The sequence below is a fragment of the Labrys sp. LIt4 genome (assembly GCF_017813775.1).
Taxonomy (GTDB): Bacteria; Pseudomonadota; Alphaproteobacteria; order Rhizobiales; family Labraceae; genus Labrys; species Labrys okinawensis_A.
Genome location: NZ_JAGIPY010000014.1, coordinates 1 through 57,671, shown reverse-complemented (window position 1 = coordinate 57,671; position 57,671 = coordinate 1). Strand labels below are relative to the sequence as shown.

The following is a 57,671-nucleotide window of genomic DNA, read 5'->3' as shown; positions in this document are numbered from 1 at the left end:
GTTGTGGAAATAGCCCGACTGCCCCAGGAGATAGCCGAGCTTTGTGCCCTCGAAGCCACGGTCGGACCAGGCAATCTCCACATTCGAGCAGGCCCAGGGCTTTGGTGCGAAGCCTGGCGTGAAACGCTCGCAGAAGGGACGATCGAACCGCGCATTATGAGCAATGACCAGGTCCGCGGGCTCGATGAAAGCTTCGACCTCCGCCGTCGAGATCGTCTTGCCCGCCACCATGGCGTCGGTGATGCCGGTCAGCCTGGTGATCTCGGGCGGGATCGGTTCCCTCGGCTGGCGTAGGGCATTGAAGATGCCGACAACGTCGCCGACCTGCCCGGCGGGATCATAGGTGACCGCCACCATGCCGAGCTCGATGATCTCGTTCTTTTCGTGGTCTAGGCCGGTCGTCTCGGTATCGACGATCACCGCCAGGCACGGAAACCGGCTTTTGTCCCGCGGAACGATGGAGCGGGGCTCCAGCCTGCGCAGGATACGGTAACGGCCGGTGGCTTCGAGCATGCTCACCAGGGCGGCCTCGTCGAGCACCTCATGCCGGCGGGCCGGTGCCGGAGCGGCGCGCTTGGCCCGGGCAGCCGGCTGCCTTTCCGGAAGCGCCTCGGTCCGAAACATGTCGAATTGTTCGCCCATGTTTCCCCCTTTCTCGCCGACTCAATGATCCGGCAGTGGTGAAACGTTTAGCGTTTCGGGCAGCAGCCAGGCAAACCTTCGCCGGCGTTTTCCCCCGCAATGGCCGAAGATGCCGATCAGTCCTCCGGCGTGAAGCGCCTGCGATAATCGGCGGGCGTGACGCCGACATGCCGCATGAAGGCCCGGCGCAGCACATCGGCATTGGCGAATCCACACGCCGCCGCCACCTGTTTGGGCGGGCTTCGACCTGTCTCCAGCAGGCGCCGGGCCGCGGAGACGCGCGCCGCCTCAACCCAACTCGCCGGTGTCACGCCGACCTCCATGGCGAAGAGCCGGGCGAAGTGACGCGGGCTCAGATTGAGGCGTCTGGCCATGCTGGCGACACTGTGGCGCTCGGCAGGATTGGCGGCCACCCAGCGCTGGAGCTCCTGCAGCGCCGAGCGTCCTGCGGGAAGGGCTTCCTCGCGACGGCTGAACTGCATCTGGCCGCCGGGACGCTTGAAGAACATCACCAGTTGCGCAGCGACGCGCATGGCGATTTCCCGTCCCAGATCCTCCTCGACCAGGGCCAGGGCAAGGTCGAGCCCGGCCGTCACGCCGGCCGCGGTGCGCAGCCGCCCGTCGCGGACATGGATGGCGTCGGGCTCCACGGCAATGTCGGGATAGGCCCGGGCCAGACGATCCGCCACGGCCCAATGGGTGGCTACGCGCCGGCCCGACAGCAACCCGGCAGCGGCCAAGACGAAGGCTCCGGCGCAGACCGACCCATAGCGCCGCGTCGTGGCAGCCATCCGCTTCAGCCAGGCGAGCACGGCGGCATCGGGCACGGTCACCGCTGCGTTGGGGCTGCCGGCAACGAGAAGCGTATCGACGGGCTCGCCGCCATCCGCCCCGATCACCATGTCCGGCAGCAGGCGGGCACCCGAGGAACTGCGGATCGCCTCATCGCTTCTCGATGCGACAAGGAGGCGATAGACCTCCCGGCCGGCCTGCGTATTGGCCTCGGCAAAGACGTCCATCGGCCCGGATACGTCGAGCAGCTGGACGCCCTGCAGGGCCAATATCGCAATGGTCTTGGTCTCGTCCCCAGACATCGGCATCCTGGCATGGGCGTCCGCTTGCAACCGGTTTTGGCAGAAATCGGCGTAATACATCGATTGAAGACAGATCTAGGGCGGGCCTAGGCTCTGCGCCAGTGAAATCCACTGGAGAGATCGAAATGACCGCCATTTCAGGCATCGAAATCCCGGACAGCCGCCTGTGCCGGGACATCACCGCCTTCATCCGCGACACCGAAACCCCGCTCCTGTTCCACCATTCCAGCCGGGTCTTCTATTTCGGCGCCCTGGCCGGCAAGCGCCGCGGGCTGACCTTCGATCCCGAGCTCCTCTATGCCGGCGCCATGTTCCACGATCTCGGGCTGATGCCAGCCCATAGCAGCGCGACCGAGCGTTTCGAGGTCGACGGCGCCAATGCCGCCCGCGACTTCCTGTCGAGCCGCGGCATCAATCCTGCCGACATCGACCTCGTCTGGGCGGCGATCGCGCTGCACACCACGCCAGGCATTCCCGAGCACATGCACCCCGTCATCGCCCTGGTGACGGCGGGCGTCGAGATGGACGTCCTCGGCTTGACCTATGACCAATATGGCGAGGTCGAACGCGAGGCCGTGGTCGGTGCCCATCCACGCACGCCGCATTTCAAGGAGGACATCATCCAGGCCTTCTATGACGGCATCCGGCACAAGCCCCAGACGACCTTCGGCAACGTCAAGGCGGACGTGATCGCCGACAAGGAGCCTCATTTCCAGCGAGGCAATTTCTGCTCGGTGATCCGCTGCTCACACTGGCACGGCTGAAACGGAAGCCTCCCGTGCTCGGCCGGCATGCCCTCGCCCCTATCCCGGCGAGCGGATCGTGCTATAGGGTGGGCCATCAACTCCAAAAGCAAAGGCGCGTTTCGGCGCAAGCGCTTCTTTGCTGTGGCTCTCTCTTGCAACGCGTCCTTGCGATTGTTGGTGATCCATCCATCGCAAGCCGCCCAGGTACCCGCCCGTCCCATGCTCGTTCTCGGCATCGAAACCACCTGCGACGAAACCTCCGCCGCCATCGTCGCACGCAACCAGGACGGCGAGGGCGAGATTCTGTCCAATGTCGTGCTGTCGCAGATCGCCGAGCACGCCGCCTATGGCGGGGTGGTGCCGGAAATCGCCGCGCGCGCGCATGTCGAGGTGCTCGACCACATCATCGAGCAGGCCCTGGAAGAGGCCAATGTCCGCTTCGACAGGCTCGACGGCATCGCCGCCGCCGCCGGGCCTGGCCTGATCGGCGGGGTGATCGTCGGCCTCACCACCGCCAAGGCCCTGGCGCTTTCACTCGGCAAGCCGCTGGTCGCGGTCAACCATCTGGAGGCGCATGCGCTGACCCCGCGCCTCACCGACCAGGTCACCTTCCCCTATCTGCTGCTGCTCGCTTCCGGCGGACACACCCAGCTTCTGGCCGTGCGTGGCCTCGGCGACTATGTCCGACTCGGCACCACCATCGACGACGCCATCGGCGAGGCCTTCGACAAGACCGCCAAGATGCTGGGGCTGGGCTATCCCGGCGGCCCCGCCGTCGAGGCGCAGGCGATGAGCGGCGATGCCGCCCGCTTCGCCTTTCCCCGGCCGCTGCAGGGACGGCCGGATCCGAATTTCTCGCTGTCGGGCCTGAAGACGGCGGTCCGGCTCGAAGCCGAAAGGCTGGCGCCGCTCGCCGCCAAGGATATCCGCGACCTCTGCGCCTCCTTCCAGGCGGCGGTGGTGGACATGGTGGTCGACCGCACGCGCGTGGGTCTGCGACGATTCCGCGAAACCGCCGGACAGTCCCCCAGCGCCCTGGTGATCGCGGGCGGCGTTGCCGCCAATCTCGCCATCCGGCGCGGGCTGCAGCGCCTCGGCGCGGAAACGGGCCTGCGCATCGTGATGCCACCGGCCGCTTTGTGCACCGACAATGGCGCCATGATCGCCTGGGCGGGCGCCGAGCGCCTCTCGGCCGGCATCACCGACGGCCTCGACGTAAGTCCCAGGGCGCGCTGGCCGCTCGATCCCAACGCACCGGGCGCGGGCAAGCAGGGCCTCGGCAAGGCCGGCATCGGCAAGGGAGCCAAGGCTTGAGCGGCTCCGGTTTCAAGAGCATCGGGGTGATCGGCGCCGGCGCTTTCGGTGCCGCGCTCGCCTGTGCGGCCGCACGGGCCGGCCGTCATGTCGGCCTGTGGGGCCGTGATGCAGCGGCCATGGCCGAGTTGGCACAGACGCGCCGGCTGCCGAGGCTCGATGGCGTCGGCCTGCCCGAAGCCATCCATCCCACCGCCGATCTTGCCGAGGCCGCGCGCGCCGATGCCCTGATCCTGGCGGTGCCGACCCAGGCCCTGCGCCACGTCTGCGGGCGGCTGGCCGGCACGGTCGCGGCCAATACGCCGCTCATCCTGGCTGCCAAGGGCATCGAGCGCTCCAGCGGTGAATTCGTCTCGCAGATCGCCGCCGAGATCCTGCCGGGCTGCGTTCCTGCCGTGCTCTCCGGACCGGGCTTTGCCGCCGACATCGCCAAGGCCTATCCGACGGCCCTGACGCTGGCCTGCGCCGACGGCTCCCTCGGCGAGCGTCTTGCCAGGGCCATCGGGTCGCCGACCTTCCGGCTCTACCACACGGACGATATGCGGGGCGTGGAGATCGGCGGGGCTGCCAAGAACGTGCTGGCCATCGCGGCCGGCATCGCCGCCGGGCGCGGTTTCGGCGAGAGCACGGTGGCCGCCCTCCTCGCCCGCAGCTTCGCCGAACTCACGCGCTTCGGCCTTGCCTTCGGCGCCCGCCCGGAGACGCTGGCAGGCCTGTCCGGCCTCGGCGATCTCATCCTCACCGGCACCTCCTCGCGCTCGCGCAACCGGCGCTTCGGCGAAGAGCTCGGCAAGGGCATCGGCCTGGAAACGGCCATCGCCGATGTCGGCCTGGCCGAGGGCGTCTGGACCGCCCCGATCCTGGCGCGCATGGCGGCGGACAGGCACGTCGACATGCCGATCGCCACCGCGGTCGCCGCTCTGGTGGCCGGCAAGGCCAGCGTCGACCAGGCCATCAAGCAATTGCTGTCGCGCCCGCCGCGCGCGGAGTGATCCTCTCAACAAACTGGAGACTGACATGACCCTGAAGCGTATCGGCGCCGGCAACCGCATGAGCGACGCCGTCATCCATGGCGACAAGATCCACCTGTCCGGCTATGTCGCCGAGACCGCGGTCGGCAAGTCGGTCAAGGAGCAGACCGCCGACATCCTCGCCCAGATCGACGAGACGCTGCGTGAGGCCGGTACCGACAAGACCAAGGTGATCAAGGCCAATATCTGGCTCACCGACATCGGCACCTGGGCCGAGATGAACGAGGCCTGGGACGCTTGGGTGGTTGCCGGCCAGGCCCCGGCCCGCGCCACGGTGGAAGCCAAGCTCGCCGGCCCCGGCCTCGACGTCGAGATCATGGTCGAAGCGGCGCTGTAAGAAATCTAAGCTGCCTTCCCCGCCCCGCGGGGAAGGCCTCTCCATACCACTCTCAACTTCGCGCTCTCGGATGGGCCGACTGGTAGACCCGCATCAATTCGGTCGCATCGACCTTGGTGTAGATCTGCGTGGTCGACAGGCTCGCATGGCCGAGCAGTTCCTGGATGGAACGCAGGTCCCCCCCGCGCCCGAGCAGATGGGTGGCGAAGGAATGGCGCAGCGCATGGGGCGTGGCGCTGTCCGGCAGGCCGAGCGCACCGCGCAGATGCTGCATGGCATATTGGATGATGCGGGGCGATAGGGGCCCCCCGCGTGTGCCCACAAAGAGCGGATCGTCCGGCCCACCCGGGAAGGGTAGGATTTTCAGATAATCCTCCACCGCCCGCGCCACCGGCGCGATCACGGGCACCGAGCGCATCTTGTTGCCCTTGCCGATGACGGTGAGACTGTCGCGCCCGCTGACCGGCGCATCCTTGCGCGTCAAGCCGAGCGCTTCGGAAATGCGCAAGCCCGCCCCGTAGCACAGCGCCAGCACGGCAGCATCGCGCGCCAGAATCCAGGGTTCGCGCGCCTCCCCCATGCGCGTATCGGCCGAGGCCACCTTGCGGGCGGCCTCGGGGGCGAGCGGCTTGGGCAGGCTCTGCGGCAGCTTGGGCCCGCGCACGGCCGACAGCGCCGCACTGGCGCCATGGCCCTGGCGCTCGAGGAAACGGGCGAAAGCCCGCGTCGCCGCCAACGCTCGCATCAGCGAGCGAGGTTTCAGGCCATCGGCCCGGCGCGCGGCCAGGAAGGCCCTGACGTCGCGAGGCGCAAGGGAGGCGATGTCATCCAATCCCGGCGGCTCACCGAAATGGCCGGTCAGGAAACGCAGGAAGGTGGTGACGTCGCGGTCATAGGCTTCCACCGTCTTGGGGCTCATGCGCCGCTCGACGGCGAGATAGGCAAGCCATTGCACCTTGGCGGCGGCAAGGTCGGAGGCAGCGACGAGGATTGGCAGCGAAGCGTTCATGCCGCCAGTGTGGCGCAAAATAATGAGCAGAAGGTTTGCACTGGTTTGCCTGCTGCCACGACGCTCCGCAATGTGCCATTGCTCAAAATTCGCATGGAGTCGGGGGTCGAGCTTCGATCCGGTTTCAGTTGAAACCGCTACGGAAAGGCGTAGAATCAACAATGTACAAGTATCGCGGCCTAGGCATTTCGCATGTCATTCCAATCTCTGCCGCCTGAAATCTCCCGCCTCTTGACCAATCGCGAGCGCATTCTCTGGAGTGGAAGGCCCAAGCAGGGCCTGATGCTGCGCAGTTCGGATGCAGCCTTCATCCCATTCAGTTTGATGTGGGGTGGATTCGCCATCTTTTGGGAAACCACTGCGGTGATGTCCGGCGCCCCGTTCTTCTTCAGGCTCTGGGGCATTCCCTTCGTGCTGGTCGGTCTCTACCTGATCGCCGGACGCTTCTTCGCGGATGCGTGGGAACGAGGGAAAACGGCCTACGTCGTCACCAATGAGCGCGTGCTCATCGTCGGCGGACTTCTCAAGCGCACCGTTACGTCGCTCGAACTGCGGACCTTGCCGGAAATGTCGCTTTCCCTTGCTGGTGATGACAAGGGCACCTTGACCTTCGGCACGGGCTCGAATGCCACCTGGGGCCGCCTTCGATTTGGCAACCAGACCTCGCCCCCGCCCCCACCGCAATTCGAGGGCATTCCCAATGCCGCAAAGGTGATGGCATGCATTCGTGACGCGCAGGCGGCCTTGCTGAACCCGATCGCTCGGGCGAGCTGACGACCCAAACCTGCGTGCGGGGAATCCTGATTTCCTCTCCACTTCCTCCTCTGCGACACCCCAGCCAGTGCGGATCGACTGGCATCGGAGAAGACTGCATGTCGGATCTGTTGTCGCCTTCCATGCCTCCGGAAATGGCGCCGCTACTGGGCAATGAAGAGTTTCTGTGGGCCGGCAAGCCGAAAGAAGGTCTGATGTTCAGGAAGTCGGACTGGCTCGCCATTCCCGTCAGCCTTGTCTTCCTCGGAATGGCCCTGAGGCCTTACTGGGATGCCCGCGGCAGGACGATGAATCCGGTGGAGATGGCCGCCTTGGCGATCTTTGCCACGCTTGGCGTCTATTTGCTGGTCGGGCGCTTTTTCATCGATGCCTATGTGCGTCGGGACATGGTCTATGCCCTGACCACGCACCGCGCCCTGATCATCGGTGGCTTCTTCAGTCGAAAAGTGCTGTCGATCGACCTCAGGACCTTGCAGCAGACCGCCCTCACGCAAAGACGCGACGGCCTGGGCACCATCACCTTCGGCCCGGATGGCGGCCTCAACTCCTTGCTGGCCGGCGGTTTTTGGATCGGCGGCGTCTGGATCGACCTCATGGGCTGGCTTCGCCAAAAGCCGCAGGACGGCAGGCCCGGTCATTTCGATCGGGATGAGGACCCGCCCCCTCCCGAGCCGGCGCGGTTCGAGGCGATTCCCGATGCCGCAATGGTGATGGCGAAGATCCAGCAGGCCCAGGCGGCACTCGCCGCGCCGCCTGAAGCCCCGAATGCCGGCTCACCGGGGATCACGCCGGCATGGCAGCTCCCTCGATAGGCCTGTTCCTCACTCTCCCGCCACCAGCGCCGGGGTCGCGGCCGGAGCCGCAGCCGCCGCCTCGCGTTCGCTCGACCATACCAGCACCAGCATGCACAGGCTGGAGAGGCCGAGATAGCCGCAGGCAAGCGGGAAGATGGTGCCGTCATAGGCTTCGCCGATCACCGCCCCGATCACCGCGCCCATCAGCGTGGTGACGCAGCCGATGAAGGAGGAGGCGGTGCCGGCGATGTCGCCCACCGGTTCCATCGCCAGCGCGTTGAAATTCGGCATTGTGAGGCTGAGCAGGAAATGCGCCACGCCCATGACGATGCCGAAATAGATCAGCGGCGGCCGGCCCTGGAACAGCACGGCGAGACCGAGCAGCACCATCGCCATCAGCCAGAAGCCGACCATGCCGAAGCGTGACAGCCGGTGCATGCCGAGCCGCTTCACCAGCCGGGAATTGGCGAAGGAGGCCAGGCCCATGCAGATGGCGATCAGCGCGAAGGCCAGCGGGAAGAGCGGGCCGAGCTTGTAGATGTCGGTCTCGAAGATCTGCTGGGACGAGCCGAGATAGGTCATCAGGCAGCCCATGGCGAGCCCCATCGCCAGCATGTTGGCGAAGGAGGCGCGCGTGGTCACCACCCGGCGCATGCCGCTGGCGACGGCGGGCAGCAACAGCGGCCGGCGATATTCGGGATGCAGCGTCTCGGGCATGCGCAGGCCGAACCAGAACACCACCACCAGCACCAGGCCCAGCATGCTCATGAAAATGGTGCGCCAGTCGCCCAGCATCAGGAAGGCGCTCCCCGTGGCCGGTGCGATCACCGGCACGATGATGAAGATCATCAAGGTGAGCGACATCACCCGTGCCATCTCGCGGCCCTCGTAGCGGTCACGCACGATGGCGATGGAGAGCACGCGGGCCGAACCGGCGCCGAGGCCCTGGATGGCGCGGGCGGCCAGCAACACCTCGTAGCTGGGGGCGAAGATCGCCAGGAGCGTGCCGGCGGTATAGATGCCCAGGCCGATCATCAGCACCTTGCGGCGTCCGATCGAATCGGAGATCGGCCCCCAGGCCAGCTGCATGATGGCAAAACCCGCCATATAGGCGGTGATGATCAGCTGCATGCGGTTGGCGTCGGCAATGCCGAATTCCGACCGCACGGCGGAGAAGGCTGGCAGGAGATTGTCGATGGAGAGGGAACTGAGCCCCATCATCAGGGCAATCACGAGAACAAACTCGGCAAAGGACGGCTGGGGTTCCCGCCGCACGGCAGGCTCCAGCGCCGTGCCGGCAACAGGACGGGGCATGGAAAACTCGGAAATGTGAAAATCTATAACCGGCGGGGCAATAAAGCGGCGCTCAGATGATCGTTCTTTAACATATCAATCGTGACGAAAAGGTGATTTTTTCGCCACAGAGGGCAAATATTTCAAGTGAATTGACGAATTTTGGGGTTGGCGAGCGCGCATCGGCTCCTTGGTCCTCCGGTGCGCGATGCAGCATGAGCCGTTGGCTCCCAGGCGGACCAAACCAGGTGCTTGATCCGGGAACCTCACGACAGAAAAAGCGCCTTACCGGAACCCGGTCCCGGATCTCAGCTGCACCATTGCGTGCCGCGGCGCGTCCGGGATGACGCGATGGATTCGCCCTGCCCGCTGCGGCGGAAATCGGAGGGCGACATGCCGGCGATCCTGCGGAAGCTCTTGTTGAAGCCCGAGAGGGAGCCGAAGCCCGACTCCATCGCCACGCTGAGGATGTTGCCGTCGCCGCTGATCAGGCGCGCCTGCGCATAGGACAGGCGCAGCAGGCTGACATAATCGTTCAGCGTCATGCCCGTGCATTTCTTGAACAGGCTCATGGCGTATTTGGGATGGAGGTCGGCGGCCGCCGCGATGTCGGCGCTGTCGATGTCGTCGAGGAAATTGTCGGCGATGAAGTCGCACAGGCTGCGCACATGGCGCAGCGCCTGCGGATCGGCGGCGCCGGCCTGGCCGACATGGGCATCGAGGCTCGGCACCAGGGCGTAGGGTTCGAAACGCACCCGCTCCAGCCGCAGCAACAATTCGCTCACCGCATGTTGGGCACGCACCATATCGCCGGAGCGTGTGTAGCCGTTCCAGCGCGCGAAATTGGCGCCATCCGAAGGGTCCGTCTCGCGGATGAGCAGGGTGGCACCCGCCATCAGCCGGGCCGGCACCTCCGGGGGCAGGCGCAGCCGGAAGAAATGCACCAGCGGCAGATGCGCGCCGGCATAGATGGCGTCGTCGGAGGCATCGTCCATCTGATGCGGCAGGCCACCCCAGAACAGCACCATGTCGCCGGCCGCCAGCCTGAGCTCGTAGCCGGCCATGCGGTAATGCACCCAGCCCTGGACGATGAAGTTCACCTCGACCTGGGCGTGCCAGTGGGGCGAGAGCATGATGCGCGGCGTATTGTGGAAGGTCTGCAGCACCGTCGGCAGGTTTTCGACGCTGTTGGCCGTCGGCTGATAATAGGAGCGTTCCTGCATCTTACTTTCAGGCAAGTCCATCTTCCCTTTATCGCAGACAGACCGTGCTGCCTGCCTAAAGTAGCTTCCCGCCACACAAGAGCAAATGAAAAGGGGAGGAATGGAATGCGCAAGACGATCGGCTGCGCCGCGCTGGCACTCGCCGCGGGGCTTCACGCCACGGCCGCCTCGGCTCAATCGGGAGAAATCCGGGTCTGGAGCTGGGATATCGCCGCCGCCTCGCTGAAAGCCAATATCGAAGGCTTCAACAAGCAATATCCCAATGTGAAGGTCACGGTGGAGGATCTCGGCAACGCCCAGGTCTTCTCCAAGACCCAGGCCGGCTGCGCCGCCGGCGGGGCGGGCCTGCCCGATGTCGTCTCGATCGAGAACTACAAGGCGGAGAGCTATTGGAACCAGTTTCCCGACTGCTTCGCCGATCTCAAGCCGCTCGGCTATACGCCGGAGATCGCCGGCAAGTTCGCCGATTTCAAGCGGGCGGAACTGGAAAAGGGCGAGGCCGCCTATGCCATGCCCTGGGATTCCGGCCCGGTCGTGATGTATTACCGGCGGGATTTCTACGAAAAGGCCGGCGTCGACCCGGCAAGCATCAAGACCTGGGATGATTTCGTCGCCGCCGGCAAGAAGATCGCCGCCGCCAATCCCGGCGTGACCATGAGCGCGACCGACCTCGACGGCGACGGCACCACCGAATGGTTCCGCATGGTCGGCAACGAGCAAGGCTGCAACTATTTCTCCGCGGATGCGAGCGCCGTCACGGTTAATGCCCCCGCTTGCATCGCCGTCTACGACAAGCTCAAGCAACTCAAGGACACGGGCACCATCATCTCGGCCGGCTGGTCCGACAAGATCCAGGCGCTCAAGGCCGGCAAGGTCGCCACCATCATGTTCGGCGGCTGGTACGAAGGCACGATCCGCACCAACGCGCCCGAGCTCGCCGGCAAATGGGGTGTCTACCGCATGCCGAGCCTGACGGCGGACGGCCCGCGCGCCGCCAATATCGGCGGCTCGTCGCTGGCGATCCCGGCCGGCTCGAAAAACAAGGAAGCGGCCTTCGCCTTCGTCAAATACGCCCTCTCCACCAATGAAGGCCAAGTCACCATGCTCAAGGCCTATGGCTTGGTGCCCTCGCTGAACTCGGCGCTGGAGGACCCCTATGTGAAGCAGGGCCAGCCCTATTGGGGCAACCAGGCGATCTGGACCGACATTCTCGCCACCCTGCCGAAGATCAAGTCGACCCACGGCACCGCCTTCCTCAACGATGCCGAGGCGGCGCTGAAGACGGTGCAGACCAAATTCCTGGGCGGGGGCTACCCCGATGCCAAGGCGGCGCTCGACGATGCCGCCAACCAGATCTCGTCGGCCTCGGGGTTGCCGGTGGCGCAGTAGCGGGGAAGATCGTGACCTGCCTTCTCCCCTTGCGGGAGAAGGTGCCCCGAAGGGGCGGATGAGGGGAGAAACGCATCCCCTGTTGGTTGATCGCCAACACCCCTCATCCGTCGTCGCTTCGCAATGCCACCTTCTCCCGCAAGGGGAGAAGGTTGATCGCGCCTCATTCTGCTTGGCCTCCGGTCATCCCCCCTCCCTCGTGGAGAACACTGATGCAACGACACAATCGCGCGGCCTATGGCTTCCTGACGCCTTATCTGGCGATCTTCCTCGCCTTCTGGATCTGGCCGATCATCTCCTCCTTCATCATATCCCTGCATCAGACGCGGGTGTCGCCCTGGGTGTTCAGGCCGGCGGCCAATTGGGGACGGCTGATCTCCGATCCCGCCTTCTTCAACGCCCTGAAGAACACGCTGATCATCCTGGTCATCCAGGTGCCGGTGATGATCGGTCTCGCCACCGTGATCGCCGTCTTCCTCAATTCACCCCTGCTCAAGGCCAAGGGCCTGTTCCGCTTTGCCTTCTTCGCTCCCGTCGTGGTGGGCGAGGTCGCGTATTCGGCCGTCTTCCGCCTGATCTTCGCCCAGGATTTCGGCGTGGTGAACAAGCTGCTCGCTTCGATCGGGCTGCCCGCGATCGACTGGCTCTCCAATCCGACGGCCGCGCTGGCGCTGGTGATGATCGCCCTGACCTGGCGCTGGACGGGCTACAACGCCATCATCATCCTCGCCGGCCTGCAGTCGATACCGGGCGACGTCTATGAGGCGGCCACGCTCGACCGCGTTTCCAAGCTCCGCCAGTTCTTCCACATCACCCTGCCGCTCCTGAAGCCGGTGATCACCTTCTGCGTCATCCTCTCGATCTCCGGTACCATGCAGCTCTTCACCGAACCCTTCCTGATCACCAATCATGGCGGGCCGGGCGGGGCCACGGAAACGCTTGGCCTGCTGCTCTACCGCCAGGCCTTCCTCTCCGGCAATGTCGGCTACGCCTCCGCCATCGCCTACACCATCGCGGCCCTCGCGGTGATCGTCTCGCTGGTCCAGCTGCGCCTGTCGAGGGAGCCGCGATGACCCGCTCCAACCGCCAAAGGCTCAACGCCGTCATCCTGCACGCCCTGATCGTGCCGATGGCCCTCGTCTGGCTGTTTCCGCTCTGGATGATGGGCGTGTTCGCCACCATGCCCGATTACGGCATCTACGCGCCGGGCCTGTCGTTCTGGTTCGGCACCGATTTCCTCGACAATCTCGCCAATCTGCAGCGGACGACCAACTTCCTGCATGCCATGACCGTTTCCGTCGTGGTCGGGCTCGCCTATACCGTGCTCTCGGCCGGACTGACGGCCATGGCCGGCTGGGCCCTTGCCCGCTACCGCTTCCATGGCCGGGGCGTGGTGCTCGCCATCATCCTGGGCACGATCTCCCTGCCCTTCTTCGTGGTGATCATCCCGCAATTCATCCTGGTGGCGCGCGACCTCGGCATGGCCAACAGCTGGTTCGGCCTGATCGTGCCGCCCCTGTTCAATTCGCTGGGCGTGCTGTTCATGCGCCAGGCCTTCACCATGATGCCGGCGGAACTCTTCGATGCGGCGCGCGTGGAAGGCGTCAGGGAATGGCGCATCTTCCTGTTCGTGGCGCTGCCGCTGGCGCGGCCGACCCTGGCGGCGCTCTGCATCATCCTCTTCCTGACGAGCTGGAACAATTATCTGTGGCCGCTCCTGATCGCCGGCGACAAGGCGATGTTCACCGCGCCCGTAGCGCTGGGCAGCCTGATCGGCCTCTCCAATGTGAGCTGGGGCGGCATCATGGCCGGGGCCGTGCTGCTGACCGCTCCGATGCTGGCCGTCTTCCTCCTCCTGCAGCGCCACTTCATCGCCGGCATCGCCGCCGGCGCCGTGAAATAAACAAAAGAAGGGCGACCGACATGGCAGGCCTCACGCTCCGTTCCGTGGTCAAGCGCTTCGGCAATTTCGAGATCATCCACGGCGTCGACCTCGATATCGCCGACGGCGAATTCGTGGTCTTCGTCGGCCCTTCGGGCTGCGGCAAATCCACCTTGCTGCGCATGATCGCCGGGCTCGAGGACATTTCCGGCGGCGAGATCAGCATCGGCGGCCAGGTGGTCAACGAGGTCGAGCCCGCCGATCGCGGCATCGCCATGGTGTTCCAGTCCTACGCCCTCTATCCGCATATGACGGTGGAGCGAAACCTCTCCTTCGGCCTCAGGATGAACGGCAACCCCAAGGCCGATACCGACCGGCGGGTCAAGCGGGCCGCCGAAATCCTGCGCATCACCGATCTCATGCAGCGCCGGCCCAAGCAGCTCTCGGGCGGCCAGCGCCAGCGCGTGGCGATTGGCCGGGCAATCGTGCGCGATCCCAAGGTCTTCCTGTTCGACGAGCCCCTGTCGAATCTCGACGCCGAATTGCGGGTGCAGATGCGGGTGGAGATCGCGAGACTCCACCGCGAACTCGGCGTAACCATGATCTACGTCACCCATGACCAGACCGAGGCGATGACCCTGGCCGACAAGATCGTGGTGCTGCGCGGCGGCAATGTCGAGCAGGTCGGGCGTCCGCTCGAGCTCTATGAGGATCCCGCCAACCGCTTCGTCGCCGGCTTCATGGGCAGCCCCAAGATGAACTTCCTGGCGGGCCGCGTCGTCGCGGCGGAACAGGGCAGCGTGACGGTCGAACTGCTCAACCAGAAAGGCGCGCGCCTTGCCGTGCCGCTCGCCGGTTCGGCGCCGGCATCCGGCAGCGACGTCGCCATCGGCATCCGGCCCGAACATTTCGGACCGGCGGGCAGCGGCGACGCCGATCTCACCGTCGAGGTCGACATGGCCGAGCATCTGGGCGCCACCTCCTATGTCTATGCCGGCACCGCCTCCGCTGAACCGCTGATCATCCAGCGCGACGATTCCCGCCAATGGGCCGAGGAACGCCGCCTCACCGTCGCCATCCCCCGCCACCGCTCCCTGCTGTTCGCCAAGGACGGCCAGCGCCTGCGCTGAGCCCAATCCCTTTTCCTTTCAAGCTTTCGGAAAGACTGACATGACCGAGAAAGACAAGATCCGCTGGGGCATCATCGGACCCGGCGCCATCGCCAAGGCCTTCGTCGCCGGCCTCGGCGACTCCGACAGCGGCATCCTCGCGGCGATCGGCACCCGTGATCCCGAGAGGCCGGGCCTTGCCGAAGCCTTCCCCGGCGCCCGCATCCATAAGGGCTACGAGGCCCTGCTGGCCGACCCCGGGATCGACGCCGTCTATATCGCGCTCCCCCATCCCGGCCACGCGCAATGGGCGATCAAGGCGGCCGAGGCCGGCAAGCATGCGCTGGTGGAAAAGCCGCTGGCCCTGACCGCCTTCGAGGCCGACGCCATGATGCATGCCGCCCGCAAGGCCGGCACCTTCCTCGGCGAGGGCTTCATGTACCGCCAGCATCCCCTCACCCTGAAGCTGGTGGAGCTGGTGCGCTCCGGCACGATCGGCGAGGTCCGGCTGATCCGCTCGAGCTTCGGTTTCGCCATGCCGGAATTCAAGCCCGAACACCGGCTCTATGCCAACGACCTGGCGGGCGGCGGCATCCTCGATGTCGGCTGCTATCCCGTCTCGATGGCACGGCTCATCGCCGGCGCCGCCGTCGGCAAGGATGTCCTGGAACCGGACAGCGTCGTCGGCAGTGGCCATCTCGGGCAATCCGGCGTCGATGAATGGGCCTCGGCCCTGCTGCATTTCCCGGGCGGCATCCTCGCCGACGTGTCCTGCTCGATCTCGCTGAAGCAGGACAATGTGCTGCGCGTCTTCGGCACCAAAGGCAGCATCGAAGTTGCGGATTTCTGGTTCGGCAGCGGCCTCACGGGCGGCACCAAGGAGATCCGCATCGTCAGGCCCGACGGTACGGCCGAGACGGTGAAGGTCGAGGAGACACGGCATCTCTATTCCTTCGAGGCCGACGCCGCGGGCAAGGCCATTCGCGAAGGCCGCCAGGAATTCGCCTGGCCGGGCATGAGTTGGGCCGACAGCCTCGGTTCGCTCAAGGTGCTCGACAAATGGCGGCAGGCGATCGGACTCGAATACGGCATCGAGAAGCCGGAGCGGCGGACATCGACGCTCAAGGGCACGCCGCTCCGGCAAGGCAGCGGGCCGATACCTCGGCGCTCCATTCCCGGCCTCGAACCGGCCGCCTCCGCCGTGGCGCTCGGCTTCGAGGATTTCAGGAGCTTCTCCAGCGCCGCCATCCTGCTCGACGCCTTCTTCGAGAAGGGCGGCAATCTGTTCGACACCGCCTTCGTCTACGGCGCCGGCATCACCGAAAAGCTGTTCGGCGAATGGCAGACATCGCGGGGCGTGCGCAAGCAGAGCGTGGTGATCGGCAAGGGCGCGCATACGCCGCTCTGCCGCCCCGAATTCATCGGCCAGCAGCTCACCCAATCGCTCGAACGGTTGAAGACCGACCATGTCGACGTCTATTTCATGCATCGCGACAATCTCGACGTGCCGGTCGGCGAGTTCGTCGATGCCATGGATGCCGAGGTTAGGGACGGCCGCATCCGTGGTCCGTTCGGCGGCTCGAACTGGACGCGCGAGCGCTTCGACGAGGCGGTCGCCTATGCCGACAGGGCGGGCAAGCAGAGGCCGGGCGCCCTGTCCAACAATTTCGCCCTCGCCGAGATGCAGGACGTGATCTGGGCTGGCTGCGTCTCGGCCTCGGACGACGAGTGGAAGGCCTGGCTCGCCGCGCGCCAGGTCCCCAATTTCGCCTGGTCGAGCCAGGGACGCGGCTTCTTCACCGATCGGGCCGGGCGGGACAGGCACGAGGACAAGGAACTCGTCAGGGTCTGGTATTCCGAGCGCAATTTCGCGCGCCGGGACCGGGCGATCGAACTGGCGCGCCGGCTCGGGAAGAGGCCAATCCATGTCGCCCTCGCCTATGTGCTGGCCCAGCCTTTCCCCTCGGTGCCGCTGATCGGCCCGCGCACGCTCAGCGAGCTCGACGACAGCCTCGAGGCCTTCGACATCGCGCTGACCCCGGAAGAGGTCGCTTGGCTCGATCGGGGGTAGAGGCCGCGATAGCAGCTTATGAGGAAGGGCGCGCCGCCGACCACCCCTTCTCCCCCGTTCTGACGGGGAGAAGGCCGGAATGAGGGGCAGCGCAACGCGTAGAAAACTGAACTCTGCGAAGCCCCTCACCCTTACCCTCTCCCCGCAAGTGGCGGGGCGAGGGGGGCTTGACCGTCGCGGCCTCACGTCGCCTTCATCACCCAGCCAATCCTTCATTCTGTTCCCGCGACAGCCAGAATTGCCCTCCGCGTGCCAGCGCGCACGGCGGGCTCGCCAAGGGACCGATAAGGTCTCGGCAAGTTTTCAGCCGAGCCAGGATCCCGCCATGGTCGCCCTTCCGCAACGCAGTGTGCCCACCTATGCCGACAGCCTCGCCTTCGAGGCCAAGGCGATGGCCTTGCGGGGCCTGCGCTTCCTGAGCGAGAAATTCACGGCCGAACCGGTGATCCGCCATGGCCGCTCGAGCCGGCTGGCCGCCGCGCCGGTACTGGGCCGGGCCAGTTCGCCGCTATGGACCAATCTCGCCGGGGCCAGGGATCGCGAGCTCACCGCCGGCAAGGTGCAGAATCTGCGCATGGCCCTGAAAGGACTGGACGGCGTCGAAGTACCGGCCGGCGCGGTGCTCAGCTTCTGGAAGCAGGTCGGCCGGGCCAGCCGGGCGCGCGGCTACGTGCCAGGCCGTGAGCTGCGCGAAGGCTGCCTGATCGCCAGCGTCGGCGGTGGCCTCTGCCAGCTCTCCAACGCCCTTTACGAAGCCGCCCTCGCAGCCGGGCTCGAGATCGTCGAACGCCATGCCCATAGCCGCGTGGTCCCCGGTTCGCGTGCCCAGCTCGGCCGCGACGCTACGGTGTTCTGGAACTATGTCGACTTCCGCATCCGCAGCCCCCACGCCTTCCGCATCGAAGCCACGATGAGCCGGGACAGGCTGGAGATCGTCCTGCGCGGCCATGGCCGCGCCAACGCCACCGACCTGCCGACGGAAACGCCGCCGGCGGGGCCGACGGTGCATGACTGCACCCAATGCGGCCAGGAAAACTGCCATCGCAACGATCCCGAGCGCCCCCTTCGCCCCAGTGTGCCGACGGCCTGGCTGGTCGATGCCTGCTGGCCGGAATTCGCGGCCCTGCTGAAGCAGAGGGCCGCCAGCGAGGATGCCCTGTTCCTTCCCTCCCGCCGCCTCGGCGCCGCGCGCTATAACTGGCCGGCCGGCGCTGTCGGCAGCGAGACCACGGCCACCATCGCCACGCTGCGCCGCTCGCTCGCCCTGCGGGGCGCCACCGGCGGCAGCCTGCAGGCGAAGGCGCTGCAGGGCGATGCCCGCCTCGCCGCCGCCTATGCCGCGAAACTGTCGCACCGGCATACGCATCTGGTTGTCTCGCAGAACCTGCTGCCGCATCTGTGGCTGTCGGGCGCCTTGCAGGGCCGCAGCTTCGAGGTGCTGATGGAACGCCTGCCGCTTGCCGTGCTGCAGGCAAGGCTCGATGCCGCCGCTGTACGCCATCCCGAAAGCCCGACCCTGGCGGATTTCCGCGCGCCGGAAGCGATCGTGGCGGCCGAAAGCAACGCCCTGGCCGCGGCCGACCGGCTGCTGACCCCGCATGCGGAGATTGCCTCACTCGAACCGTTCAGAACCCACCTGCTCGATTGGTTTCCCGCCCGGCCGCTCCCGGCCGTGAAGGGGGCCTGCACCCTGCTGTTTCCCGCCTCGGCCCTCGGCCGCAAGGGCGCCTATGCCCTGCGCGAGGCGCTCTACGGCCTGCCCGTCGAGCTTGCCGTGAAGGGTCAGGCGCGTGAGAGCCTCGGCTTCTGGGGCAACATGCCTGTCCGCCTGCTGGCGCCGGGCGAAACGCCCGCCACCCTCGCCGGGGTGGTGCTGCCGGCTCTGGTCGAGCACCAGCCGCGCCTGCTCCTGGCCGCCCTTGCCGCCGGCCTGCCCGTGATCGCCACGCCGGCCTGCGGCCTTCACGCGCGTCCCGGCCTCACTTTGGTGCCGGAGGACGACCCGACTGCCCTGCGCTCGGCCATCGCGGCGCTGCTCGGCTGAGACAGGGCAGCGGGCGGAGCTAGATCGGCTCTACGCCATGCCTGGCCAGGGCTTCGTCCTGCGGGGCCGGCACCCGGCCCATCCGCTTTGCCCACAATGCGGTCAGGATCGGTACCAGGATCGCGGTCACCAGGCAGGCGGTGGCCACCAGGGCGGTGGCCGCCGGCACCACCGGCTTGAAGCTCGGGATCATCTCGCCGATCAGCGTCGGGTTGGCGATCGCCGCCCCGGCCGTGCTGGAGGCCGCCAGTCCGGCCGTGCCGTTGCCGCCGCCGATGAGCCTATCGGCCAGCATCAGGGGAATGCCGGTGATCACGATCACCCCGAGGCCGAGCAGTACGCCGGCAAAGCCGCTCTGCGCGATGACCTTGAGGTCGATGCCGTTGCCGAGGGCGAAGCCGAAGAACGGGATCAGCGGATGCACGCAGCGCCCGAACAGTTCGCGCAGGTCGCGATCGAGATTGCCGAGGGCGAAGCCGATCAGGAAGGGCAGCACGGCGCCGACGAACAGGCGCGGCTCGAACACCGCCACGCCGGAGGCACCGAGGATGAGCATGCTGACCAGCGGCCCCGATTCGACCGACATCAGCACAAAAGCGCCGGCTTCCTCCTTGGTGCCGTATTGCTGCATCACCGCGGCGTAGAGACCGCCATTGGTCATGTCCATCGAGGCGGTGATCGCCAGCACCGACAGCCCTGCGAACAGGCCGGAGGTGATGCCGCCATCGGGAATGAACTGTGCCGCGATCATGGTGGCGACCCAGGCCACCAGGATCTTGGTGACCAGGAGCGTGCCCGATTTACGCAGCACCACGCCGGTCGCCCTCAGGTCGATGGTCGCCCCCATGCAGAAGAACCAGACGGCGAGGATCGGCACGGTGCCGGTGATCAGGCCGTTGGTGAACGACCCCAGATAGCTGCCCGCCCCTGGTGAGAAGGTCTTGCACAAGGCGCCGAGCAGCAGCGGCACCAGCATCAGCCCGCCGGGAATCTTGTCGATGACCTGCAATATCTTCATGAACTGCCTCCCAGATTGTATTTTTGGCTAACGGCCAAAAGCGGCCGCTGTGCGAATTCCTTCTCCCCTTGCGGGAGAAGGTTCGTTGCGCCTTATCGGCTCGTCAGCGCGCCAGCCAGCCGCCATCCACCGGGATGGTGATGCCGTGGACATAGGCGGAGGCCTGCGAGGCCAGGAACACGGCCGCGCCGCCAAGATCGGCGGGAGCGCCCCAGCGCCCGGCCGGAATGCGCGCCAGGATCTGGCCATTGCGCTCGGCATCGGCGCGCAAAGGCGCCGTGTTGTTGGTCGCCATGTAACCGGGGGCGATCGCGTTGACGTTGATGCCCTTGGCGGCCCATTCGCAGGCAAGCAGCTTGGTCAGCCCCATCAGCCCGCTCTTGGCCGAGGTGTAGGAAGCGACGCGGATGCCGCCCTGGAAGGACAGCATCGAGGCGATGTTGATGATCTTGCCGCCGGCGGGTCTGCCGTCGGCCCTGGAGGCAAGCATGGCGCGGGCCGCCGCCTGGGCCAGGAAGAAGGCCGATTTGAGGTTGACGTCGATGACCGCGTCCCAGTCCTCCTCGGTGAAGTCGAGGGCATCGGCGCGGCGGATGATGCCGGCATTGTTGACCAGGATGTCGAGCGCACCGAAACGGTCGAGCGCCGACTGGACCACCTCGGGCAGAGGCGCCGTGGTGGAAAGGTCGGCGGTGACTGCCAGGAAGGCGCCGCCCTGCGCCTCGATCGCCGCCCGGGTTTCCTCGGCGGGGCCGCGATCGACCCCGACGATGCTGGCGCCGGCCTGTGACAGGGCGATGGCAACGGCCTGCCCGAGCCCCGTGCGCGATCCCGTCACCATCGCCACCTTGCCGGTGAGATCGAAGGGATTGGCGAAAGCCGTGTTCATCGTCGCGCCGCTCATCGCAGATCCGCCGTCGCGACCATGTCCATGTCGGCATAATCCTGGTTGTCGCCCGCCATGGCCCAGATGAAGGTATAGGCACCGGTGCCGACGCCGGAATGGATCGACCAGGGCGGCGAGATCACCGCATCGCCCTCGCCCACCACCAGATGGCGGGTCTCCTGCGGCTCGCCCATGAAATGGAAGACGCGCGCATCGGGCGCGAGGTCGAAATAGAGATAGACCTCGTTGCGCCGGTCATGGGTGTGGCAGGGCATGGTGTTCCACACCGAGCCCGGCGCCAGCGTGGTCATGCCGAAGACGAGCTGGCAGGAGTCGACCGCGCCCGGGATCAGCATCTGGTGGATGCTGCGTTCATTCGCGGTACTCTTGTCGCCAAGCTCCAGGATCCGCCCGACCGAGGCGTCGATCCGCCGCGTCGGACAGCTGCGATGGGCGGGAGCGGAGAGAAGGTAGAAGCGCGGCGGCGCGGCGCCGTCGCTGACTTCGAACACAACCTCGCCGGCCCCCATGCCGACATAGAGGGCCTCGCGCGTGCCGATGTCATGAGCTTCGCCGTCGACCCGCACGATCCCCGGCCCGCCGATATTGACGATGCCAAGCTCGCGCCGGGCCAGAAAGCTCGACTGCCCGACCTCCTTCGGCGTCTGCAGGGCCAGGGGCGCGTCGACGGGACAGGCGCCGCCGATGATCATGCGCTCGACGTGGGAATAGACCAGCTTGATGCGGCCGGCGGCGAACAGATCGGGGATCAGGAACTCGCGGCGCAGGCCCTGCGTATCCAGGCTCTTGACGGCTTCGGGGTGGCTGGCGTGGCGAATTTCGAGGGACTGGTAGGACATAGGGACTTTCTGGATTGTCGGGATCGCTGGGATGGGCCGCTTGAGAACCGGCCGCGGCTGGGGGAATCGAGGATTGTCATCCCCGGCGGGGTCGAAGACCCCGGGAAGAGGATGACAGAGCGCTGATGTACGGACAGCTTCTCACCGGAACAGCAGCGTCTCGAAGGCAGCGGAGATACCGGCGGCATCCCCGGAGAAATAGTCTGGGTTGTGATCGCGGATGGAGGCCAGGCTCCGGCGCAGGCCGTCGAGATGATGATCCATGGCGCGGCCGGCCTTCTCGGCGTCATGCGCCTCGATGGCATCGACAATGGCGCCGTGCTCCTCGACGACGCGCAGCATGCGCCCGGCCTCCGGCAGGGTCAGCCGGCGGTAACGGTCGAGCTGGGTCTTGACCTGTTGCACCATCTCCCAGGCACCGGGCCGGCCCGCCGCCATGGCGAGGGCTGCGTGAAAAGCTTCGTCCGCTTCATGAAAGGCATTGATGTCGCCAGCCCCGAGGCTCTCGCGCTGGCGCTCGATCAGGCCGCGCAGCAGGGTGACGCTGCTGCCCCGAGCCTGATGGGCGGCGGCGCGCGCCGTGGCGTGCTCGACGGCCGAGCGCACGAAGATCGCATCCGGCAGGATGGCGGCGGGAATACGGGCAACGCGCGTGGCCGACCGCGCTGCGATCTCGACCAGCCCCTCGTCGGCCAGACGCAGCAGCGCCTCGCGGACCGGCGTGCGGCTGACGGCATGCGCCGCCGCGACCTCGGCCTCGGCAATCTTCTCGCCAGGCAGCCTGATCATGGAGACGATCTCGTCCCGCAGCGCCCGATGCACGGCCGCCGCCGTCGTCATGCCCGGCTGAGCCGCAAGCGGCCTCCCGCCGGTACGATCCTGGAAATGGCCAAAGGCGCTCATCGCTCTCACCATATCTGATATATCAGATATCCTAGCTATTTTCGCAGGCGGCGTCAACGGCATGGACGCCGCCCTGATAGGAGCGGGTCCCCCATCGCCTTCCGGCACGACCTCAAACATGTTCCAGGTCGCAAGAACCGGCCGCGGCACAGCAGGAAAGGGGCGTCATCCCAAGTCGCATTGGGCTCGAGCCATAGAACGTCATTGCGAGCGGAGCGAAGCAATCCAGGAGCCCCGAACTCCAAGCTTGCAGGCCTCTGGATTGCTTCGCTCCGCTCGCAATGACAGGTCGACCTCTCGCAAGTTGGGATCAACCATTCCTGGAGCGTTCCATGCGCCGTTTCTCTTTCCTCCTCGCCCTTGCCGTCTGCCTGGCAGGCCATGCTGCCCTGGCCGGCGAGCCGATCGCCACCAAGGTGTTCAACATCCCCGATCCGGGCGGCAAGCGGCCGCTGCAGGCGCGGCTGTGGTATCCGACCGCCGCCTCCGGCCCCGTGACGATGGTGGGCGGCCGGGACGGAATCTTTCCCGGCATCCAGGTCGTGGAGAATGCCCGCCCCGCAGCCGGCAGCCACCCGCTCGTCCTGCTGTCGCACGGCTTCGGCGGCAATTGGCGGAACCTGAACTGGCTGGCGGCAGACCTCGCCGGGCAAGGCTACATCGTGGCAGCGCCCGATCACCCCGGCACCACCACTTTCGACAAGCGGCCGGAACAGGCAGTCCGCCTGTGGGAACGCCCCCGCGATCTCAGCCGGGTTCTCGATGCCGTCAGCGCCGCCCCGGGCCTTGCCGGCCCCATCGAGGCGGGCCGCATCGCCGCCATCGGTCATTCCCTCGGCGGCTGGACGGTGATGGCATTGGCCGGCGGGCGGTATGACGCGGGTCGCCTTCCCGCCCTTTGTTCGCCCGCGCCTCTTTGCGAAGCGCTCACGGCTCTCGGGCTGCGCGACGGCGGGGCCGATCGCGCTAGGTTGGGCGCCGACCTCCGCGATAGCAGGATTGGCGCCGTGGTCTCCCTAGATCTTGGGCCCGCGCTCGGCTTCACGCCGGAAAGCCTGGCCGATGTCAGGATACCGGTTCTGGTGCTTGCGGCAGGAACGCCGGTTCCCGGCATCGCAGCCCTGCAGCAGGATTCAGACTATCTCGCCAAGGCGCTGCCGCAGACCACCACGCGCTATCTGCCGATCCCCGACGCCACCCATTTCAGCTTCATGCAGCTCTGCCTGCCGGGTGCGCCCGCCGCCATCGAGAGGATCGCCCCGGGCGAGAGCTTCGTCTGCCGGGACGGCGGCACGCGTGACCGAACGGCCTTGCACCGCCAGATCGGCGACGAGATCCTCGCCTTCCTGGCCCGCGTCCAGCCCTCGCGATAGGGGAAGCTAGACGCCGCCCGCCAAATCGCGGCGAGCGCGGTCCGCGGCTTCGGCATAGCGGCGCAGGGCGTGGGCTTCCGACAGGAGGCCGATGACATGGCCGGCCTCGTCCACCACCGCCAGTGCCTCGGCCTCGCAGCCCTCCATGCGCTCGGTCGCTTCCTTCAGCGTCATGCCCGCCGTCAGCACCTCGTCGCGATAGAGCGCGAGGTCCCCGACCGGACTGCCGCCATCCTGGTTCTCCGGGCTCACCTGGTAGGCATCCGCGACCCGGATCAGCCCGGCGTAGCGGTTGGTGAGGGTGTCGACGGCCACGATGTAATGGGTGGTGCCGAGCGGGTGGGCATTGCGGAAGACGACGAGCGAGGCGTCCTTGTCGACCGTCGGCGCCGGCTTGCGCATGACGCGGCCGACGGTGAGGTCGCGCGCCCAGCCGATGTCGTGGGCACTGCGGATCGCCTCGCCGCGCAGATGGAAGCGCCAGGTCGCGAAGGAATAGCCGAAGGTCTCGCGCACGGTGATGGAGGCGATGATCACCGCCAGCAGCACGGCGACGGTGAGCTGGAAGTCCCCAGTCATCTCCAGGACCAGGAAGCTCATGGTCAGCGGCCCGCCCATCACGGACGCCGCCAGAGCCGCCATGCCCGCAAGCGCGGCAGCATGGGGCGTCAGCCCGGCGGTGATCGAGAACAGATGGATGCCGCCGAGATAGAACTGCCCCACCAGCGCGCCCAGGAAGAGCGAGGCAAAGAACAGGCCGCCGCGAAAGCCCGAGCCGAGCGAGATGCAGGAGGCCATCGCCTTCAGCACGATCAGCCCGCCCAGCACCAGGAGCGGCAATTCGCTGCCGGCCAGCATCTTCACCAGCGCGCCGTGCCCCGATGACAAGACCTGCGGCGTGATCAAGGCGAGCCCGCCGACCATCACTCCGCCGAGGCCCGGCATCAGCCAGATCGGCAGGGGCAGGCGGCGAAACCCCTTTTCCGTCATGGCGACGCCGAGCATCACCAGGATGGCGACGGCGGCGCTGAACAGGCCGAGTCCGACCAGGGCCGCAAAGGAGGAGGCCTGAGGCCGGAACCCGACATTGATGACGAAGGCGTAGGAATCGATCCCAAGCAGATGGGTGACGATGGTGCCGGCGATGGCTGCGGCGGCGACGGGCGCCAGATGCGAAACGGCATAGGTGCCGATGATGATCTCGAAGGCGTAGAAGGCGCCGGTCAGCGGGGCGCTGAAGGCGCCGGCAATGGCGCCGGCCGAACCGCAGCCCACCAGCAGGCGCAGATCCGCGCGGCGCAGATGGAAGCCGAGGCCAAGCCGCGAGGCGATGCCGGAGCCGACCTGCGAATAGGCGGCCTCGAGCCCGACGGAAGCCCCAAAAGCATTGGAGATCCAGGTCTGGATCACCACGATGATGCTGCCGGTGAGCGACAGGCGCCCGCCATGCAGGGCGTTGGCCTCGATCGGATCGACCGGGCGCGGCGAGCGGGTCCGCGCCAGAACCAGGTTGAACAGGCCGAGCAGCAGGCCGCCGAGCAGCGGCATCGAGACCGCCAGGATCACCGGCAGGCCGAGAGTGCCGCTCAGCCGCTCCTCCGATTGCAGGCCGAAGAAGAGCTCATGCGCGAGCTGCGCGGTGGCGGCGACGCCGTAGACGGCCAAGCCGGCCAAGGCCCCGACCACGGCCGCGAGCGCCACCATGCCGCTCTCGCTGCGCCGCACCAGCAGGCGCATCCAGCCAGGGATGATCCGGTCGAAGGCAAGGTTGAGAGCTTGGCGGGAAAAACGCTGATTGGACATGGCAAGCTGGCCCGCCTCCGTCGGAGGCAGGAGTAAGGGGAAGGCCGATCCATCCTGTGTAGACGCTTGCCGTGAACGGCAAAAGTCCGCAAGCGACGAAAATTGGCTCGATCGGGGCGGGGAGCGTTATTCCTGCCGGCCGGGGTCATCCACCACGCGCAGATCGGTCAGCAGCATTGCCACGCTGCCGTCGGCCGCCAGGCCGAACCAGGACGGATAGGCGCCATCGCCCCAGCCGCTCGAGAACAATACGAGGGCATGGGCACCTCGGGAGACCGGCAGGGCGAAGGGTAGCCCGTGCTCCTTGCCATAGCTCTCGGCCTGGCGGATCCAATCGTCATCGAGGGCCTGCATCTGATCGGGGGGGAGGGCGACAATCTCCGCGCCAACGGCGGGATCAAGAAAGGCGCCGGTGCCCGCATCGACCGGGAAGCCGTAATATTCGTTCTTGCCGAGCTTGGCCGGGTCCTGCCCCGGCACCAAAGCCCGTTCCCAGGTCACGACCGGCGCCTGCGAGAATTCGACGCGCGCAAAGGCAATGCGATCGCCGAAACGCTTCGAACGCATGACAGCGATGCGTACGGGAAAGCGCCCCTTCGGCACGGCGCGAATGAAGGGCTTGGCCTCGATGAAGACGAAGGGATCGCAGGCCACGATCTGGCCCGTGGACACCGTGACCTCGCCGAGAACATGGCTGTCGAGCGGCACGGATGTCCCCTTGACCGTCCCCGTCGCGCCGGGCCGGAAAGCCGCTTCGAAGCGGGCGGCATCCGGGCGCAACGGCCCGTCATCCGCCCGTGACGGGGCGGCGGTGCCGAAGCAGCAAGCCAGCGCGGCAAGAAATGCCCACCGGATTCCCGGCACCGGTCTCAGCCCTTGGGCTTGTTCTGGCGGTTGGCGATGAGGTCCTCCACCACCGTCGGGTCGGCCAAGGTGGAGATGTCGCCGAGCGAGCCGAAATCATCCTCGGCGATCTTGCGCAGGATGCGGCGCATGATCTTGCCCGAGCGGGTCTTGGGCAGGCCGGGCGCGAACTGGATGAGATCGGGCGAGGCGATCGGCCCGATCTCGCGGCGTACCCAGCCGACCAGTTCCTTGCGCAGGGTCTCGTCGCCGCTGCTGCCCGCCATCAGGGTGACATAGGCATAGATGCCCTGACCCTTGAGATCATGGGGGTAGCCGACAACGGCGGCTTCCGACACCAGCTCATGCGCCACCAGCGCACTCTCGACCTCGGCCGTGCCCATGCGATGGCCGGAGACGTTGATGACGTCGTCGACGCGGCCGGTGATCCAGTAATAGCCGTCCTCGTCGCGGCGGCAGCCGTCGCCGGTGAAATATTTGCCCTTATAGGCGGAGAAATAGGTGTCGAAGAAACGCTGGTGGTCGCCATAGACGGTGCGCATCTGGCCCGGCCAGGAATCGGCGATGACGAGATTGCCCTCGCAGGCTCCCTCCAGCACATTGCCTTCGGCGTCGACGATCTCGGGGCGCACCCCGAAGAAGGGCCGCGTGGCCGAGCCCGGCTTGAGCCGGGTGGCGCCGGGCAGCGGCGAGATCAGGATGCCGCCGGTCTCGGTCTGCCACCAGGTATCGACGATCGGGCAGCGATGGGCGCCCACCACGCGGTGATACCATTCCCAGGCTTCCGGATTGATCGGCTCGCCTACCGAGCCGAGCAGGCGGAGCGAGGCGCGCGAGGTCTTCTTCACCGCCTCCTCGCCGGCTCCCATCAGGGCGCGGATCGCGGTGGGAGCGGTGTAGAAGATGGTGACCTGGTGCTTGTCGATCACCTCCCAGAAGCGAGACACCGACGGATAGTTCGGCACGCCCTCGAACATCAGCGTGGTGGCGCCGTTACACAGCGGGCCGTAGACGATGTAGGAATGGCCGGTGACCCAGCCCACATCGGCGGTGCACCAGTAGATGTCGCCCGCACGGTAATCGAAGACATATTGGTGCGTCATCGCGGCGTAGACGAGATAGCCGGCCGTGGTGTGCAGCACGCCCTTCGGCTTGCCGGTGGAACCGGAGGTGTAGAGGATGAACAGCGGATCCTCGGCAGCCATTTCCTCGCAGGGGCACTCGTCGGAGACATTGGCGGCGAGATCGGCGTAGAAGTGATCGCGCCCGGTCACCATCGCCACCGGCGCGCCGGTGCGCTTGACCACCACCACCGAGGAGACGCCGCCGACCTTGGCCAGGGCCGCGTCGACATTGGCCTTGAGGGGCACGCGCTTGCCGCCGCGCAGGCCCTCGTCGGCGGTGATCACCACGGTCGAGCCGCAATCGGTGATGCGGCCGGCGAGGGAATCGGGCGAGAAGCCACCGAACACGATGGAATGGACGGCGCCGATGCGGGCGCAGGCCAGCATGGCGAAGGCCGCTTCGGGGATCATCGGCAGATAGATGGTGACACGGTCGCCCTTCTTGACGCCCTCGCCCTTGAGCACATTGGCGAAACGCTGCACTTCGCTGGCGAGTTCGCGATAGGAGATGTGGCGGCTTTCGGAGGGATCGTCACCCTCCCAGATGATGGCGGTGCGGTCACCGTGCTCGGCGACGTGGCGGTCGACGCAATTCCAGGCGACGTTGGTGGTGCCGTCCTCATACCAGCGGATCGAGACGTCGGGCTCGAAACGGGTGTTCTTGACCCTGGTATAGGGTTCGAACCAGCCGATTCTCTTGCCATGCTCTCCCCAGAAGGCCTCGGGATCGCTGATGGAGGCTTCATACATCGCCTGGTAGCGCGCATTGTCGACATACGCTTCCTCGGCCCATTCGCGCGGAACGTCGTAGATCTTGGCCTCAGACATGCCTTCCTCCCATCGGCCGGGGTCGTGCCGCGGCCTTCCAACGCGCACCGGCTTTAAAACCGGCGTTTCCTCGAGAGCACGGCGCGTTTTAGCCAAACGCCCTTCTCTCCAGCTCCTTGTTTCAAGCCTATCCGATGGATCGGCCCGGGCGTCTTTGCGATTCCGCAAAAATCGCAAAACGCTTTGTTAGAACGCTTATGACAAAGCGCCTGCGCAGGGCAAGTCCCCGCGCGCTCCAGCCGATACTGCGACATGCCTGTCATTGCTTGGCCGCGCGCGGTATAGTGACTGCTGAACTTACGATGCCACCGCTTAATACCATCCCGCCAAGAAAGGATGCGGCCATGGACATCGAAGGCGCCGTCGCCAGCCATTACACGCAAGGTTCGCTCGAACGCACGCTGTTTGCGGCACTGGAGGCCGCCGGCAAGGATCCCGACCGCCTCACCACCGGCGATCTCGCCGGCATCGACGAGTTCCATCTCGGCTGGGCCGCCGCCACCGAGGAACTCGCCGAAGATCTCGGTTTCACCCATGCCATGCATGTGCTCGATGTCGGCTCGGGCATCGGCGGGCCGGCAAGGCATCTGGCGCAGGCGCTTGGCTGCAGCGTCACCGGTATCGACCTCACGGCCGAATTCGTCACCGTGGCGGAAGCGGTGACCCGGCGCTGCCATCTGTCCGGACGGGTCTCCTTCGTGCAGGGCAGCGCCCTCGCGCTGCCCTTCGAGACCGCGAGCTTCGACGGCGCCACCCTGTTCCATGTCGGCATGAACATCGCCGACAAGGACACGCTCTTCCGCGAGATACGCCGGGTTCTCAGGCCGGGAGCGCGCTTCGGCGTCTACGACATCATGCACCAGGGCAAGGGCGAACTGCCTTTCCCGATGCCCTGGGCGATGACCTCGGCCACCAGCTTCGTCGAACCGCCGAGCCGCTACCGCCAGGCCCTGGCCCAGGCCGGCTTCAGCCTGGAGCTCGAGCGCAGCCATCGCGACCTTGCGCTCAGGCTCGGCCGCGAGATGAAGGAGAAGGTGGCCCGCGAGGGCCCGTCGCCGCTCGGTCCCCAGGTGCTGATGGGCGAGAACGCTCCCCTGCGCATCGGCAATGTCATGTCGGCCCTCGCCGATGGGCTGATCGCCCCCATCGAGATGATCGCGCGGGCCGCCTGACATCGATTTTTCCTGGGAGGGCAGGCGAGGATGTGCTCCCCCAGGAACGTCCTTTGCCCAGGGGTGCGGCTCCTCACCGCATCGCCACCGCCCGCGGTTCGGGCAGGACCAGATCCTGGTCTTCCCCCGGCTCTGCAGCCAGGAGGGTTTCCGGCGGCTCGCCCGACTCCTCCGCATCGCGGCCGCTTCTCAGCCATTTCGAAAAGCCGTCGAGATAGAGATAGATCACCGGCGTGGTGAACAGGGTCAGCACCTGGCTGACGATCAGGCCGCCCACCATGGCATAGCCGAGAGGCTGGCGGATCTCCGAGCCGGTGCCGGAGCCCAGCATCAGCGGCACGCCGCCGAGCAGGGCCGCCATGGTGGTCATCAGGATCGGCCGGAAGCGCAGGAGGCAGGCCCGGCGTATCGCCTCCACCGCGCTCATGCGGTGATCGCGCTCGGCGACGATGGCGAAATCGACCAGCATGATGCCGTTCTTCTTGACGATGCCGATCAGCAGGATGACCCCGATCAGGGCGATCAGGCTGAAGTCGAAATGGAACAGCAGCAGCGTCGCCAGCGCCCCCACCCCCGCCGAGGGCAGGGTTGAGAGGATGGTGAGGGGGTGGATGAAGCTCTCATAGAGGATGCCGAGGATCAGGTAGACCACCACCAGGGCCGCGACGATCAGCATCGGCACCGAGGCGAGCGAGTCCTGGAAGGCCTGCGCCGTGCCCTGGAAGGTCGAGCCGATGGTGGCCGGCAGCTCCATGCGCTTTTCCAGAGCCTCGATGGCGGCCGTGGCCTGCCCGAGCGCCACGCCGGGCGCCAGGTTGAAGGAGATCGTCACCGCCGGGAATTGTCCCTGATGGTTGATGGCCAGCGGGCGGACGGGATCGGTGCTCCATTTCGCAAAGGCCGAGAGCGGCACCTCGCCGCCGGTAGTCGGCGAGCGCAGATAGATCTGCTGCAGCGTCGCCGTGCTCTTCTGCAGGGAAGGCAGCACCTCCAGGATGACGTAATAGGTCGAGAGCTGGGTCGAGAATTGCGCGATCTGGCGCTGGCCGAAGGCATCATAGAGCGTGGCGTCGATGATGTCGGGCGTCAGCCCGTAGCGGGCGGCCTGGTCGCGGTCGACCGACAGGGTCAGCGTGGTGCCGGATGCCTGCTGGTCGGAGGCGACGTCACGCAGCTCCGGCATCGTCTTCATGGCTTCCAGGAGCTTGGGCGCCCACTGGTTGAGCTGGTCGATGTCGGTGCCCTGCAGGGTGAACTGGAACTGCGTGCGCGAGGGCCGGCCGCCGAGGCGCACATCCTGGGCCGATTGCAGATAGAGCCGCGCGCCTTCGACCGCGGCGGTCTGGCGCTGCAGGCGGCGGATCACCTGGTCGGCCGAGGCGCTGCGCTCGTCGCGCGGCTTGAGCGTGATATACATGGTGCCGTCATTGAGGGTGTTGCCGTTGCCGCCCATGCGCATCGCCATATGGGCGATGGCCGGGTCCTTCAGCACGATGGCGCCCAGCTCCTCCATATGGCGGGCCATGTCGGCCACGGACGTATCCTGCGCCGCCTCGACGACGCCGGTGATCAGGCCGGTATCCTGCTGCGGGAAGAAGCCCTTGGGGATGATCACGAACAGATAGCCGGACAAGGCCACCGTGGCGAAGAAGGTCAGCAAGGTGAGGAAGCGGAAGCGCAGCACGAGGTCGAGGCCGCGTTCATAGGCGTTCACCATGGCTTCGAAGAAGGACTCGCTGAGCTTGTAGAGCCTGCCGTGACGCTCCTCGTGAATCGGCTTGAGGAAGCGCGAGGCCATCATCGGCGTCAGGGTCAGCGAGACGAAGGCCGAGACCACGATGGTCATGGCGAGGGTGATCGCAAATTCGCGGAACAGCCGCCCGATGATGCCACTCATCAGAAGGAGTGGAATCAGCACCGCGATCAGCGAGATGCTGATCGACAGGATGGTGAAGCCGATCTCGCCGGCCCCCTTGAGGGCAGCGGCCATCGGCTTCTCGCCCTCCTCGATGTGGCGGGTGATGTTCTCCAGCATGACGATGGCGTCGTCGACCACGAAGCCTACCGCGATGGTCAGCGCCATCAGCGAGAGATTGTCGAGGCTGTAGCCGGCCAGCCACATCAGGGCGCAGGCGCCCAGCAGGGCCAGGGGCACGGTGATGGAGGGGATCACCGTGGCCCATACGCTGCGCAGGAAGACGAAGATCACCATGACGACGAGGCCGATGGTGAGCAGCAGCGTGAACTGCACGTCCTTCACGGCGGCGCGGATGGTCTGGGTGCGGTCCGACAGCACGGAGATCTTGATGGCGGGCGAAATGCCGGCCTCCAGGCGGGGCAGCACCTTCATGACATTGTCGACGGTTTCGATGACGTTGGCGCCGGGCTGCTTGAAGATCACCAGGAAGACGCCGCGCTTGCCGTCGGCCCAGCCGGCCTGGGTGTCGTCCTGAGGCGCGCTCACCGCCTGCCCGATGTCGCGCACACGCACAGGACTGCCATTGCGGTAGGCGATGATGACGTCGTTCCAGTCCTTGGCGTCGGTGAGCTGGTCGTTGGCATAGATGGTGTAGGAGCGGGTGGCGCCGTTGAAGGTGCCCTTGGGATTGTTGACGGTGGTGACAGCGAGCGGCGTTCGCACGTCCTCCAGCGACAATCCCTTGGCCACCAGCTTGGCCGGATCGACCTGGACCCGGATCGACGGGGTCTGCTGGCCGCCGACATTGACCTGGCCCACACCGCCGATCTGGCTGATGGCCTGGGCCAGCTTGGTGAGCGCCTGATCGGAAACGTCGGTCAGCGGCAGCGTGTCGGAGGTGGCGCCGAGCAGGAGGATAGGGGAATCGGCCGGGTTGACCTTCCGATAGGTCGGCGGGCTCGGCAGGTTCTTGGGCAATTGCCCATTGGCGGCATTGATGGCCGCCAGCACGTCCGCGCCGGCGCCGTCGATATTGCGGGACAGGTCGAACTGCAGGGTGATCTGGGTCGAGCTCGTCTGGCTCGACGAGGTCATCTCCGAAATGCCGGGGATCAGCGAAAACTGCGTCTCCAAAGGCTGGGCCACCGACGAGGCCATGGTGGCGGGGTCGGCGCCGGGCAGGCTGGCGGAGACCTGGATGGTCGGGAAATCCACTTCCGGCAGCGGCGCCACCGGCAATTGGGGATAGGCGATGATGCCCACGAACAGGATGCCCACCATCAACAGGGTGGTGGCGACCGGATAACGGATGAAGGGGGTTGAGATGCCGGGCATGATCAGTCTGCCTTCCCAGTAGGATTGGTGCCCGCCTGCGGCGCGGCCTGCGCGGCGACCTTCCCATCGGCTGAGGCCAGCGGCCGGGCCTCGACCTCTGCCCCGTTCTGCAGGCGTGCCTGGCCGGAGACCACCACCTTCTGCCCGGCGGACAGGCCCTGGCTGACCACGGCACGGCCATTGCCGCTCATGCTCACCTGGATCGGCGTCGCCACGGCCTTGCCGTCGTCGCCGATCACATAGGCGAAGAGGCCGGATGGCCCGTGCTGGACGGCATCCTCGGGCACCACCAGGACCTGCTTGAGCGTGTCGACCAGCAGGCGGGTGTCGACCGACAGGCCGGGCCAGAGCGCATTGTCGGCATTGTCGAAGCGCGCCTTCAGGCTGATCGTGCCCGTCGCCTGGTTGACGGTGTTGTCGATCACCGCCAGCGTGCCGTGGGAAAGGACGGTCTGGCCATCGGAGCTCAGGGCCACGACCGGGGCCGGCCCGTGATCGAAGGCTTTCGCGATGGCCGGCAGCAGATCCTGAGGTTCGGTGAACTGCACGGCGATAGGCTGGAGCTGAGCGATCGTGACGATGCCGTTCTGGTCGGCGGCATGCACGATGTTGCCCGGATCGATCTGCCGGAAGCCGGTGCGGCCGGTGAAGGGCGCCTTGATGGTGGTGTAGTCGAGATTGGTCCGGGCATTGGCGATGGCAGCGTCATCGCCCTGGATCTGCGCCTTGACCTGGTCGACCAAGGCCTGCTGGGTGTCCACGGCCTGCTGCGACTCGAAGCTCTTCTGGGCGAGATTCTGGAAGCGCTGCAGGTTCAGCTGGTCGTTCCTGAGGCTGGCCTCGTCCTGGGCCTTCTTGGCGATCGCCTGGTCCAGCGCGGCCTGATAGGGACGCTTGTCGATCTCCACCAGGGCATCGCCCTGCTTGACCATCTGTCCCTGCTTGAAGAACACCCTGGTGATCTCGCCGTCGACCCGGCTTCTCACCGTCACCGTCTTGAAGGGTGAGACCGTGCCCAGGCCCTCGACCTCGACCGGATAGTCGGCTTTCGCCGCCGTTGCGAAGGTCACCGGCACTTTGGCGGCGGGCGCGGCCTGGGCCTCGGTCGCCGGGGCAGCCTGGGCAAGGTGGCGCCAGGCCGCATAGCTTGCCAGCCCGACCATCAGGATTGCCAGCCCGGCGGGCCAGCGGCGGCGCCTGCGTTCACGTTCGATATTCATGGGTCCGATCCGTCGAATCGCGCCTGCCTGCAAGCGCGCCTGCTCTCGGACGTTTCGTCACTTATGCACTCGAGCCCGATCCATAAGCCAGGAAACGTCCTGGGGTTCGGACCCGATTTGGGCGGCGATGACGACGGAAGTGTGGGCCAGTGTTAAGGGATGTTTCTGCCAGACTTCGATTGGTGTCTGGAGGCTCCGGATCACCCCATCGTGATACCGTGTGATGGGACCGCGCCGCTCGCTTCACTCCGCCGCGGCGGGCGTGCGGGGCGCTGGGGCGAGCAGCTCGCTGCCGACATTGCGCGGCAAGGTGAGGAAGATCAGGCCCGAGGTCACGGCGATCATGCCGATCATCAGGAACACCGGCGGGAAGACCGGCGCGGTGAGATGGCTGGCCCCATGCAGATGCATCGAGGTCTCCAGCGCCAGTGCCGCGATGGAAACGCCGACCGAACCCGCCAGCTCCTGCAGCACCGAGGTCATCGAGGTGACCCTGCCCATCAGCTCGGGCGGAATGTCCGAGACCCCGGCGGTGTTGATCGAGGTGAATTGCAGCGAACGGGTGAAGCCGGCGGCAAGCAGGGTCAGCGAGATCAGCAGCACCGGCATGCCCGCGTGGAACAGGGCCGGGGCCGCCACCAGGCAGGAAGACAAGAGGGCGTTCCAGGTCAGCACCCGGCGAAAGCCGAGCCGGCGCAGGATCGGCCCGGCGAGCGCCTTCATGGCCATGGCACCGGCGCCGGTGGCAAGCGTCAGCAGGCCGGACTGGAACGGGCTGAAGTCGAAGCCGAGCTGGAAATAGAGCGCCAGCAGGAAGGGCGTGGCGCCGACGCCGATACGAAACAGGAAGCCGCCACCGATGGCGGCCCGGAAGGTCGGAAAGCGCAGCAGCCTCAGTTCGATCAGCGGGTTGGCGACCCGCCCGGCATGGTAGACATAGAGGCCGATCAGCCCCAGGCCCGCCACGGCCAGGCCGATATTGACGCTGGCCGGCACCAGGTCGAGGCCCGACAGGGTCGCCCCGCCCATCAGCGCCACCAGGCCCGGCGCCAGGATGAGAAAGCCGACGAGGTCGAAAGGCCGTCGCTCGTTCTCGCGCACATTGGGCACGTAGAGGCTGGCCAGGACGATGCCGAGCACGGCGATGGGGATGTTGATCCAGAAGATCAGGCGCCAATGGAAATAGGTGGTGATGAAGCCCCCGAGCGGCGGCCCGCTCAGCGGGCCGAGCAGAGCCGGCAGGGTCAGCCACATCATGGCGTTGACGAGGTCGTGCTTGGGCGTGGTCTTGAGGATGATCAGCCGGCCAACCGGCGTCATCATCGCCCCGCCCATGCCCTGGACGATGCGGGAGGCCACCAGTTCGGTGAGGTTGGAGGACAGGCCGCAGGCGATCGAGCCGAGGCCGAACACCACGATGGCGGCGCGAAACACGGTGCGGGCCCCGAAGCGGTCGGCCATCCAGCCGGAGGTCGGAATGAAGATCGCCAGCGACAGCAGATAGGAGGTGAGGGTGAGTTTGAGATAGATCGGGCTGGTGCCGAAATCGCGCGCGATGGTGGGCAGCGCCGTCGACAGCACCGTCGAATCCAGGTTTTCCATGAACAGGCCGGTGGCGATGATCAGCGGCAGCAATCGGTCCTGCGATTTCAGCCCCTCGCTCACGAGGGTGCTCTCCCTCCGCGGCCGCGCTGGCCCGGCTTGAGCCGGGTGACCACTCCTTCCGGCGCCGGCCGCCCCTGGGCGATGCCGTTGAGCGCCATGTCGACCACGTCGCGCGTCACCTCGACGTCGGAGAGATAATCGGCACCCACCCCGGTCCAAGCCATGCCGATCAGCAGCCGCGCCGCCATGTCGGCATCGTAGATCCGAGCCTCGCCGCGGCGCTGGGCTTCCTCGATCACCGTGATCAGACGCTGGGCGATGGCGCCGCGGCGGCGGCGGAAGATGCGCCGCTTGGAGTTTTCGCCCTCGTTGAGATCGCGGATGGTGCTGAGATGGGTGCGCACCGTGGGCACGATCTCGGCGACGAGATAGGTCAGCCGCTCGCGGAAATTGCCCTCGCGCAGCAGCGCCGTGTCGAGCCGGACCTCCAGATCGTCGAGCGTCTGGGCAAACACCGCTTCGAACAGCGCCTCCTTGCTGGCGAAGTAGCGATAGACGGTGGCCTTGCCGATGCCGGCTTCGAAAGCGATGTCGTCCACCGAGGCCGCATCATAGCCCTGGCGCGCGAAGATGCGGCCGGCCGCGTCCAGCAAATTGTTGCGCCGGACGTCGCGCCAGTGCTCTTCCCCCGTGGACTTGTCGTCCGTGCGCTGCTCCATGATGGCCCCGAATCAAAACCCGGTGGTTACGGATAAAACCAACGAGTCTCATTTCTTGCCCGAATTCCGGCCAAATTGGGAGAGGACGAAGCGCGGGATTGGACACAATCGAGTGAGGATTGTTGCCGGTCTATGAAGCAGGGCCTCCTCGGCCTATTCCTTCAGCAGCGTGAAGCCGGCCTTGGCAAAGGGTTTCCGGCCGTCCGGCGTCTTGAGATAGCTTAGGAAACCGGCAGCATCGGCGCTCTTGGAAACGGCCGTCAGACCGAAGGGATAGACGATCGGCTCATGCGAATCCTCGGGGAAGGTGGCGACGACCTTTACCTTCGGATCGGCGGCGGCATCGGTGGCGTAGACAACGCCGAACTTGGCTTCGCCGCGCGCGACCAGAGCGAGAGCGGCACGCACATTGTCGGTCTGCGCGAATTTCGGTTCGACCGCCTTGAGGATCCCGAGCTTCTCGAAGGCGGCCCGGGCATATTTGCCGGCCGGCACCGTCTTCACTTCGCCGACGGCGATCTTCCCCTCGCCGATGGCACCGGCGAGATCGACGCCGGGCTTGAGTTCGATGGTGGCGGCGGCATCGGCCGGCGCGATCAGGACCAGGGCGTTGCCCAGAAGCTTCACCACGCTGCTTTCCTGGATCAGCTTCTTGTCGACGCCGTATTTCATCCAATCGAGATCGGCCGAAGCGAAGATTTCGGCCGGCGCCCCCTGCTCGATCTGCTTCATCAGCGCCGAGGAAGCGGCATAGGAAATCACCACCCTCTTGCCGGAGCTTGCGGTCCAGGCCTTGGCAGCCTCGTCGAGCGAGCCCTTGAGGCTGGCGGCCGCAAAGACGGTAACCTCCCCCTCCTCCGCCGCTGCCGGCGCGGCCTTGGCGGCAGAAGCATCCCCGGCCCGCGCCATGGCTGGCGCTAAGGCGAGGCCGACGGAGAGAGCCAGAAAAGCCCGGCGGGCGAAGCGCAACATGCTGAAATCCCCTGACAGCCGCAATGGCTATATATCATGGAATATAGCGATGAGGGAGGGAGTGCAAGACAGGCCGGCAGGCGCGCATGTCGCGCCTGCCGGACAGGGATCGAAAATATGTGGAACTCGGGCGGCTCAGAGCCCGTTAGGCCCGGAACGAACCCGGCAATGACGAAAATCGGGTTTCACCGATTTTCGGTCGGGCTCTTCAGGCCGCCACGCCCACGCCGATCGGGCAGGAGACGCCCGTGCCGCCCAGGCCGCAATAGCCGGCCGGGTTCTTGGCCAGATATTGCTGGTGATAGGCTTCTGCATAATAGAAGGGCGGTGCCTCCAGGATCTCGGTGGTGACGGCACCATAACCCTTGGCCGCCAGCGCCTCGCTATAGCGCGCCTTGGCCGCCTCGGCTGCCTGGCGCTGCGCCTCGCTGGTGACATAGATGCCCGAGCGGTATTGCGTGCCGATATCGTTGCCCTGGCGCATGCCCTGCGTGGGATCATGCGCCTCGAAGAACACCTTCAGGAGCTGATCGTAGGATATGGCCTTGGGGTCGAACACCACCTTCACCACCTCATTGTGCCCGGTGAGGCCGGAACAGACCTCCTCATAGGTGGCATTGGGAGTGAGACCGCCGGCATAACCCACCGCCGTGACCAGCACGCCCGGGGTCTGCCAGAATTTGCGCTCGGCGCCCCAGAAGCAGCCCAGGCCGAAATAGGCCGTCTCGCTGCCCGCGGGATAGGGGCCCTTCAGGGCCGCGCCGTTGACGAAATGGGTATCCGCCGTCTCGATGGCCTCGCCGCGCCCCGGCAGGGCTTCGTCGGCGGAGGGAAACGCCGTCTTCTTGCGAAAGCCTAACATGTTCTTCCTTCCTGTTCTTATGGTTGCCACACCAATATGGGTGTACGGACCGCCCTTGTCAGGGGCCAGTTCCATCACGGATGCGTCAGCCCGGCTGCGCCGCCCTTCACAGATGCGAGACATAGCCGATCCGGCTCGCCGGCGGCCGGCCCAGCCAGAAGAACAGGGCCGAGAGCATCACCAGCACCAGCGCGAAGGGCAGGCCGAGCAAAGGCGAGACCAGATTGTTCCACAAAAACACCGAGAGCGACGCTTCCACCCAGGCGCGCATATGCTCATAGCTCGCGGGGCTGAGCCAGAGCCAGACCGCGCGCACCGGCAGGAAGACGAAATGATTGTCGGCAATCGAGCGCGTACCGTCGACCACCGCGGCCACGAAAGCGGCGGCGACCAGGAACAGGCCGAGCGAACGAGCCAGGAAACGCATCACGCACTCCACCACTGCACTGTGACAGTCTAGCGCGGGGCCTCCCTCGCGCGTAGGAAATTCGAGCTCGAAGGTGAACGTTTCCGAAGAGGCGAGCAGACGATCCGCATCAGACCCGGGCCGCGCCCTACATACCGCATGCGGCTTGCCTGGCGAATGAAAGCGCCGCCACCTTCAAAAAACTGCAATCCCCCGTTTACAAATTGCGCCGACATCGCCATAAGCACCGCTCGACGGAAGGGTGGCCGAGTGGTTGAAGGCGCACGCCTGGAAAGTGTGTATACGGGAAACCGTATCGCGGGTTCGAATCCCGCCCCTTCCGCCAACCATGTCTCGGTTGGTTCACTGAATTGCCTCCCTCGCGCGGTATTGGCGTCCACCACCAGCAAGCACAGTAAACCAACGCCTCCATGCGCCTGTTCGATATAGCCTGATCATGTCTTGCAGACTTGCGCCATGCAGAATGGGCATCTTGCGCCCCTGAAACTCGCCGGCACGGCCGTGGTTTGGAACGCTCCGACCCCGGCACTCTCGTTTGTCACGCCTCAGCCCATCCTATCGAACGGAATAATTCCTTTGTTGCGCAGGATTTCCTGCCAATGATCCGCGTAGCGATGAGCGAATGTCTCACGTTCATTTTGCGGGCGAGCAAAATATAGGTCGACAAGCTCGCTAAAATCTCCGTCCCGCGTTTCTACTTGTTCCAACCAATCAACCCAGTGACCGATCTCATGCAGAAGGGTTCGATATAGCTGTGTGGAGCGTACAGCCTCAATTTTGCTAGAGATTATGTGATTTCGACCTATCCGCTCGATGTCATGACCATCGGCGCGAAGCCTCTCGAGCTCGGTCGCGTCTTCCCGATCCAGGCTAGTAGGCCATTTGATGACCTCATTGGCCTTGCAGGCTTCTAAAAATAGCGCGGGCCCTCTCCAGCGGCCACGCCAGGGAATGAATGTGAGATCAGCAAGATAATACAGCCTTCCCCATGCAGGATTTATTATCCGGGTCTTTCGAGTTGACTGACGGAAAACAAAGGTATCCAGCCACGTCAAATCAGCGCTCGGAATGTGCGAAAGCATGAACAGCACGTCATCAACTGAACAAGCATGCAGGAAGCCGTCGTTAGGATGTTCGACGATGAATGTAATCTTTTTCCCATTCACTTCGCGAATCAACTTTTCATGAGGGCCGATCTGCGCAGTACTCCCGTGATTCGAAGCGAAAAGCCGCGGAATTACCATCCGATTATTTTGTCCGCGCCCCTGCTTGGGCGTCCCGATGTTACGATTCCGGCGGGTAGGATTGTATGTCACTGACATGACTGCCAAGTATAATATGAAAATACCATCCAGCTTTGCAGTTCTACAAATCATAAGCAATCATTTGCTTCCCACCAATGATGAATGCCGACCGCGGCATGAGCCTTCGTTTCACGAGCGCATATCAAGAAGACCGACCTCGCGTGCCAGGCGCCGCCGGCCCCGCTTCTCCGCGCGCCAACCCACGCACAATCCCTCTTGACTCTCCCCCTTCCCGCGCGCATTGAAACAATTTGTATATACATATTTCAGCATAAGTATTTGCACATCGGCTCTTGGGAGGGGCGGCATGGCAGCACAAACGGGCGCGATCGAGAAACGGACGATCGACCGGATTCCTGAGGGTGAGCGGCATGGCTCTCCCTTCAACCAGTTCACCCTGTGGTTCGGCGCCAATCTGCAGATCACCGCGGTGGTCGACGGCGCGCTCTCGATCGTGTTCGGCGCCGAAGCGCTCACGGCCATCATCGGCCTGGCCATCGGCAACCTGCTCGGCGGTGCGGTGATGGCCCTGCATTCGGCGCAGGGCCCGCGGCTCGGCCTGCCGCAGATGATTTCCTCGCGCGCCCAGTTCGGCGTGAAGGGCGCCACCTTGCCCCTCCTCCTCACCGTGGTGATGTATCTGGGCTTTGCCGCCACCGGCACCGTGCTCTCCGGTCAGGCCATCAACCTGATGTTCGGCGTGGAGAACCCGGCCTTCGGCATGATCGCCTTCGGCCTCATTACCGTGATCGTCGCGGTGGTGGGCTACAATCTCATCCATGTCATCGGCAGGATCGCCACCGTGGTCGGCATCCTCGGCTTTGCCTATCTCGCCTTCCGGCTGTTCGGGCAGTACAACGTCGCCGACGCTTTCGGCCAGAAGCCCTTCACCATGGCGACCTTCCTGCTCGCCATCGCGCTCGGCGCCGGCTGGCAGCTGACCTTCGCGCCCTATGTCGCCGATTATTCGCGCTACCTGCCCTCGTCCACTCCCGCTTCGGTGACCTTCTGGTCGACGCTGCTCGGTTCGGCCATCGGGGCGCAGATCGCCATGACTTTCGGCGCCGTGGTGGCGGCCCTCGGCGGCAAGTTCCTGGCCAACCAGGTCGGTTTCCTCGGCGAACTCGCGGGGCCGGGCGTGGCCGTCCTGGTCTATGTCGTCATCGTCACCAACAAGCTGACGGTGAACTGCCTCAACGCCTATGGCGGCTCGATGACCCTGCTCACCACCGTGAGCGCCTATGCCGGCCAGCGCAGCGTGTCGCAGGCGGCACGCATGGCCTATATCCTCTTGTTCGTGGCCGGTTCGGTGGCGATCGCCCTGTTCGCCAGCGCCCACTTCCTCTCGGCCTTCAAGAATTTCATGCTGCTGCTGCTGGCCGTGTTCGTGCCCTGGAGCGCGGTGAACCTCGTCGACTACTACCTGATCTCCAAGGAGAAGGTGGACGTTCCCGCCCTCTACGACGCCTCGGGCCGTTATGGCGCCTATAACTGGACGGCGCTGGGCTGCTACCTCTTCGGCGTGCTGATCCAGATCCCCTTCCTGAACCAGGCGCTCTATGAGGGGCCGATCGCCAAGATGCTCGACGACGCCGACATCTCCTGGATCGTCAGCCTGGTGGCGACCTCGGTGATCTACTACGCCCTGGCACGCAAGAGCGCCAACGTCCCCGGTGAGATGATCCTGCCCGAGGACAGGACCGCGCGGGCGTGAGCGGCGCAGTCCTCACGGCTTGCTCCGTGCCCGCTCGAGCCCCTTGAGGATCTCCACGAACAGGCGCACCTTGGCCGGGCGGAAACGCGCGGCCGGGTAGACGACATGGATGCCGCCTGCGGGCAGCGTCCAGTCCGCCAGCAGGCGGACAAGCCGGCCCGCAGCGATGTCGCCGGCGACCAGGAAATCCGGAAACACCGACAAACCCGCCCCCGCCAGCACCATGGCATAGCAAGTGGGCGTCTTGTCCGCGTCGATGACGGCCGGGACCTCCACCGTCTCCCGCTCCCACTCCCCCCGCGAGAACAGCCAGCGCGTCGGCGTGCGCAAGGCATGGTTGGCGACGAAGGGCAGTCCCGCCAGCCCCTTGGGGCTGAGATCGGCCGGCAGGCGCGCGGCAAGTGCGGCCGAGCAGACCAGATGCTGCTGGAAGGTGCCGAGCCGCTGGGCCTGGTTGGAGGAATCGGTGAGCCAGCCGACGCGCACGGCGACATCCACCTGCGCATCCACCAGATCCACCACGGTATCGTCGAAGGCGACCTCCACCCGCATATGAGGGTAACGCTCGCGAAAGGTGGCGATGGCCGGCGCGACCACCGCCCCGCCATAGTCGATCTGCGCCGCCAGGGTGAGGGTGCCGGTCGGCTCCGCCGCGTCCTTGGAGATTTCTCCGAAGGCGGATTCGGCCTCGCGCAGGATCAAGGCGGCGCGGTCATAGAAGGCGCGGCCAGCTTCCGTCGCCTGCAGGCGGCGGGTGGTGCGCAGGATCAGGGTGACGCCGAGTTCCTCCTCGAGCCTGCCGACCTGATGGCTGACCACCGCCTTGGCGACGCCGAGCCGCTCCCCCGCCGCCGTGAAGGAGCCCGTCTCGATCACCGCCGTGAAGAAGGCCAGCCGGTTGAGGTTGAGAAGCTCGGACATAGGCCTCCTGCCTGAACGCCTATTCCGAACCGTGCTGACGGCGGACGAAGGGGAATGGCGGCTTCGATCGCCCATTGTCTGATTCAATCAGACACTCTGTCAAATTGTTCGGGATTTTTCTTGAGAACGCCGCAGGCCATGGTTCGCGGCAAGGAGATGCCGATGTCCACGCCGCTTACTTCCGACCAGACAGTAACCTATCTGTTCGATCCGCTCTGCGGCTGGTGCTATGGCGCTTCGCCGATGCTGCAGCGCCTGCATGAGGCCGGCGTCGCCGTCAGCCCTCTGCCGACCGGCCTGTTCGCGGGGCCGGGCGCCCGGCCGATGGATGCGGGCTTTGCCGCCTATGCCTGGTCCAACGACCAGCGCATCGAACGCCTTACCGGACAGCGTTTCACGAAGGCCTATCGCAGCCAGGTGCTCGAGTCCCCGGACGGCCTGTTCGATTCGGGACCGGCCACGCTGGCGCTCACCGCCGTGGCCCTGGCCGAGCCCGAGCGTGACCTCGACGCCCTCGCGGCGATCCAGGCCAGCCGCTATGTCGAGGGCCGCGACACCACATCCCTTGCCTGCCTCGTGGCCATTCTGCGCGAGGCGGGTTTCGCGGCCGCTGCCGACCGCCTGGCCGTCCCCGACGAAGACCTGCTCGCCGCCAACCGCACCCGCATTGCCGAAGGACGAGCCCTGATGGCCAGGCTCGGCGCCCAGGGCGTGCCGGCCCTCGCCGCACGACATGACGGCCAGTTGCGGCTCATCGCCTCGAATGCCCTGTTCGGCAGTTTCGGCAATCTCGTTTCGCATCTCAACGCCTGATGGGCTAGCCCCCGTCTCACGCCATGAACTCCCCAACCGAAAGGAAAGCCAAATGAAAATCGCCCTGATCGGCGCCACCGGCAATGCCGGCTCGCGCATTCTCGCCGAACTCGTCAACCGCGGCCACGAGGTCACCGCCATCGTGCGCCACCCGGAAAAGGTGCCGGCCAATCCCAAGGTGACGGCCCGCAAGGGGGACGTCTATGACAAGGCTGGCCTTGCGGCCCTGCTCGCGGGTCATGATGCCGTGATCTCGAGCGTGCATTTCGTCGCAAGCGATCCTCATATTTTGATCGAGGCCGTGCGCGCCTCCGGCGTGAAGCGCTATCTGGTGGTGGGCGGCGCCGGCAGCCTGGAAGTCGCGCCCGGCGTCACCCTGGTATCGACGCCTGAATTCCCCGCCATCTACAAGGAAGAGGCCACCAAGGGCGCCGAATTCCTCGCCATCCTGCGCGGGGAGAAGGATCTCGACTGGACCTTCCTCTCCCCCTCCGCCCTGTTCGTGCCGGGCGAGCGCACCGGCAAGTTCCGCCTGGGCACGGACCAGCTCCTGAGCAACGACAAGGGCAGCAGCATCTCCTTCGAGGACTATGCCATCGCCATGGCGGACGAGATCGAAAAGCCCGCCCATAGCCGGGCTCGCTTCACCGTCGGCTATTGAAGCCTGACGGCCCCTTCCAGGGCCCGTCGGCAGCCTGCCCCAGGCCACCGCGAGATTCGAGAGAATTTGGCGGTGGCCGTCATTGCCGATTTCCGGTCCGACTGGATCGGAAAGACGCCTCTATCTCATTGAGAGCGTAACGATATTCGATCCAACATAATCGAATGTCGTTCCAGCCCTGCCCCGAAGGCCGAGCCATCAATCGGATCGCCAACGCTTCGCCGATAGTCCGCTGTGCCGCCAATGACGGACGCCTGTCAAATGTTTTGCCACATCGATACGTCCGGGGCTCGCTCCTCCCATGGAAGGACGTAGGGAGCAAGCACCTCCTCTGCTTGTGGCCGCTCTTGCGTCAAGGCCGGCCGTCGGCGTCCGGCAATTGCGATCGAAAACCGGGATGTTCCCACCGGCTGGACGCCGAAAATCTGCTGGCGGTGCACTCGACCACGCGCATCGCGGGGACGATCGCGGCGGGATAGGGGTAAATCAAGGAAACTGTCGCTGTGATCAGCAACATCCAGCGTGGTCCCGAACAGCTTTTAATCCAGCCTTACGCGCCGCAGCGCACGCGCCAGCCACGGCCAGATACCTCCTTAGTAGACAAGTGGTAGCTTATTACTTCCGTTGAGGTACATTAGTACTTATCTCCATATGATTCAGATAAAGATCGGCATCTTTCTGCCATGAATCTGATAGAAATCATGCCAATGATTCTATCGACTCTTTTATGAAAGCAAAATCGGGCGTAATCCGTTCGAGATGCTGACACCAATGACAGATTGGATGCCCTTTGCCTCAACGAATCCTAATTGAGTGCTTCAATCTGGCGCTAACGAGCGGAACGGGCATAAAGACCTATGCATCGAACCTCGCCCGAATTGCGAATACCCTCGGCTATGAGACGGAGGCACTTTTCCAATCGCTCGCTCGCCTGCAGCAGGGCGATCCCATCCTCACCGAGATTTCTTTTCACGAGGGCAAGAAGCGGCGGGGCTGGAAGGAAAAATATGTCCGCACTCCCTTCGAGACTCTTTTCGGAAAGCCCTTCGGCATCAGGGCCGACGCCGTGCCCCAGTCAGGCCTGATCCTGAAACAGGATCCCATGCTGGAACCGTTCGCGCGCGTGTTCGCGGCCCATCAATTCACCTTGGCCGCACGGCGTCATTTTTCACGCTATGGCACGCTTGCGACCCTGAAACTGACAGCGGCTCCACATCTCTTCCACGCCACGCATCCGGTGCCCGTCAGAGTGCCCGGTGCGGCAAATATCTACACGATCCATGATCTCGTCCCGCTCAAATTGCCGAATGCCACGCTTGACAACAAAACGTATTATTTCAATTCACTGAAAGAAATATGCCAGAAGGCAGATCACATCGTCACAATATCGGAGACCTCCAAAAAGGACATCACTTCGATACTTGGAATACCCGACTCAAAAATAAGCGTTACCTACCAATCTATAGAAATACCTGAAAACCTCCTCGCCAAACCGCGAGATAATATTGATAAGTTAATTCAGAACTCCTTCTCCTTGGAGCCGGGAGAGTATTTTCTATTTTTTGGAGCGCTCGAACCCAAGAAGAACGTCTCGCGGCTGATAGACGCCTATGTTGCCTCCGGGGTATCCACTCCCCTGGTTATCGCCGGCGGGCTGGGGTGGAACTACAGGACGGAACTGAGGCAGATCAACAACGAGAGCTTCTCCAGCTGGCGGATTACCCAGAACCAGATCATACACGAGCGGAAAGTGCGGCGGTTCGGCCATCTGCCGCTCAGCCACCTCACAGCCCTGATCCAAGGCGCGAAGGCGGTGTTGTTTCCATCGCTCTACGAAGGTTTCGGCCTTCCGGTTCTGGAAGCCATGATGCTCGGCGCCCCCGTCATGACGTCCAATGTGTCGTCCCTGCCCGAGGTCGCGGGGGATGCGGCGCTTCTGGTCAATCCCTATGACATCGAGGAAATGGCCAGCGCCATTGCCGCGCTGGACAATGATCGGGATCTTCGATCGGAACTTGTCAGCAGGGGAAAAAAGCGGGTTCAGTATTTTTCGATGGAGAATTACAGCAGACGCGTCGCTGAGGTCTACGGAGCGTTGCTATGACTGACAGGCGCCTTCGAGAAAAGCGGCGCAGTCCGCTGCGGCAGGATGAACACACCGCTGTCACCATGAGTGCGTTCGATGCCGGAAGCGACTTTCGCCGCCAGATCCAGCGGCCTTCGAGCTTTGTCGATGCAGGTCCTCTGCACAGCCCGTGCCCATTCGGGCGCATTGTCCTCTCCTAAGCAAAGCAAGATACGACCTTGTCTCATACGGCCGCCCTTCCACCTCCCGGCGCACAGCAAAGAGCCAAGTCCTCGTCCGGCTTCATCCGCGATTATTTGCGCAGGCGCCTGCTCTGGCTGACCGTGGTGATCGCACCGACCGTGGCTGCCGTCATCTATTACGGCCTTTGGGCCACACCCCGCTATGTATCGGAAGCCGAGTTCATAGTCAGAGGCTTGTCATCGAGCCGGCTCACCGGCCTTGATGCCCTATTCAAGACATTCGGCATTGCCAGAACCGTCGACGACACGAACATTGTCCAAAGCTATATATTGTCTCGCGACGCGGTGAAACAGCTGCAGTCCGACATCGATATCAAGGCGATATTCTCCGATCCTCGAGCCGACCTGTTCTCGAGATTCCCCAGGTTTTGGGAAAGTGACAGTTTCGAGGGCCTCTACGCGCATTATGCCTGGCGCGTGAAAGTCATTCAGGACACGACCCGCGGTATCAGCACCGTCCATGCTGAGGCGTTCCAGGCCGAGGATGCGCAACGCATCGCCTCACAGGTGCTGACCTTGGCCGAGCGCCTGGTCAACCGCCTCAACGAACGCGCGCAGGCGGATGCGACCCGGAGCGCCGAAGAAGAAGTGCAGCGCGCGGAGCAGCGCGTTCTGGATGCGCAGGCCGAACTCACCAAATTCCGCAACGCGGCAACCCTGGTCGACCCCTCCAAGTCATCGACGTCGGCGCTGGATACCATCACGACGCTGACCCGGGATCTGGTGCAGGCCCAGGCCCAGATTCAGCAACTCCAGCAGACCTCGCCGTCGACCCCTCAGATCGCCGTGCTTCAAGCGCGTGTGGAAGCCCTCAAAGCCCGGATCGAAACCGAGCGTGGCAAGCTTGCCGGCAATGACGAGTCCCTGGCGGTCAAGGTGTCCGCCTATGAAAGGCTGACGCTCAATCGCGACCTCGCCGACAAGAGCCTGGCGGCCGCGACATTGTCCCTCGAGAGCGTGCGTTCGGAAGCGCGCCGGCAACAGATCTATATCGAGAAGATCGCCCAGCCCAATCTCCCCGACGAGCCGATGGAACCCCGCCGCCTGCGCCTGATCATCACGGTGCTGATGACCGCCCTGATGAGCTATGCCGTCATCTGGATTCTCAGCGTGGGTGCCAAGGAGAAGGCGCAATGAGCGGCATCGGTTCGGCGCCCGCGCCGTCGCTCTGGCGCTCCTTTCGTCTGCAAGCGCGCATCATCGCCGCCCTGATGATCCGCGAAGGCAACGCGAAATACGGCCACGAAAATCTCGGTTTCTTCTGGATCATGATCGAACCGTTGTCGCTGGCGGCCATGGTCGCACTGATGTGGTACGCGACCAACCATTCACACACCGAAGCCGTCGGCCTCGTCCTGTTCGTCCTGACAGGCTATTGCCCGCTGACGCTCTGGCGGCATGTCACCGGCCGTTCGGCCCGGGTGATAAGGCAGCGATCGGCCCTGCTATTCCATGCCAATATCAAGCCCTTCGACGTGCTGATTGCCGTCTTCTGCCTGGAAACGATAGGTATTTTTGCGGCCTTCGTCTGTGCTTATGTGCCGTTGGTCGTCTTCGGCGTCATAGATCCGCCTCGCGACACCCTCCTGCTGATCGGTGGTTGGCTATTCCTCGCCTGGTTCTCAATAGGCGTCGGCCTGATCCTGGCCGCACTGACGGAGATATTTGAAACAGTGGAGAAATTCATCCCGCCTCTGCTCTATATTACGCTGCCTTTGACGGGAGTTTTCTCGATGATCGATTGGCTTCCTCAGAAGGCACAGAATATCCTTGTATACTCCCCCGTAGCAACCTCGGTAGAAATGTTCCGCGCGGGTGCATTTCCGGAAGATATCGTGACATATTACGATCCGGTTTTTCTTACTATAGTTTGCTCCATGCTGACGGCCCTAGGAGTTCCATTGGTCGTCTACGCTCAAAAATACATAACTCATAACTGAGCGGTATTACCCCGAAATCGCGTAAGATCCCCGAAGCGTCAGGAAGACATCAAAACTTGCAGCACAAACAAGCCGACCAGCCTCAGGATTTTGCCCCCATCGAAATGATTCCGCTTACCTCCGCGGGGGAACTCGTCGTTTCGGATCAACCCGACGACCCAAATATCGGAAAGACTGCGCACCGTTCGCCATTGTGGCTGGTTTTCATATTACCGACACTGCTCTCCGCCCTTTACCTGTTCGTCTTCGCTGCAGATCAATTCGCTTCGGATGCGCAGGTGATGGTACGCACGCCTGCGGAAAATGGTCTGAACGCCATCTTGAACGCTCAGGGCTTCTCGCGTTCGAGCGAAGAAACTCAGGCGGTCTACGCTTTCATGCGCTCACGTGACATGGCCCAGCTACTCTCCAGCGAGAACGGCCTCAAGGATGTCTACAACAGGCCGGAGAGTGATTTCCTCAGCCGTTTTCCTAACCTGCTGCAGAAAGACAACTTCGAACGGTTCTACGAGCACTATCGCAGTTGGGTGTCCGTTACCATCGACGAAAGCACGGGCATTGTCTCAATTCGCAGCTATGCCTATCGGGCTGACGATGCACGCAACATCACCCGTGCGGTGATCAATCACGCAGAAGCCTTCGTCAATAGGCTGAATACAAGAGCCTACGCCGATCGTGTTGCCTATGCCGAGCAGATCGTCGCCAAGGCTCAAGACGGCGTTGCCGTGATGGAAGCCAAGCTGACACGATACCGCAACGAAGCAAAACTCGTCGATCCAACCGGAGAATCGACCTCCGCCCTCGAATCTATCGCAAAGATGACGACCGCAATCACCCAGTTGCAGGCCTCGCTCGAGCAGCAAAAGACACTCTCGCCGGAAAATCCGGGCATCGCCGCCCTCAGCCAGAAAATCACCTCCTATCGTTCGGAGATCAACAAACTGCGCCGGGAGGTGGTCGGTGGAACGGGGGCGATGTCGGATGCCATTGCGGGCTATGAACGCCTGACCCTGGAACGAACATTGGCTGCACGCACCTTGGAGGCCGCGACAACCAATCTCATCAAAGCTCGTCAGGAGGCCGAAACACCTCACGTCTATCTCGTGCGTATTTCCGAGCCGAATCTGGCCAGCACCGCAGAATATCCGCGACGCTTGATCTGGCTGGCATTGATCGCCGCCCTCAGCTTCATTTTCTACGCGGTCCTGCGCTTTGCCGTCGCCCTCGTCGGGGAGCATCGCCCGTGAGGCTCAGTTTCAAGAAGCCTCGTCGCGCACCTGTGGCGCCTTGGGATTTCAGAAACTATCAAGAATTGCAAAGTAGCGTCGAAACAAAGAATTGAATCAAGGGTAGCGTTCATGCCGAACGCATTTGGTCTCGTTATAAATCGATGCTAATTCACCCTCGTTATTTCAACTTTCTTTAAAATCAGCACCCCTTCAATGGCCCCCTGTCTCAGTTGCAACCGGTGCTCGACGGGATACCGCGGCTCAGTAACTGTAAACGGAACTTCAAAGGAGTAACTTCCCTGTATCGGGAGTAAGGCGGGCCGATGAACGAGTATCTCCTGTCCTATCATGATCTCAATTATAAGCTCGTTGCCGGAATAATTATCCTCGACCTCAAGAAAGGTACGCAAGAGCCAGACTCCCCGCGGGAGATGGAAATAGGGCCCGTAGCTTAGAATACGCGCCGGGCCAACCAGCTCTATAACCTCCGGCAAAGAAGTGCCTGTCGGTGCCCCAACCTGATCCGTACCCAGGAACAATTGACGAGGCCAATTGAACCGCACGGTGGCGCCGTTTGTGAAAATCGATCGGTAAGGGATCAACGACTGCGCCATTATCCGCTCTTCGGCGGTCATCGCATAAGACGTGTCACTATCCAAGGCCGCCTCGACCCGTTCTCCACCCGGGTCCAAATCGGCGATCGCATCTACAATTTCTTCCGTTCTCTCGTCCGGCAACGCTATGTCGAGAAAACTCAACACCCCTGCTATGAGTAAATTCGGTGTAAAACGCTTCTCCGGAGGCAGGATCAGGACGTTGGATTCTCCCACTACAATATCGTGAAAAGAGGCGAATATAGATGATGTCAACATAAGAGACGCACGAAACTGCCGATTGAATTTCTGTTGCATGCATAGCGCAACAAAAATTGGGTCTTCGGCTAAAAATATTATTTGCCTTGCCTTTGATGCAAGAAGCTGGGATGTCTTCTCATCTGGATCATCCGTGTAAAGAATGACGTTGTTGCTACGACGCAGGGACCACTGCTCCTTCAATTGCTCAAGCGTGGAAAAGTGGAGGAAATCGACGTCACCCAGCGCAACCTGTACGATCGCACGGATTGCAAGAGCCGCCCGGTGAGATGAGGATGTCGGCAAACCCAGAACAGTTATCAACAAAACAGATCACTCACTTCTTATCGTTTTGAAAATAAATCCTGACGATATCGTATTCATGCAGTTTGCTTTTGCCCCAACAGGTACCCGGATCCGGCAGATGTAACTGACCAGACTGCAGAATAAGGAGTATAATTTGCTGATACCAATGCCACAAGCGCAGGAATATCATCGAGACAACTGAGACAAAAATACCACAATCGCTACATACGCTGACACTAGGCCGTTTTAGGCATAGCGCACCTACGATAAGTGGATTAGGTCGTAACGAGAGATCGACAAAGCGATGGCAGGGATGCACGATTTCGTACCGGATCGGACAACCACTCTGGCTGACATCAACGCGGCCTACAGGATATTTCTTGGCCGCGAACCCGATCAAGCGGGATTGGAAACCTTCTCGAAAGCAGCCCAAGCCGGCATGACGAACAGCGAGCTGATTTCGTCAATGATCGGGTCCCTGGAGTTTAAGAACCGCCACGGACTACTGCCACGCACGTCGACAGCAGGCGAAGGGCCCGCCGGGACGAGTCTTGTCAAGACCTCGGATTTGCTGGATACCGCCGACGCGCAAGCGGCAACCACACACGGCGTGCAACGGGCCATTCGGCTCAATGCGGTCACCAAGGTCTATGAAACCCCGATTGGACATCGCAAAGTCCTGGACGGTATCAGCTTCGAGGTGAAGGCAGGTGAAAAACTGGCGGTGCTGGGCCGCAACGGCGCCGGCAAATCCACCCTGGTAAAAATCATAGGCGGTGTGGAACCCCCTACCACAGGGTCCGTTGAACGCAACCTCTTCATGTCATGGCCTCTCGGTTTCTCCGGCGGTCTGGAGGGGAACATGACGGGGATGGACAATATCCGCTTCATTGCACGTATTTATCGACGCCCTATCGACGACGTAGCCGCTTTCGTTGACGACTTTGCTGAACTTGGTAAGCAACTCTATATTCCGGTGATGAATTATTCCTCCGGAATGCGAATGCGCCTCTCTTTCGCTTTGACTCTAGCAATCAATTTCGAGTGTATTTTGATTGATGAGGTTCTTTCGGTCGGCGATCAGCGATTTCACCGCAAGTGCTATGATGCGGTGTTTGTAAAACGAGCCCATTGCGCGATGATTATAGTTAGCCACGATGTTGAGATCATTCGCAATTTTTGTAAAAGCGCCCTCGTCCTCAAGGGAGGACGAGGGCGCGTATTTAATGATCTTGAATTGGCATTAAGTATATATAACACTCTGTAGCAACAATTTAATGTATAAATTAAACTATTCGACGCTAACTCAATAGTTTTTGCCTATGGCGGCACCTAAATTTACGACTTAGCACCCATGGAACTGTACACTTAGCGATTCGCGTTAAACAAAAGATCGAAATGCAGCATTCCGTCCGGTAGAAACCCTCTTTCTACCGCTTCTGCATTCTTCCTCGTCCATAACGAGATGAGATCTTCGGCATTTGATACCTCGGATGTTGCACCGTTATACTCCACAACCGTGATGCAATCGGTCAAATCGAACAGTTTGTTGGCAAACAGAGGCGGAGCCAGACCAATATGATCGCGCAAACAGCGAGGATTGAATTCACATAATATCGTTGGCTGGTGCCGTTTAATTGTTTGTATCAGACCGGCCAATGCCTGCGGCTCATGTCCTTCGATGTCGATCTTGATGAAGTCAATTCTACTCTCCTGCTGCAGCAATGTATCGACGCGAATAGATTGCGCCACCTGTCCCGACATGGATGGCTCTGAAAGCCAGGTATTCGAACTGCCGACCAAAGAAAATATGGTCCCTTCGTCCGAAGCCGCAAACTGATATAGGATTACGTTATCGAATTTGTTTGCCCACACGCCTCGAAGAAAATTCTGCGCATTGACTGGATTAGGCTCAAACGCAATAATCCTGCCAGCCGGGCCAACGATTCTCGCTGCATGAAAGCTCATCACACCGACATTGGCTCCTATGTCGACATAAACATCGCCTGGTGAAAGATTCTTCGATAAAATCTCTACAATATGCGGTTCCCAGTTACGATATTTGGCAATATGCCTCCCAAATTCTGGTTCGTTAGGATCGACAACGACAGAAATTCCGCCAAGATCGATCTGATCTAATTGATTCATCGATAAATTTCTATTGTGAAACTCCTCCGAGTTCACAAAAAACTCTCTTAATTCGTCGGTACTGACTTTTTTACCCAATAAACCCATGTAGTGCGCCATACCACTCGGATCCGGCTCCCGTCCCAGGAACAAACGATAGGCCGCCCGGATGTCTGCCTCATCAGCATAGATCGAATTCATTGGTCGTTCCGCTTTTGAAAAAACATAGTGGCTTCAATGCCGGGCGCGCTCTGACGCGAATTCCCATAGCCTGCGCGTCTCTTCATTGGCCGGGTCCAAGGACAACGCAAACTGGTACGCACCTGCCGCGGCCGGGAAAGCTCCCTGTTCCTTCAGTGCATGCCCATACTGAACTATCAATCGAGGTTGATCGAGACGATATCTCAATAGCCTGGCATAACGCTTTTCGGCAGTGCGCCAATCGTGTCGTCTGGCGGCCCTTTGCGCCGAGATAAGTACAGTTCGAAACCAGAGCCGACGAAATACCGATTCTTTTGGCGAATTACCCCCGCCTTTGTTGAGCAGAAGACTCGATATGAATGCAGAAGGACTCAAACCATCATGAACGGAGGAGGAATGTCCCGGGCTGGAGCTTGTATGGATCTCTTGTCTTCGTGTTCTCGACTCGGTTTCAGTGATCTGCTCCAGCAGCGCAACGCGCCCCTCGATGTCGCGTTTGAGTGAAAAACCAACGGATGTGAAGCCTACATAGAGGATACGCCCATGCAATGGCCCATTGGGGACGCCTCCGCTCTTAACGAGGATCTCCAGCATGCCGTCTTTGGATACGCGACCATAGAACCGAACGAAGACCTCATTTCGAGATACAGGGCCATGATCCGTGACGATTCCGCCGACCTCGGTTGAGAGCGAGGGGCAGTTGTCACCCTCCGGAGCCACGACACGCATGGCAATAATCACCTCCTCACCTTCCCGAAGTTCGGTTTGGAGGCGCAATACGGCGCAACGATCTGAGGCCCAGCAGCCCCAATGCTCGATGGCATGCCACCCTCGGACGCGCGTCATACGGGCAGTGAGAAGAAGTTCCCCTTTACTATCCATTCGAGCGACATCGTCATTCCCCAGATAATAAAGCCTGTTAGCCAGATAAATATGGTTTCCAAGCGGGTTGGGGGTAACGGGATCCATGGTATGCGCGTCAATCGCCGCGTAGAACTCCTCGCAATACTCATTCCATGTTTTAAGTTTGAGTTCTCTTTTGATGCTGGCTGCCCATTCGGCGATCCCCTGACGATCTGAGAGAGTGTCCCGGAAAAGCTGAAAACCCTCTTCGACATTGTGAGGATCGAAATAACGCACAAAACGACCGCCGACCTCGGGGATCGATGTCACGCCTGAGGCGAGGCAGGGTTTACCATGCGCGAGGCTCTCGCCAACGGGTAAGCCCCAGCCTTCCGCAAAACTGGGATAGGCGGTCAGCAGGCACCGATCATAGAGATAGCTCAGTCCTGCGTCGGATAACTCATTGAAGATAAAGAGCCAACGGTCAATTCCGTTGGAAGCTTCGACGTGGTCGCGAAGCTCCTCGAACATCCAGCCCCATTTTCCAACGAAAACGAGATTTGGAACAAGGAGACCCCGCTCACGAAAAAGCTTTTGCCAGATCTTCAGCAGGTAAACGTGATTTTTTCGAATCTCCAACGTCGATACGCAGAGTACAAATTCACGTTTTGCTACCTCGATTACACGATCGTCGATCGTAGCGTCCTTAGCAATAGCGGGTAATTCAGTTGGCAAAGTAATGGCCTGGACCGGAATTTCCAGATTGAGGCGAGATCGAACGAACTCCAGAACCTCGCTTCGAACGTGCTCGGAATTTGCCAAGATTAGGCTGACCATGGCGAGGACGTCGAGAAATGACTTCCTAAACTGCACATTGGCATCTGCCGAAAGATATTCCGGGTAACGGATCTGAATCAAATCATGAACAAAAAGTGCAATTTTGACTCCCTTCGCGCGAAGTTCAGAGAAGAGGTCGTAATGTTGGTATATCCAGAAAGCGCCCGCCATCACGTAGACATCGCCGGGCAATACCTCGACTTTGACCCTCGAAGCGCGGACACGCTCCTCCAATGCCACGACATTGTCGCGTTTAGCGGCGCCGGACTGCAACAAGGTGACAAGTTCGCCAACAAGCGCGGCGTCCGCCGCACGTACCGCCTTGGCATCGCGATCCAGGATGACAGGCCTCACATCGAAAGCCGAGAGCCCGGCATGAGTGACGAGGTTCGCAATAACACGTTGGATACCGCTGACCGTAATGTTGCCTGCTTCTGCGTATTGCGAGAAATCACTGATATCCAACCAAATTGTAGGCTTCGTATTTAAGGACGAATTTGATCCCATGGATGCTTCTGTCGAAAACTCCATTTCTTGTGCTCTTGAGTAAAACTTTCCCATCAACTTTCTCTTTCCCAAAAATAAGATTTAAGCATCATGGAAATGTCTCAAGATTGCTTTTGGACCAAAAAAGTCTGAGAGACATATCGGCTTTCTCCGACCATGTGATCCTCAAGAACCTCTATCGGGCGGCACTTACTTGCCTCCACGACCTCAAAGACTTCCTTCTGTGGCAGAATGTGCATTTCCATGTCATGCCCATCGGAGGCTAGGTAATCTTTTGTCGAGAAGGCGTATTCCGTTCGGTAGGTCGGCAGCTGAAAAACAGCAACCCCTCCAGGTGCCAATTTTTCGAGTATAGATTGAAGTATATGCCGCATAACCGGGGGCGGATTGTGTTGCAAGACGATGAATGTTATTATTACATCGAATTGCCCAAGGTTGGAAATATCACTTACAGCACGAATGCAGGTGAAAGAAACATTTTCGATATTATGCGAAGCGGCTCGCTGCCTGGCATAACGAAGATGATTTTCGGAGATATCCACGCCAAGGACGCTACGAACACGCGGAGCAAGGGCCAATGACAATCGTCCAACACCGCAGCCAAAATCGAGCGCTCTGTGCGACGGCGCCAGCTGGAAGCCGTTTCGACGCAGAATAGCTTCGCAAGCATCGATGTCGGAACGCCCCGAATCATAAAACAATTGCATATTGTTTTCGACGTTCTCGCGCCGAAACCGCTCATCCACCAGGACAGACCAGTGCGCGTCTTGCTGTCCCAAGCGCATCCATCCTTGCGCGGTGCGGTCCAGCATTGTTTTCAGATCTTCGGCCGAAGCTTTGCTTTCCACGGAGATCGGAGAGGACGCTCTATGCCGTCCAACGAGCCCCTGGGCCCAGCCGTTGCTGTTCAGGAATTCTGCACTAAAGAGAAAGGTACGCCGTAATTCGTCAAACGTTCGACAATCCAGGTGAGCCGCTATGGCTTCGAGGCTCTCCGGCTCCCGTCCGAGAAACGCCCTATACATAGCCATGACATCAGTGATTGAAACGCTCACGGTCGCTCCGATGTTTGGGAGATTGTCCCCATTGAAGATGATTGCCTTGCGATGCGGGATTTGCTCGATCAGATCGATGTTCTGGAGCTACTCACTTTCAATCGCTCCACGTTTTTACCCAATGCCCCCTCACGAGCCTTGCGGTTATGGCGGACACCGGCGAGAATGGCCGGCCCGGAATCACGCGCCTGCGGCTCCAGCAGGACATCGGTTTCGATGCCGAGCGCTTCCAATTGGTCGGCGACCCGAAAGCGATGGTCCTTAGTGGTGACGATGACGGGGCGTCCGAACAGCCCCGGCTCGGCAACGCGGCGCAAGGTCTCCTGAAACGTCGATAAAGCTCCGAAAAGAGGCGGAAACTGTCTGGGACGTTCGGAGCGGGAGGCAGGCCGGAGCCGGATGCCCGAGCCCCGCACATGATCAGCGGACGAATCGGTTTAGTCGGCTCACGCTTGAATTCTATGACTTCGGACGCCACAAAAATCTCCAGGCAGGTTCGAGCCCCGCGATGAATTCGACTCACATGACGTTTCCTTCGCAAGGATTCGTCAGCATAAATACCGATGCTCTCGTGACAGGCAAGCGACATTCCAGAAGAACGGGGCAAAGATAAGGCCAATCTTTCGGTAATACCTCGGGGTCACTTCAGAACAGCCCCTTTCATCGAACGGCCGAAAAATCTCTTATTTCAAAAAAGATTAATTATTTCAATATGTTAATATGACTTCTCGTCGATTTGGGTCGGCACAACAAAAATAGTTTTCTTTATAGGATAGCGAATTTTAGTATTATTGTACTACTATTACTCAAGGTAATTTCTTACGCCGTGTGATTTATGACAGAGAATCCCGGCCCGGCCTGAGCAGCCGCCCCGGGCATCCAATCGAGCTAGGAGCTAGATTGGATGCCCCTCTCGCACCACCGGTCATGCGGGCCCGCATCGGGCTGTTGGAAGGGTTGAGATCAAGCGGTCTTGGCAGGCCGAGGCGATCAAAGCGGGCGACGTAGCATTTCGTTCAAACACAGGGGCTGTGCCGGAACTCTCCGCTGATCGGATCGGTGTTCTGCCCGCCGCTGCGCCGTCTCACTCGCGCGATGCGAAGCCGATACTTTCGCCATCGCCCAGCCGGCCGGGCCACGCTTTCTCCCCACGATCGGTCGCCCTCTCGCGGCTATGCTTTTCTTCGTTCGCTGTGACCGCTTGGGATGGGACTTCCACCCACAAGAGAGCGCCATGCCGGGCGCACAAAAAAAGCGCCCCGCCCTTTCGGGCGAGGCGCGCTGAGAAAAACCGGTCGGGAGCTCGGACTCAGCGTCCGATCGTCGAGAGATTGGCGCCTGCGCTGACGATGCCGACGCCTCCGCCGATCATCTGGAGGAACTTGGCCAGATC

The 57,671-nt window shown here is 63.1% G+C and carries 47 protein-coding genes, 1 tRNA gene and 1 pseudogene (1 of these 49 running past the window's edge); 23 read left to right on the top strand and 26 right to left on the bottom strand.

Features of this window, described 5'->3' with window-relative positions:
• Positions 1 to 642, bottom strand: the 5' portion of a protein-coding gene (locus J8I29_RS22695) for a 3'-5' exonuclease (protein ID WP_209433397.1). 342 nt of this gene lie to the left of the window's left edge; only the first 642 of its 984 coding nucleotides appear in the window; the start codon lies at positions 640 to 642; its stop codon lies beyond the left edge, outside the window.
• A 116-nt stretch (positions 643 to 758) separates the two neighbouring features.
• The gene (locus tag J8I29_RS22690) at positions 759 to 1,736 is read right to left on the bottom strand and encodes a GlxA family transcriptional regulator (RefSeq protein ID WP_209433396.1); all 978 of its coding nucleotides are present in this window, start codon (positions 1,734 to 1,736) and stop codon (positions 759 to 761) included.
• A 125-nt stretch (positions 1,737 to 1,861) separates the two neighbouring features.
• Here J8I29_RS22690 and J8I29_RS22685 point away from each other — a divergent pair, with 125 nt between their 5' ends.
• The 4 genes from J8I29_RS22685 to J8I29_RS22670 all read left to right on the top strand — a co-directional run bounded on the left by J8I29_RS22685 (position 1,862) and on the right by J8I29_RS22670 (position 5,164).
• On the top strand, positions 1,862 to 2,500 hold the full coding sequence (locus J8I29_RS22685; protein WP_209433395.1) for an HD domain-containing protein: 639 nt from the start codon (positions 1,862 to 1,864) through the stop codon (positions 2,498 to 2,500).
• Positions 2,501 to 2,701: 201 nt separating this feature from the next.
• On the top strand, positions 2,702 to 3,796 hold the full coding sequence (gene tsaD, locus J8I29_RS22680) for a tRNA (adenosine(37)-N6)-threonylcarbamoyltransferase complex transferase subunit TsaD (protein ID WP_209433394.1): 1,095 nt from the start codon (positions 2,702 to 2,704) through the stop codon (positions 3,794 to 3,796).
• Complete coding sequence (locus J8I29_RS22675; RefSeq protein WP_209433393.1) at positions 3,793 to 4,788, top strand: NAD(P)H-dependent glycerol-3-phosphate dehydrogenase; 996 nt, start codon at positions 3,793 to 3,795, stop codon at positions 4,786 to 4,788. The genes tsaD and J8I29_RS22675 overlap by 4 nt, the downstream gene beginning before the upstream one ends.
• 25 nt (positions 4,789 to 4,813) lie before the next feature.
• Positions 4,814 to 5,164, top strand: a complete 351-nt coding sequence (locus J8I29_RS22670) for a RidA family protein (protein ID WP_105863594.1) — start codon at positions 4,814 to 4,816, stop codon at positions 5,162 to 5,164.
• 52 nt (positions 5,165 to 5,216) lie between these two features.
• Here J8I29_RS22670 and J8I29_RS22665 read toward each other — a convergent pair whose 3' ends face one another.
• On the bottom strand, positions 5,217 to 6,173 hold the full coding sequence (locus J8I29_RS22665; RefSeq protein WP_209433392.1) for a tyrosine recombinase XerC: 957 nt from the start codon (positions 6,171 to 6,173) through the stop codon (positions 5,217 to 5,219).
• 282 nt (positions 6,174 to 6,455) lie between these two features.
• Here J8I29_RS22665 and J8I29_RS22660 point away from each other — a divergent pair, with 282 nt between their 5' ends.
• Both J8I29_RS22660 and J8I29_RS22655 read left to right on the top strand, forming a co-directional pair.
• Positions 6,456 to 6,947: a PH domain-containing protein gene (locus tag J8I29_RS22660; RefSeq protein WP_146126955.1), complete on the top strand. Its 492-nt coding sequence runs from the start codon at positions 6,456 to 6,458 to the stop codon at positions 6,945 to 6,947.
• A gap of 98 nt (positions 6,948 to 7,045) precedes the next feature.
• The gene (locus J8I29_RS22655) at positions 7,046 to 7,759 is read left to right on the top strand and encodes a PH domain-containing protein (RefSeq protein ID WP_209433391.1); all 714 of its coding nucleotides are present in this window, start codon (positions 7,046 to 7,048) and stop codon (positions 7,757 to 7,759) included.
• 9 nt (positions 7,760 to 7,768) lie between these two features.
• Here J8I29_RS22655 and J8I29_RS22650 read toward each other — a convergent pair whose 3' ends face one another.
• Positions 7,769 to 9,055, bottom strand: a complete 1,287-nt coding sequence (locus tag J8I29_RS22650; RefSeq protein WP_209433390.1) for a multidrug effflux MFS transporter — start codon at positions 9,053 to 9,055, stop codon at positions 7,769 to 7,771.
• A gap of 287 nt (positions 9,056 to 9,342) precedes the next feature.
• On the bottom strand, positions 9,343 to 10,278 hold the full coding sequence (locus J8I29_RS22645; protein ID WP_245197258.1) for a helix-turn-helix domain-containing protein: 936 nt from the start codon (positions 10,276 to 10,278) through the stop codon (positions 9,343 to 9,345).
• Between the two features lie 84 nt (positions 10,279 to 10,362).
• Between J8I29_RS22645 and J8I29_RS22640 the strand changes: the two genes are divergently transcribed.
• From J8I29_RS22640 to J8I29_RS22615, 6 genes are all read left to right on the top strand, one after another.
• Positions 10,363 to 11,646, top strand: coding sequence for an extracellular solute-binding protein (locus tag J8I29_RS22640; RefSeq protein ID WP_209433389.1), 1,284 nt, complete (start codon positions 10,363 to 10,365; stop codon positions 11,644 to 11,646).
• 212 nt (positions 11,647 to 11,858) lie between these two features.
• The gene (locus tag J8I29_RS22635) at positions 11,859 to 12,719 is read left to right on the top strand and encodes a sugar ABC transporter permease (RefSeq protein WP_209433388.1); all 861 of its coding nucleotides are present in this window, start codon (positions 11,859 to 11,861) and stop codon (positions 12,717 to 12,719) included.
• Complete coding sequence (locus J8I29_RS22630; RefSeq protein WP_105863604.1) at positions 12,716 to 13,549, top strand: carbohydrate ABC transporter permease; 834 nt, start codon at positions 12,716 to 12,718, stop codon at positions 13,547 to 13,549. Before J8I29_RS22635 ends, J8I29_RS22630 begins: the two co-directional genes overlap by 4 nt.
• 20 nt (positions 13,550 to 13,569) lie before the next feature.
• Positions 13,570 to 14,658: a sn-glycerol-3-phosphate ABC transporter ATP-binding protein UgpC gene (ugpC, locus tag J8I29_RS22625; protein WP_209433387.1), complete on the top strand. Its 1,089-nt coding sequence runs from the start codon at positions 13,570 to 13,572 to the stop codon at positions 14,656 to 14,658.
• Between the two features lie 40 nt (positions 14,659 to 14,698).
• Positions 14,699 to 16,708, top strand: coding sequence for an aldo/keto reductase (locus J8I29_RS22620; RefSeq protein WP_209433386.1), 2,010 nt, complete (start codon positions 14,699 to 14,701; stop codon positions 16,706 to 16,708).
• A gap of 325 nt (positions 16,709 to 17,033) precedes the next feature.
• The gene (locus tag J8I29_RS22615; RefSeq protein WP_209433385.1) at positions 17,034 to 18,752 is read left to right on the top strand and encodes a VanW family protein; all 1,719 of its coding nucleotides are present in this window, start codon (positions 17,034 to 17,036) and stop codon (positions 18,750 to 18,752) included.
• Between the two features lie 19 nt (positions 18,753 to 18,771).
• Here J8I29_RS22615 and kdgT read toward each other — a convergent pair whose 3' ends face one another.
• The 4 genes from kdgT to J8I29_RS22595 form a co-directional block, all read right to left on the bottom strand.
• Positions 18,772 to 19,770, bottom strand: a complete 999-nt coding sequence (kdgT, locus tag J8I29_RS22610; protein WP_209433384.1) for a 2-keto-3-deoxygluconate transporter — start codon at positions 19,768 to 19,770, stop codon at positions 18,772 to 18,774.
• A 103-nt stretch (positions 19,771 to 19,873) separates the two neighbouring features.
• Positions 19,874 to 20,674, bottom strand: a complete 801-nt coding sequence (kduD, locus tag J8I29_RS22605; RefSeq protein ID WP_245197257.1) for a 2-dehydro-3-deoxy-D-gluconate 5-dehydrogenase KduD — start codon at positions 20,672 to 20,674, stop codon at positions 19,874 to 19,876.
• Positions 20,671 to 21,516, bottom strand: a complete 846-nt coding sequence (gene kduI / locus J8I29_RS22600) for a 5-dehydro-4-deoxy-D-glucuronate isomerase (protein ID WP_209433383.1) — start codon at positions 21,514 to 21,516, stop codon at positions 20,671 to 20,673. Before kduI ends, kduD begins: the two co-directional genes overlap by 4 nt.
• A 141-nt stretch (positions 21,517 to 21,657) precedes the next feature.
• Complete coding sequence (locus J8I29_RS22595) at positions 21,658 to 22,419, bottom strand: GntR family transcriptional regulator (protein WP_105863610.1); 762 nt, start codon at positions 22,417 to 22,419, stop codon at positions 21,658 to 21,660.
• 332 nt (positions 22,420 to 22,751) lie between these two features.
• Here J8I29_RS22595 and J8I29_RS22590 point away from each other — a divergent pair, with 332 nt between their 5' ends.
• Positions 22,752 to 23,792, top strand: a complete 1,041-nt coding sequence (locus tag J8I29_RS22590) for an alpha/beta fold hydrolase (protein WP_209433382.1) — start codon at positions 22,752 to 22,754, stop codon at positions 23,790 to 23,792.
• A gap of 6 nt (positions 23,793 to 23,798) precedes the next feature.
• On the opposite strand, the gene J8I29_RS22585 is transcribed toward J8I29_RS22590, so the two are convergent.
• The 3 genes from J8I29_RS22585 to acs form a co-directional block, all read right to left on the bottom strand.
• A complete protein-coding gene (locus J8I29_RS22585; protein ID WP_209433381.1) occupies positions 23,799 to 25,595 on the bottom strand; it encodes a chloride channel protein in 1,797 nt (598 codons plus the stop codon).
• 126 nt (positions 25,596 to 25,721) lie between these two features.
• The gene (locus tag J8I29_RS22580; RefSeq protein ID WP_181161236.1) at positions 25,722 to 26,459 is read right to left on the bottom strand and encodes a DUF4241 domain-containing protein; all 738 of its coding nucleotides are present in this window, start codon (positions 26,457 to 26,459) and stop codon (positions 25,722 to 25,724) included.
• Between the two features lie 5 nt (positions 26,460 to 26,464).
• Positions 26,465 to 28,411, bottom strand: coding sequence for an acetate--CoA ligase (gene acs, locus J8I29_RS22575; RefSeq protein ID WP_209433380.1), 1,947 nt, complete (start codon positions 28,409 to 28,411; stop codon positions 26,465 to 26,467).
• Positions 28,412 to 28,755: 344 nt separating this feature from the next.
• Here acs and J8I29_RS22570 point away from each other — a divergent pair, with 344 nt between their 5' ends.
• On the top strand, positions 28,756 to 29,583 hold the full coding sequence (locus tag J8I29_RS22570) for a class I SAM-dependent methyltransferase (protein WP_209433379.1): 828 nt from the start codon (positions 28,756 to 28,758) through the stop codon (positions 29,581 to 29,583).
• Positions 29,584 to 29,656: 73 nt separating this feature from the next.
• Here J8I29_RS22570 and J8I29_RS22565 read toward each other — a convergent pair whose 3' ends face one another.
• The 7 genes from J8I29_RS22565 to J8I29_RS22535 form a co-directional block, all read right to left on the bottom strand.
• Positions 29,657 to 32,836 carry an efflux RND transporter permease subunit gene (locus J8I29_RS22565; protein ID WP_209433378.1) on the bottom strand — a complete coding sequence of 1,060 codons (3,180 nt, stop codon included), beginning with the start codon at positions 32,834 to 32,836 and terminating at the stop codon, positions 29,657 to 29,659.
• 2 nt (positions 32,837 to 32,838) lie between these two features.
• The gene (locus J8I29_RS22560; RefSeq protein ID WP_209433377.1) at positions 32,839 to 34,056 is read right to left on the bottom strand and encodes an efflux RND transporter periplasmic adaptor subunit; all 1,218 of its coding nucleotides are present in this window, start codon (positions 34,054 to 34,056) and stop codon (positions 32,839 to 32,841) included.
• Positions 34,057 to 34,299: 243 nt separating this feature from the next.
• Complete coding sequence (locus J8I29_RS22555) at positions 34,300 to 35,721, bottom strand: DHA2 family efflux MFS transporter permease subunit (RefSeq protein WP_209433376.1); 1,422 nt, start codon at positions 35,719 to 35,721, stop codon at positions 34,300 to 34,302.
• A complete protein-coding gene (locus tag J8I29_RS22550; protein WP_105863617.1) occupies positions 35,718 to 36,380 on the bottom strand; it encodes a TetR/AcrR family transcriptional regulator in 663 nt (220 codons plus the stop codon). The genes J8I29_RS22555 and J8I29_RS22550 overlap by 4 nt, the downstream gene beginning before the upstream one ends.
• 153 nt (positions 36,381 to 36,533) lie before the next feature.
• Positions 36,534 to 37,352, bottom strand: coding sequence for a molybdate ABC transporter substrate-binding protein (gene modA, locus J8I29_RS22545; RefSeq protein WP_209433375.1), 819 nt, complete (start codon positions 37,350 to 37,352; stop codon positions 36,534 to 36,536).
• 208 nt (positions 37,353 to 37,560) lie between these two features.
• A complete protein-coding gene (gene msrA, locus J8I29_RS22540; RefSeq protein ID WP_209433374.1) occupies positions 37,561 to 38,214 on the bottom strand; it encodes a peptide-methionine (S)-S-oxide reductase MsrA in 654 nt (217 codons plus the stop codon).
• A gap of 106 nt (positions 38,215 to 38,320) precedes the next feature.
• On the bottom strand, positions 38,321 to 38,641 hold the full coding sequence (locus J8I29_RS22535) for a hypothetical protein (protein WP_209433373.1): 321 nt from the start codon (positions 38,639 to 38,641) through the stop codon (positions 38,321 to 38,323).
• A 235-nt stretch (positions 38,642 to 38,876) separates the two neighbouring features.
• Here J8I29_RS22535 and J8I29_RS22530 point away from each other — a divergent pair.
• A tRNA-Ser gene (locus J8I29_RS22530) sits at positions 38,877 to 38,966 on the top strand.
• Positions 38,967 to 39,186: 220 nt separating this feature from the next.
• Here the strand turns inward: J8I29_RS22530 and J8I29_RS22525 are convergent.
• Positions 39,187 to 39,885, bottom strand: a complete 699-nt coding sequence (locus J8I29_RS22525) for a hypothetical protein (RefSeq protein WP_209433372.1) — start codon at positions 39,883 to 39,885, stop codon at positions 39,187 to 39,189.
• 367 nt (positions 39,886 to 40,252) lie between these two features.
• On the opposite strand from J8I29_RS22525, the gene J8I29_RS22520 reads away from it, so the two are divergent.
• Positions 40,253 to 41,659 carry a cytosine permease gene (locus J8I29_RS22520; protein ID WP_209433371.1) on the top strand — a complete coding sequence of 469 codons (1,407 nt, stop codon included), beginning with the start codon at positions 40,253 to 40,255 and terminating at the stop codon, positions 41,657 to 41,659.
• A 12-nt stretch (positions 41,660 to 41,671) separates the two neighbouring features.
• Here the strand turns inward: J8I29_RS22520 and J8I29_RS22515 are convergent, their stop codons facing one another.
• Positions 41,672 to 42,580, bottom strand: a complete 909-nt coding sequence (locus J8I29_RS22515; protein WP_209433370.1) for a LysR family transcriptional regulator — start codon at positions 42,578 to 42,580, stop codon at positions 41,672 to 41,674.
• Positions 42,581 to 42,742: 162 nt separating this feature from the next.
• Here J8I29_RS22515 and J8I29_RS22510 point away from each other — a divergent pair, with 162 nt between their 5' ends.
• From J8I29_RS22510 to J8I29_RS22485, 6 genes are all read left to right on the top strand, one after another.
• Positions 42,743 to 43,393: a DsbA family protein gene (locus tag J8I29_RS22510; protein ID WP_209433369.1), complete on the top strand. Its 651-nt coding sequence runs from the start codon at positions 42,743 to 42,745 to the stop codon at positions 43,391 to 43,393.
• A 52-nt stretch (positions 43,394 to 43,445) separates the two neighbouring features.
• Positions 43,446 to 44,054 carry an NAD(P)-dependent oxidoreductase gene (locus J8I29_RS22505; protein WP_105863625.1) on the top strand — a complete coding sequence of 203 codons (609 nt, stop codon included), beginning with the start codon at positions 43,446 to 43,448 and terminating at the stop codon, positions 44,052 to 44,054.
• 790 nt (positions 44,055 to 44,844) lie between these two features.
• Positions 44,845 to 46,158: a glycosyltransferase family 1 protein gene (locus tag J8I29_RS22500; protein WP_105863626.1), complete on the top strand. Its 1,314-nt coding sequence runs from the start codon at positions 44,845 to 44,847 to the stop codon at positions 46,156 to 46,158.
• Between the two features lie 308 nt (positions 46,159 to 46,466).
• The gene (locus tag J8I29_RS22495; protein ID WP_209433368.1) at positions 46,467 to 47,519 is read left to right on the top strand and encodes a capsule biosynthesis protein; all 1,053 of its coding nucleotides are present in this window, start codon (positions 46,467 to 46,469) and stop codon (positions 47,517 to 47,519) included.
• A complete protein-coding gene (locus J8I29_RS22490) occupies positions 47,516 to 48,322 on the top strand; it encodes an ABC transporter permease (RefSeq protein WP_209433367.1) in 807 nt (268 codons plus the stop codon). Before J8I29_RS22495 ends, J8I29_RS22490 begins: the two co-directional genes overlap by 4 nt.
• Positions 48,323 to 48,378: 56 nt before the next feature.
• Positions 48,379 to 49,569 (top strand): hypothetical protein, encoded by a 1,191-nt coding sequence (locus J8I29_RS22485; protein ID WP_146126957.1) that lies wholly within the window; start codon positions 48,379 to 48,381, stop codon positions 49,567 to 49,569.
• Between the two features lie 146 nt (positions 49,570 to 49,715).
• Here the strand turns inward: J8I29_RS22485 and J8I29_RS22480 are convergent, their stop codons facing one another.
• Positions 49,716 to 50,726 (bottom strand): hypothetical protein, encoded by a 1,011-nt coding sequence (locus tag J8I29_RS22480; RefSeq protein WP_209433366.1) that lies wholly within the window; start codon positions 50,724 to 50,726, stop codon positions 49,716 to 49,718.
• A 295-nt stretch (positions 50,727 to 51,021) separates the two neighbouring features.
• On the opposite strand from J8I29_RS22480, the gene J8I29_RS22475 reads away from it, so the two are divergent.
• Complete coding sequence (locus J8I29_RS22475) at positions 51,022 to 51,975, top strand: ATP-binding cassette domain-containing protein (RefSeq protein WP_209433365.1); 954 nt, start codon at positions 51,022 to 51,024, stop codon at positions 51,973 to 51,975.
• Positions 51,976 to 52,076: 101 nt separating this feature from the next.
• Here J8I29_RS22475 and J8I29_RS22470 read toward each other — a convergent pair whose 3' ends face one another.
• From J8I29_RS22470 to J8I29_RS22455, 4 genes and pseudogenes are all read right to left on the bottom strand, one after another.
• Entirely contained in the window at positions 52,077 to 53,036 is a 960-nt protein-coding gene (locus tag J8I29_RS22470; protein ID WP_209433364.1) for an FkbM family methyltransferase, read from the bottom strand.
• Between the two features lie 33 nt (positions 53,037 to 53,069).
• On the bottom strand, positions 53,070 to 55,277 hold the full coding sequence (locus J8I29_RS22465; protein ID WP_209433363.1) for a glycosyltransferase: 2,208 nt from the start codon (positions 55,275 to 55,277) through the stop codon (positions 53,070 to 53,072).
• Positions 55,278 to 55,324: 47 nt separating this feature from the next.
• Complete coding sequence (locus J8I29_RS30475; protein WP_209433362.1) at positions 55,325 to 56,278, bottom strand: class I SAM-dependent methyltransferase; 954 nt, start codon at positions 56,276 to 56,278, stop codon at positions 55,325 to 55,327.
• Positions 56,279 to 56,433: 155 nt separating this feature from the next.
• Positions 56,434 to 56,696 (bottom strand): annotated as a pseudogene (locus J8I29_RS22455) (sugar phosphate nucleotidyltransferase); the annotation flags it as partial.
• Positions 56,697 to 57,671 lie beyond the last annotated feature (975 nt).

What these genes read in the sequence shown, in the direction of transcription:
- J8I29_RS22560 (WP_209433377.1), bottom strand. Translation starts at nt 34,056, where the DNA reads ATGAATATCGAACGTGAACGCAGGCGCCGCCGCTGGCCCGCCGGGCTG.
- J8I29_RS22525 (WP_209433372.1), bottom strand. Translation starts at nt 39,885, where the DNA reads ATGGTAATTCCGCGGCTTTTCGCTTCGAATCACGGGAGTACTGCGCAG.
- kduD (WP_245197257.1), bottom strand. Translation starts at nt 20,674, where the DNA reads ATGAGCGGCGCGACGATGAACACGGCTTTCGCCAATCCCTTCGATCTC.
- J8I29_RS22615 (WP_209433385.1), top strand. Translation starts at nt 17,034, where the DNA reads ATGGTCGCCCTTCCGCAACGCAGTGTGCCCACCTATGCCGACAGCCTC.
- ugpC (WP_209433387.1), top strand. Translation starts at nt 13,570, where the DNA reads ATGGCAGGCCTCACGCTCCGTTCCGTGGTCAAGCGCTTCGGCAATTTC.
- J8I29_RS22665 (WP_209433392.1), bottom strand. Translation starts at nt 6,173, where the DNA reads ATGAACGCTTCGCTGCCAATCCTCGTCGCTGCCTCCGACCTTGCCGCC.
- modA (WP_209433375.1), bottom strand. Translation starts at nt 37,352, where the DNA reads ATGTTGCGCTTCGCCCGCCGGGCTTTTCTGGCTCTCTCCGTCGGCCTC.
- J8I29_RS22520 (WP_209433371.1), top strand. Translation starts at nt 40,253, where the DNA reads ATGGCAGCACAAACGGGCGCGATCGAGAAACGGACGATCGACCGGATT.
- J8I29_RS22565 (WP_209433378.1), bottom strand. Translation starts at nt 32,836, where the DNA reads ATGCCCGGCATCTCAACCCCCTTCATCCGTTATCCGGTCGCCACCACC.
- J8I29_RS22690 (WP_209433396.1), bottom strand. Translation starts at nt 1,736, where the DNA reads ATGTCTGGGGACGAGACCAAGACCATTGCGATATTGGCCCTGCAGGGC.
- J8I29_RS22655 (WP_209433391.1), top strand. Translation starts at nt 7,046, where the DNA reads ATGTCGGATCTGTTGTCGCCTTCCATGCCTCCGGAAATGGCGCCGCTA.
- J8I29_RS22660 (WP_146126955.1), top strand. Translation starts at nt 6,456, where the DNA reads ATGCTGCGCAGTTCGGATGCAGCCTTCATCCCATTCAGTTTGATGTGG.
- J8I29_RS22490 (WP_209433367.1), top strand. Translation starts at nt 47,516, where the DNA reads ATGAGCGGCATCGGTTCGGCGCCCGCGCCGTCGCTCTGGCGCTCCTTT.
- acs (WP_209433380.1), bottom strand. Translation starts at nt 28,411, where the DNA reads ATGTCTGAGGCCAAGATCTACGACGTTCCGCGCGAATGGGCCGAGGAA.
- J8I29_RS22635 (WP_209433388.1), top strand. Translation starts at nt 11,859, where the DNA reads ATGCAACGACACAATCGCGCGGCCTATGGCTTCCTGACGCCTTATCTG.
- J8I29_RS22505 (WP_105863625.1), top strand. Translation starts at nt 43,446, where the DNA reads ATGAAAATCGCCCTGATCGGCGCCACCGGCAATGCCGGCTCGCGCATT.
- J8I29_RS22630 (WP_105863604.1), top strand. Translation starts at nt 12,716, where the DNA reads ATGACCCGCTCCAACCGCCAAAGGCTCAACGCCGTCATCCTGCACGCC.
- J8I29_RS22510 (WP_209433369.1), top strand. Translation starts at nt 42,743, where the DNA reads ATGTCCACGCCGCTTACTTCCGACCAGACAGTAACCTATCTGTTCGAT.
- J8I29_RS22475 (WP_209433365.1), top strand. Translation starts at nt 51,022, where the DNA reads ATGCACGATTTCGTACCGGATCGGACAACCACTCTGGCTGACATCAAC.
- J8I29_RS22670 (WP_105863594.1), top strand. Translation starts at nt 4,814, where the DNA reads ATGACCCTGAAGCGTATCGGCGCCGGCAACCGCATGAGCGACGCCGTC.
- J8I29_RS22640 (WP_209433389.1), top strand. Translation starts at nt 10,363, where the DNA reads ATGCGCAAGACGATCGGCTGCGCCGCGCTGGCACTCGCCGCGGGGCTT.
- tsaD (WP_209433394.1), top strand. Translation starts at nt 2,702, where the DNA reads ATGCTCGTTCTCGGCATCGAAACCACCTGCGACGAAACCTCCGCCGCC.
- J8I29_RS22650 (WP_209433390.1), bottom strand. Translation starts at nt 9,055, where the DNA reads ATGCCCCGTCCTGTTGCCGGCACGGCGCTGGAGCCTGCCGTGCGGCGG.
- J8I29_RS22470 (WP_209433364.1), bottom strand. Translation starts at nt 53,036, where the DNA reads ATGAATTCGATCTATGCTGATGAGGCAGACATCCGGGCGGCCTATCGT.
- J8I29_RS22595 (WP_105863610.1), bottom strand. Translation starts at nt 22,419, where the DNA reads ATGAGCGCCTTTGGCCATTTCCAGGATCGTACCGGCGGGAGGCCGCTT.
- J8I29_RS22465 (WP_209433363.1), bottom strand. Translation starts at nt 55,277, where the DNA reads ATGGGAAAGTTTTACTCAAGAGCACAAGAAATGGAGTTTTCGACAGAA.
- kdgT (WP_209433384.1), bottom strand. Translation starts at nt 19,770, where the DNA reads ATGAAGATATTGCAGGTCATCGACAAGATTCCCGGCGGGCTGATGCTG.
- J8I29_RS22570 (WP_209433379.1), top strand. Translation starts at nt 28,756, where the DNA reads ATGGACATCGAAGGCGCCGTCGCCAGCCATTACACGCAAGGTTCGCTC.
- kduI (WP_209433383.1), bottom strand. Translation starts at nt 21,516, where the DNA reads ATGTCCTACCAGTCCCTCGAAATTCGCCACGCCAGCCACCCCGAAGCC.
- J8I29_RS22515 (WP_209433370.1), bottom strand. Translation starts at nt 42,580, where the DNA reads ATGTCCGAGCTTCTCAACCTCAACCGGCTGGCCTTCTTCACGGCGGTG.
- J8I29_RS22550 (WP_105863617.1), bottom strand. Translation starts at nt 36,380, where the DNA reads ATGGAGCAGCGCACGGACGACAAGTCCACGGGGGAAGAGCACTGGCGC.
- J8I29_RS22535 (WP_209433373.1), bottom strand. Translation starts at nt 38,641, where the DNA reads ATGCGTTTCCTGGCTCGTTCGCTCGGCCTGTTCCTGGTCGCCGCCGCT.
- msrA (WP_209433374.1), bottom strand. Translation starts at nt 38,214, where the DNA reads ATGTTAGGCTTTCGCAAGAAGACGGCGTTTCCCTCCGCCGACGAAGCC.
- J8I29_RS22685 (WP_209433395.1), top strand. Translation starts at nt 1,862, where the DNA reads ATGACCGCCATTTCAGGCATCGAAATCCCGGACAGCCGCCTGTGCCGG.
- J8I29_RS22585 (WP_209433381.1), bottom strand. Translation starts at nt 25,595, where the DNA reads ATGTCCAATCAGCGTTTTTCCCGCCAAGCTCTCAACCTTGCCTTCGAC.
- J8I29_RS22590 (WP_209433382.1), top strand. Translation starts at nt 22,752, where the DNA reads ATGCGCCGTTTCTCTTTCCTCCTCGCCCTTGCCGTCTGCCTGGCAGGC.
- J8I29_RS22620 (WP_209433386.1), top strand. Translation starts at nt 14,699, where the DNA reads ATGACCGAGAAAGACAAGATCCGCTGGGGCATCATCGGACCCGGCGCC.
- J8I29_RS22645 (WP_245197258.1), bottom strand. Translation starts at nt 10,278, where the DNA reads ATGGACTTGCCTGAAAGTAAGATGCAGGAACGCTCCTATTATCAGCCG.